Source organism: Corynebacterium heidelbergense, from assembly GCF_028609845.1.
GTDB classification, from domain to species: domain Bacteria; phylum Actinomycetota; class Actinomycetes; order Mycobacteriales; family Mycobacteriaceae; genus Corynebacterium; species Corynebacterium heidelbergense.
In genome coordinates, this window is sequence record NZ_CP063191.1 from 288,358 (window position 1) to 344,621 (window position 56,264).

Sequence of the window (56,264 nt, forward strand, 5' to 3'; positions counted from 1 at the left end):
ACTGGTGGGGCCTGCGTGGGCGCGGGGATCGGACCTACCCGCATTACTACCTCGTTGGGCATCATTAAGGCCTACACCACCCGCGTGGGTGCCGGGCCTTTCCCCACCGAGCTCTTCGATAAGTGGGGTGAGTTCTTACAAACTACAGGTGGAGAAGTGGGTGTGAATACCGGTCGCAAGCGCCGCACCGGGTGGTACGACAGTGTTATTGCCCGCTATGCATCGCGGGTCAATGGGTTCACGGATCTGTTCCTCACCAAATTGGATGTGCTCACCGGCATCGGGGAGATTCCCATTTGCGTGGCCTACGATGTGGACGGTCAGCGCCATGATGAAATGCCGATGACTCAAACCGGCTTCCACCACGCCACCCCCATCTACGAGACGATGCCCGCGTGGGAAGAGGACATCACCGGGTGCACCACCTTCGAGGAGCTGCCGGAAAAGGCGCAGGACTACGTGCACCGGCTCGAAGAGCTGTCCGGCTGCCGGATCTCCTACATCGGTGTGGGGCCGGGGCGGGACCAGACCGTTGTGGTGCACGACGTGCTAAAGGGGTAGGGGGGCTGGCTTTGCTGGGCTAACCTCACTAGGTTGGCTGGGCTGGTCAAGCCCTTGCGCCGTTGATGAAGGTCGGTCGATAGCGAATAGAACCGGGCGCAGTCATCGGGCGCAAACATTCCCACACTGACGCACGGCTTTCCGGTTGAATCGAATGCGCCAAACCGCTGCATGGTGCCTTCGCGCTCGGCTTGGCGGTGCCCTCGCTCCAATTGGCGAAAAAGGCCCGCCATGTCACAGGTAGTGGCACCGGGATCGCCGGTCAGCGGTCGGATGATACAGCCGCCGGGTAGAGCTTGACCGGAGACGGGTAGTTAATTGACCAGCTCCCCTTTTTCAGAATGAGAGAGTCCAAGCTCCCTGCATGCCGGGGTTGAAGCCGGCCGTGGCAAAGGAATGAAGACCCAATCGGCACCTGGAAGATGTATCGTGAGCGTGTCCCTTCACCGGAAAATCCCATAGCTGCAGCGATCCTCGACGTCAGCTCCGTGCCGTAGCAGGCTCTCGATATCGATACTGCTCTATGGCATGCGTTTGACTCCAAAGCGGTCTTTGGATTTGAAGGCGCCACCGGGGGTCAATGCAAAAGGACTTGGAGTCGAGTTTCCCTTCTGGTCTGTCCTGCCAGGCGCCATGTGTGGCTCCACATCGGGAATATATTCCTGTTGGAGAGGTCAGTCAGAAACAGCTACGGCGTTCATGAGATTCCTATCCCTTCCGGTTCCCGAATCGCTAAATAGTATAGGCGACCGGGACTCCGGTCCCGAGCCCCGAAGCGGAAAATCGCTTGGCATCTACTGAGTACTGTGGGATTGAGGACCGCTTAGCTCGGAAAAGGGTTCGTTTCTCGGTCGTTCATTCTCCCCGGTACCGCTTGCCCGATACCCGGTCGAGCAGACGATGTGTCAGGAGGGCGACGGCTCCTGCCGCTCCCAGCGCTATCGGGGTGGCAATGACGAAACGGCCCCAAGAGAGTGCAGTTTCTGGCCATGCCTGGAAAGCCCCAAGCCAGAGGACGGTTTCCGCTAATACATCACCACCGATTGTTATCGTGAACACGCAGTGTATGACCGTGATGATGATTGAGGTATTGCGCCCGAATAACAACTGAATCAGTAGCGCTGTGAGGGACCAGCAAATTCCCACAAAAACGAACAGGATGAATCGACGGACTTCCTCTGATACGGACATCCCGGAGTGAAAGCTGCCGACAAGCGCCACGCAACTCATTAAAGTAACTATCGCTATCATCCAGGCAATGTACGCGGCACTTGCCAGCTTGTGTTCGAAACGGACAACACTCCATGCTTCACTTAGAACCGGCCACGTTAGCGCTCCTAACAGGCCGCTGCCCAAAGGTAGGATCAAGAAGGTGAATGCACCGGTCAGATAGCTAGATGGATAAAGAATCGCTAGCAGTCCGATACCAAACACGGACCCGACAAGGCAGAGTATGAGGGTGGGGGTTAGAATCACCGGCACGAGGGCTAGCAGGGCTGACCGAAAAGAGGTCAACTGCCGACTACTCTCGGCCGGTGACCAGGTTTGTCCGCTCTCTCGATGTAGAGGAATCTCTGCCTCAGGAGAACGACGGAGCTTCCGTCGCCGCGGTCTTTGCTGATTCGGCTTTGTCAGCAGAGCCAGGAGTAGTCCAAAGAGAGCCAGGCCGACGGTGAGGCCAAATGCCAGCCACGGACTTTCAGAGAGTAGGGGGTCATCAGCTGTCATTGGAACCGCATTTTTGTGTACCCCCATGGTTGGCAAAACGAGGCGGATCGGCCAACCGAATGGCCACAGCCACCATGTGTCGCTCTCAGTCAACGTGTGGAGGGCACACACCTGCCAGACAAGCGCTAGAACCAGTGTGACAACCAGGTTGGTTCGCCGGGCGCAAGCCGTGGCTAGGCCGGACATCGCCGTCGATCCCAGAAGACAGAGAACGCCAAGGCGCAGAAGTGAAGAGGTTCCTGAACGTCCCGTCGCCATTGCAAGCAGGTACGTGCCACCAAAATTGCATAGATGGAAGGTAGCGAGAGAAAGGAATACGGTGATCCATCTGGCAACTGCTACCTTCCACCAGGGGACTGGGATCCAGGCAGTGGCCCCTGTTCGAGCCCGTCTTTCGCGGGATTCGGCGCTTGCCGCGAATATAGCCACTAAGGGGGCCCAGAACCCCGTTGTGTAAAGAGCTTGCCATGCTAGGGGCCCAGCTACGTCGCCTCCCGGCGTGACTACTAGCGACATACTGTAAGACATCAGGGCCAGGGGGACTCCCAGCAGGGGCAGCCACTGTAAGGCCGTTCCCCGAGTTCGGATAAACTCCGCTATGAGAACGTTGATAAAGGTCATGGGAGTCCCCCCTTGGTTGCACTGAAGAAGGCCTCTTCCAAATCACCTGCGGGAGCAAGACTGCTAAGTCCTCCTGTGTAGGCGACTTTGCCTTCCGAGAGGATAGTTATGTCGTCTGCGAGGTTCTGCACCTCGCCGAGTTGATGCGAGCTCACGAGAACGGTTCCGCCGTTCGTTGCCCAGCGTCGGAGGAGTTGCCGCAGTTGAACTATGCCGTCGGGATCTAACCCGTTTTGAGGCTCATCGAGGACCAGAATTTCAGGATCTCCAAGTATGGCTTGAGCAAGGGCTAGTCGTGCCTGCATCCCCGTGGAAAAAGTCTTTGCTTTCTTTCTTCCCGCATGGGAAAGGCCTGTGACCGCTAAGGCACGATCTGCTTCATTGGTCGGAAGCCCCAGCAGTCGGCAGTGGACAAGAAGATTCTGGCGGGCTGACAGGTGACCGTAGAACGCCGGACCGTCAATCGATGCTCCGATGGCCTGCGCCAGGTGTGGCTGCCCGTTTTCGCGGGAGACCGTTACCGATCCGGCGTCAGGAGGGGTTAGGCCCAGCAAGATGGAACAGAGGGTGGACTTGCCGGCACCGTTTCTCCCAAGCAGAGCATGGACGGTGCCTGCGCGCACACCACAACTAACGTCGTCGAGTACTCGCTGCCCGCCGTAGCTTTTGGAGATGTGTTGAAGGCTGATCGAAAACTGTCGCATGACCCCCAATGTTTGCCCAGCGGGAAATTCGATACATCCGTCGTCCGGGGGATTTTTGGGTCGCGTTACGTCCTACGGTGGGAGGAGGTGAACCCGGTGCGGTGGGGTATGAGGGCCAGTGCTACTCGGTCACGGGCCTTCAGTTTACGCAGCAACGAGGAGACGTGAGACTTAACAGTCGTTTCAGCGACGTGCAGGTTTTCCGCAATCTCCATATTGGTTAAGCCTTCAGAGACCAGGACAAGTACTTCCCTCTCCCGCGCGGTGATATCTCGGAGGTTGTGCTCCTGCTCGGCAGTGAGTGGCTTGTCATCGAGTGCAGCTCGGAAGGTTTCTAAGACGGGACCGGTAACTGAGCTATCAAGTACCGATTCTCCGGCGAAGACCTTTCGGACCGCTGCCGCGAGTTCTTCGGGCTCGGTGTCTTTCAATATGAAACCCTGTGCTCCAGTAACTAGTGCCGCCTGGACGAGATCTTCATCATCGAAGGTAGTCAGCATGATGCCGCGCAGTCCGGGCTGGCGTCGTAAGAGCTGGCGTAGAGCTTCGATCCCGTCCACCCTAGGCATACGGATATCGAGAACCGCAACGTCGAAGGAGGTATCCATGCCGATGTCTATGGCCTCGCGGCCATCGCGTGCGGTCGCGACCACCTCTATGCCCTCGGATGCGTTAAGTACAGTGGACAAAGCCGACAGTAGGAGTGGTTGGTCGTCTGCAAGCAGAACTCGTATCGGCATCAATGTTCCTTCAGGGGAAGTATTGCGGTCAGCTGGAAATGCTGTGGATCGCCTCCGGCGGTAACTGCGCCTCCGAGGGCATCGGCCCTCTCTCGCAAACCGATTAGGCCCGTACTTGAACCTGAGGAGTTGTGCTGTCTTCGTCCCCACGATTCCACCAGCAAGCGCACCTCAGACCCGTACTTAAGAGAAATACTCACTGTTGCGTCGTCCCCCTGATGCCGGACGACGTTGGTCAGAGCTTCCGCGGTAATTCGGGTGAGGGCGAGGTCCGTAAGCGGATCCAGCTCTGCTGGTTCAGCCGGGAGATTGGCGTTGATCCTGAGACCAGCATGGCGAAATGAATCTAAAACCGTGCCTATCGAAGCCTCCGGTGCAGTTGGCGTAGGGGTGCCGGAATCCTGAGACCGCAACGCTCTGACAACCTTCCTCACTTCGAGTAGAGCGCGGTCCGCTTCTTGCTTGATGGAGGACAAAGTGTCTACGGCGCTGGAGGGGTTGGTGTTTGCGGTGATGAGGCCAGCACTGGATTGCACTTTGATCAATGTGAGTGAGTGTGCCAGAAGATCGTGTATCTCGCGCGAGATCAGAAGGCGTTCTTCCCGTTGCGCCTGGCGCATAGTTCTGAGACGTTCGACTTCCTTAGCATGAATCCTTCTGGCGATAAAGTAAGTGCAGACGAGCAGCAACCAATGGAGAGATAGTCGAATCAAAAATTCGCTACCGTGGCTATATTGCATTCGTAGCTCGTTGTTGAGCTTCCACATGACAGGCGACGCGAGTGAACCCACCATCGTCACGGCTAGGACTGCCCGGGGATAGCGGGACTGGTTGCAGAGAAGAGCTGGACTGAACACGGCCATAGGAGCCGCGATCAACCATGGGGAGAATCCTGGGTTCTCAGGTAGAGCGACGAACCAGGTCGCCGCCCACCCGGTTAGGCACACAACAAGGCCCACGGATGAACCTCGTGGACAACTTCGCCAGTACAGAAGACACGGGACGAAGCACCAGGAGATAACAGTCTGGGAAACGCCCACCGTGCTTGAGACAGGTGTGGGGGACGCAGTGTAGAGAAGAGCCATCAGAACGGCGGCAGACGCCAAGATGGCATCGCCGAAGCGGGGCATTCGGAAACTGATTTTGCTACGCGGGGACGTGCGTAGGTGCACAGAGTGGCCTCCAGTCCGCACGGAATCCGAGTCCACGTTGTCTGCCTCCGTCTGCGCTGTCGAGTGGTGTCTCCATATTGCCCCGTTGTGGGGCCAGGGATGCGTGGTGCCTACACCTCCACCGCGGGTCCATCTGCCTGCACCGGTGGCTCCGCTGACCAGGGGAAAACAATCCACTCATCCGTGTGCTTCCACACATAGTCGGGGGACACCACCGATCGGCTCTTGCCGTAGATCACCGCAGACTTCACTTCGGCCCCGTGCTTTTCCAGCAGCTGGAGCACAAGGTCCAGCGTGCGCCCAGAGTCGGCGACATCGTCGACCACCAGCAACTTCTTGTCACTGAGCGCGCTCGTATCCAGCAGGGGTTCCAGCAACACGGGGTCCGGCAAAGTCTCGTGGACGTCCGTGTAAAACTCCACGTTGATGGCGTCCGACAGTTTCACACCCATCGAGTAAGACAGCGCCCCGGCCGGCACCAGCCCTCCGCGAGCCACGGCAATAATGATGTCCGGTTCGAACCCGGAGTTTACGATCTTCTGCGCTAGTTCCCGATTGGCACGCCCGAAGCCCTCCCAGGTGAGGACCTCTTTCTGCTGGAGTCCGCTGGAATCTGCGTGATAAGCCATGCCAGTGACTATATCCCGGCGTTATATCCTTGGGCGATGAACTCTGAGGCATCATCGGGCGCGGGCGCGGCGGCGTGGCCGGTCTTACCGGATCGGTTCCCGGCGGGGGATTACGAGCTGCAGTTCATTGACGGCTCGGATCCCCAATTCGTGGCCGCGGTGGAGGCAACCGTTGCGCCGGAGGAGCGAGCGGAGACCTTCCATTACTTCACGCGACTACCGTTGCCCCTGGGCCCTTTCATCGCCGCCGATGCAACCCGGCGCGTGTATGCCCTGGTGGGGAAGAATAGCAGTCCTGTCGGCTGCACCAGCCTGTACGACTGCTCGGAGGCCCGTCGCCGGGTGACGCTAGGGTTCACCTGGATTTCCCCGAACCGGCGGGGGAGCGGTGCGAATGCGGCCCTGAAGCGGGGAATGTTCGATGAGCTGTCGGACGCCGGGGTGCGCGAGGTGTGGTTCCGCGCGGATGTGCTCAACGCCGCTTCCCGCCGCTCGCTGGAGAAGGCCGGGGCGCAGTTCAGCCACATTGAGGCAGCCCCGCGGGTGTACCCCGATCGAGTGTCGGCCTCTGTGTACTACTTCAAGAGATTGTGATGGGTTCCAACTTTGAGCGTGGGTCCGCGACGCGCCCGAACCCCCTGCGTGTCGCCGCGGATGTGGATACCGGCATCGACGATGCTCTGGCCCTCGTCTACCTCGCCGCCGTGTGCCCGGACCTGCGCGTCACCACCTCCGCAGGCAACTGTTCGGCGGTGGCTGCGGCCCGCAATTCCCGCGCGGTGTTGGATCTGTGCCATTCATTCCGGACGCCCATAACCCCCGGCGCTCCGCGCCCCCTCCTTCATCACCTCACGACCACCCCGGAAACCCACGGGCCCGACGGCCTGGGTTACTACCGCACCACCGTGGCCACACCGTCTGTGGGTTGCGCGGCAGAAGCCGTCGCGGCCTGGGAGAGCCCCGAAGGGCTGTTAGTTTCCGGCCCCGCCACGAACCTGGCCTGGGCTGTCCAGCAAGCTGGGGGAGTGCCCGCGCCGCCGGGCTTCCCCGCCCGTACCGTCATCATGGGTGGGGCCTTCGACTACCCCGGAAATACCACCGCCACGGCCGAATGGAACGTGTGGGTGGATCCGCACAGCCTCGACGTGACACTGCGGCAGTGGCCAGCCGGTGCGGCCCTGCCGCTGATCTGCCCCCTGAACGTCACGGAGCAGGTCATCCTGGACCCACGCAGGTTGGCCGAGTGGATAGAGGTGTTGCAGGCTCGGGGGCTCGCAGAGCTGGGAACGCTGTTAGAAGAGGCTCTTCGGTTCTACTTCGAGTTCCACGAGCACGTGGGGGTGGGTTATTGCGCCCAGATCCATGATCTTGCTGCAGCGATGGTGCTGCTGGATGCTGTGGAGTACGAGGCTAAGCCGGGCTACGTACAGGTCGCCGTGGACGGCGAGCGCCGCGGCACGACCGGCGTGGACTGGCACGCCACCCCCAACGCCCATATCGTCACGGCGCTTAACCCCGACGGTGTTTTTCAACAATTTCAGCAGGCACTGGATTGCCTTGGCGGGAACGCACCGTCACCGCCGCGATAGCCGTGGTCAGCGGAACAGCGGCCACGAGTCCCAGGGCCCCCGTGGCGGAGCGCAGAATCTCCGTGGCCATGACATCGGAGGTGAGGATCTGCTCGATGGGGCGGCCGGACAGGCTGAGCAGCAACAGGGTGGGCAGGGCCACGCCGGTGTAGCTGAGGACGAGGGTGTACATCATGGAGGCGATGTGGTCGCGTCCGACCCGCATCGCCCCGGCGAACAGGCGCCAGGGGCCGGCGGCGGGCTCCAACTCGTGCAGCTCGGAGACCGTGGAGGCCTGGGCGATCGTCACATCGTTGAGCACACCCAGGGACCCCACGATCATGCCTGCCAGTAGTAACCCTGTGATATTTAGCTGCGGCAGGTAGACGAGCACCTGCAGATTGGCCTCGTTACCCAATCCCCGCAGGTGGGTTGTGGTGATGGCGAAGTGGGATAGAACTGCCGCGAGCCCCAGCGCCAACAGCGTGCCGCCTAGGGCCGCGGCCGTTTTCCACCCCACCCCGTGCACGAGGAACAACACGAGGTACAGAACCGCCGCACCGCAGGTCACGGCCAGCATCACGGGCGAACCCCCGCGGGCGAGGGCTGGCAGCAGGAACAGCAGGATCACGGCCATCGTGACGGCCAAACCCACGATGGACCGAGCCCCACGCCAGGCCCCGACCACGATCAGCAGCACAACCGTGGCCCCCAGCCACAGCCATAAAGACATATTGCGCTGATAGTCCTGGAAGGCGTAGGTATGTCCGGTTACCGAGAGGCGGATCTTATCCCCAACCTGCAGATTCGGCTCGCCCGGAACATTGTGCATCTCCAGCAGCGTGCGCTTGCCGCTATCCGGCCCGGAGGTGAGGTCCACGATGATGTGCTGGCAGTCCTTCGGGGCGAAGGCGTTCTCCACCGGTGCGGTGGTGAAGATCTGACCGATGGAGGGGGAGTTGCACACGCCCTTGTTCTCCAGGGCAACAGTGCCGTCCGCTAGCTCGCCGGTGAGGCTAGAGGTGGAGCGGAAGGCGTCCGAAATAGCGGGTTGCTGGGATTTATCCGGCCATTGGGCAACAAGACCGACCGCCGTGGCGATGGCCCCGATCAGCAGACCGAGGGCGAGGAGCCTCTGGGCCAGGGACCAGCCACTGCGCGGCTCTTTCGGTTCCTTCGCGGGTACGGCGGCGTGACGGCCCATAGTGGCGATGGCCTTTCGTGACGGAGGGGTACTGCGGGAAAGCGTTTGCTCGACGGCAAACGTGCCGCAGGGGCAGGGGACCGCGCGCAGTAGCGCAGTAGGTGTAGGTGCCGTCGCAGACGCAGCTCAGTTCACTGTAGCGGGCCAGCGCCCCGGTCTTGGGAAGCTGCGATCCGGTGGAGGTCTGCCCTCGAAACCTCCTGCGCATAAGCATTCATCACAATCTGGGAGTCTGCGGGGTTGCGATGAATGTGAGCGGGAAAGCCGGACACGCAGAGCCGTTCCAGGATGGCGCCGTATTCCAGGCGCTCGGTGCTTGGCGTCACCGAAGAAGAATCGAACAGGGCCGAGAGGGAAACCGCACCTGAACTGAGTCCGCGCTCGAACCACGTCATCGTACGTTGCCGGACTCGGACGAAGCGGCCAGCGCCGGTGCGGCGGGCAATGTCGTCGGACGGGACGCTGGAGCCCGTGAAAATGAATTGGCCGTCGCGGCCGCGGCAATCCACCTCGCGGCGGACTGAATTCCACACGGAGGGTTGAATCTGCCACTCGTCGATGAGGCGGGGGTTATAGCTTCCGTGCTGGTCAGAGGGGAGATCCGCGACAGCATGCTATCACTAGGCCGGTAAATGTGGGCCCGCTAGGCCGAGAAATGTGGGCCCGCTAGGACAGGTTCGCGCGCGCGTTCTGCGCCGCGGAGACCAGCACCTCCAGGGACGCCGTCGTCTCCTCCCAGCCGCGCGTCTTCAGGCCGCAGTCTGGATTGACCCACAGCAGGGCCGGATCCACGGAGTCCAGCGCGCTGGCCAGCAGCTCATCCACCTCCGACTGCTTCGGAACGCGCGGGGAGTGGATGTCCCACACGCCCGGCCCCACGCCCAGCTCGAAACCGGAATCCCGCAGCGCTCCGAGCACCTGCATGCCGTTGCGGGCGGCCTCGATGCTCGTGACGTCCGCATTGAGGTCCCCAACGGTGCCGATGAGCTCGTTGAACTCGGAGTAGCACATGTGGGTATGGATTTGAGTGTGGGAGGCGGCGCCGGAGGTGGCCAGGCGGAAAGCCCCCACCGCCCACTGCAGGTAGGCGGGCTGGTCCGCCTTACGCAGCGGCAGCAGCTCGCGGATCGCGGGCTCATCGACCTGCACGATCTTGGCCCCGGCCTCCACCAGGTCCGCGATCTCGTCGCGCAGCGCCAGCGCGACCTGGTCTGCGGTCACGCCCAGCGGCTGGTCATCGCGGACGAAACTCCACGCCAGCATCGTCACCGGGCCGGTCAGCATGCCCTTCACCGGCTTGTCCGTGAGCCCCTGGGCAGTGCGGAACCACTCCACCGTCATGGGGTGCGGGCGGGACACATCGCCGTAGAGGATCGGTGGGCGGACGCACCGGGAACCGTAGGACTGCACCCACGCGTGCTCGGTGGAGTGGTAGCCCTCCAGTTGCTCGCTGAAGTACTGCACCATGTCGTTGCGCTCCGGCTCGCCGTGCACGAGCACGTCCAGCCCCAGCGCCTCCTGTCGGCGGATCACGTCCGCGACCTCGTCCTTCATGGCCTGGCGGTACTGCTCATCGCTGAGCTCGCCCTTGCGCCACTTCGCGCGAGCCTGCCGGATCTCGGTGGTCTGCGGGAAGCTGCCGATGGTGGTGGTTGGAAGCGGCGGCAGGCCCAGGGTCTCCTGTTGGGCCGCTCGGCGATCGCTGACAGAAGCGCGCTGGCGATCGGCGTCCTCAATCTTGCTCTGCCGATCCCGGACCGCGGCGTTGTGGGTCAGCGTGGACGTCTTTCTGGACGCCACCGACCGGCGCGCCGCATCCCACTGCTCGCTGTTGCGTTGGCTTTCGTCGGCCAGGGCCTTGGCCAGGAGGGCGACCTCCGCGATCTTCTCCGCGCCGAAGGCCAGCCAGCTACGCAGATCGTCGCCCAGGGTGGTCTCGGGATCCAGGGAGTAGGGCACGTGCAGCAGGGAGCAGCTGGTGGAGACGGCGATCGGACCGCGCTCGGCTAGCTGCTGGAGGGTGGCTAGGGCCTGGTCCAAGTCCGTGCGCCACACGTTGCGCCCATCCACCACACCGGCCACTAACTGGACGTCGCCGGACCAAGAGGGCAGCTCGGGGTTGCCGTAGACAAGATCAACGCCGATGGCATCCACGCCGGTGCTCTGCAGCGTCTCTACGGTCACATCGCCGTCGCCGAAGTAGCTCTGGACCAGCAGCTTCAGGCCGTGATCGTGGGCGGTGGAGGCCAGGGAGCGGTAGCCCTCCGCCACGCGGCCCAGCAGGTCCCGATCCACGTCCGTGACGAGCGTGGGCTCGTCGAACTGCAGCCACTGCACCCCGCGGTCGGCGATGCGGGGGAGTAGGCGGTTGTAGGCGGAGAAGACGGCCTCCAGGTGGTCGAGGGCATCGGAGCCGTCGGTGGTGCGGGCCAGGCTGAGGTAGGTCAGCGGGCCGATGAGGACGGGGCGGATCTGCTCCCCACCAACGCGGTTGACCTGGTCGCGCAGGTCCTCCAGCCACGCGCCGTCCTCTAGGCGGAACTGCGTGGCCGCGGAGAGCTCCGGGACGATGTAGTGGTAGTTCGTGTCGAACCACTTGGTCATCGCGCTCGCCGGGAGTTCTTTAGTGCCGCGGGCGGCGGCGAACAGGCGGTCGACGTAGGGCGGCAGGCCGTCGTTGCTGTGATCCGGGATGTCCGCAACGCGTTCCGGGAGGGCGCCGAGGAGGGCGGAGGTGTCCAGGACGGCGTCGTAGAAGGAGCGGCCGGAGAAGGCGACCTGATCCAGGCCGGTGGCGAGGGCTGCGTCCGTGTAGTCGTTGACCAGGCGGGTGGCGGTGGTGGCCAGCTGGCGGCCCGTGGCCGGGTCGCGCCAGTAGGTTTCTAGGGCTTTTTTGAGTTCGCGGTTGGGTCCGATGCGGGGGACACCGGCTATTGTTGCAGTGAAAGTCATGGTTGTTGACCCAACACTAGACCGCTCTGTCTGTCAAGCGGATGTGCGCTATTATGACTCCGCATTCCGCAGCCCCGAGGTGACATAGGGGTCCGGCGGATTCCGTTGCAGCGCCGACCGTCGTTCTTGTCGGCGGGAGGAACCCCAGCTCACCAAAGGTATCGTTATGCCCGCACCACGCCCTGTCACCTTCCGCGTCCTCATTGGTCTCGCCGCCCTGATCACGGCCGTGACCTGGATATACCTCGTTCTCGCCCAACCGACGGACTCGAAGTGGGAGTCCCTTGCGGACTCGCGCAGCTCCACGCTGGCCCTCATCGGATTCTCCATCCCCGCGGTGCTCGCCCTCATCGCCGTCATCCCGCGCCTGCCCGTGCGGACCCTGACCCTCATGCCGGTGGCGCTCGCTCTCAACATCGTTACCGGCCAGGTGGTCGGGACCATGGGGCTGCCCTTGCCGCTGTACCTGGATTCGGTTGGCACCGTCCTCGTTGGAGCCCTGGCCGGGCCCGTGGCGGGCCTGGCCACCGGGGTGCTGTCCGCGCTGGTGTGGGGCACCTTCAACCCCACCGTTGTGCCCTTCGCAGCGGCCTATGCCTTCGTCGGAGCGGCCGCAGGGCTGCTGGGTAAGCGCTGGTCGGGGCCGTGGTGGAGGATCTGCCTGTGGGCTATCGGTGTCGGCTTCATCATGGCGCTGCTGTCCGCGCCCATCGCTTCGTTCATCTTCGGCGGCACTGCGGGCACGGGCACCGGTCTTCTGGTTACCCTATACCGCTCCCTCGGGGCCGGGCCGCTGCAAGCCGTGTTCCTGCAATCCTGGACCTCCGACCCGCTCGATAAGGTCATCGTGTTCACCCTGGTGTGGTTCGTGCTGCGGGCCCTGCCGGAGCGTTCGCGCCGAGCCTTTGCGAGCACGCGCTGAGAATGGGCGCGTCAGCGGTGGATGCGTCACCGGTCGGTTCGGCACCGGTCGGTTCGACGAGGAGAATGCACCCCCTGACTCCGGTGACCGCCGGGGCCTGCGGGATGGTCATAGTGCTCGTCGCCAACAATCCCTGGGTCTCCGCAGCGGGCCTGGTGATCGCCGCAATCGTGGCCTTTCGCAGGTTTCTCGTCGCTACCGCGTTGACCGTGCCCGCGGCGGTGGGTTTCGCCCTCATGTACGCCCCTTTCGGTCACAGCGCCTGGTGGGGAGGCCTCACCTCGGACGGGTTGCATACCGCCCTCAACCTCTCGCTGCGGTTGTGGGCCGTCATCGCCGTGGGCTTGGCCGCCGGGGCGCACACCGACGTGGATCGACTCATCCGAGCATTGCAGGTCCGAGCCCCCGCCCCGTTTGTGTACGTCTTAGGCTCCACCGTGCGGCTGTACCCCATGGCTCGGCACCGTCTGGAGATGTTGCGTCGCGTCGCCAGCTCCCGGGGCATTCCGGTGCGTACGGTGCGCGGTCGTCTGCGGCTGTTCTTCCCGCTCATTGTGGGGTTGATCGACGACGCCGCCCTCCGATCGCGGCCACTCCAGCGCCTGCGCATCGGGGAACCGGGCCCGCGTACAGTGCTGCGCCCGGTGGCGGACCCTCCGCTCGAGCGCGCCCTGCGCTGGGCGATGATCCTGCTCACCCTGGGGATAGTGGTGGGGGTGTACGCCGGTGCCAGCTAAGAGACGCCTCATCTGGGCCCCCAGCGGGGCGGGCCTATCCGAACACGCCTGGGCCGCGGCGCAACAAACCGGGGCCGCGTGGGTGGGTAACGACGCCGCCGCCCACGTGTCCCTCTTACGCAGCACCGTCGCAGAAGAACTCGCCGTTGGCATGGAACAGCAGGGCATCCCGGCCGAGGACATGCGCGGCCGTGTGGAGGAGGCTCTGCACCAATGGGGTCTGGTGGACCAGGCCGACCACGATCCCGCGCACCTATCCACCGGTCAGACGCGTCGTCTGGCCATCGCCGGGGCCCTGCTGACCAGGCCCGCCGAGCTGATTCTCGACTGCCCCACGGACGGCTTGGACGCCTCCGCAGTCCGGATGCTGCGGGAAACGCTGGCGCATTTTCCCGGCCCGGTCACCGTGTACGACCGGATGCATTCGGCGCTGCTGCCCGGGGCCGAGCAGCTCCAGTTGCGCCCCGATGGTTCGCTCGTGCCCAGCGCGGCGCCGCGGTGGGATGTGCCGGGCGTTTCTGGTGGTGGCGTTGGTAGCGGGGAAGTGCCCGATGCCCCTCGTGATGGCGCGTTGGGGCCGGTTCTCCTCGAACTAGAGGATGTGGTGGTGATCCGGGGGCGGGGTAGGTGGCGTCGTACCGAAATGACCATCGGCTCCGCCGCCATCCACGGTGGGCAGATCACCCACCTCGCGGGGCCCAACGGCGTGGGAAAAACTAGTGTTTTTTTGGCGATTCTGGGGCTGCTCGGGCGGGGAGAGGGCATTAGCCGCGGTAACATTCGCGCGCCCCGCACGGTGGGTTGGGCGCCGACGGAGATGGATCACGCCATTCTGCAGCGCACCGTGGAGGGTGAAGTGGGGGTGCCGGAAGCGCTCGAGTTTGCCGGGGTGGAGCGGTGGGCGGAGACGCATCCGTTGGACGTGCCGGCGTCGGAGCGGCGGATGGTGCTGGTGGCGGCGGCGTTGGCGAGGGGGCCGGAGCTGTTGTTGCTCGATGAGCCAACCGTGGGGTTGGACGCCAGGGGCCACGTGCGGCTAGCAGATCTGATGCGGCGGTACGTGCGCGGGGAGTACGCGTTGACGCCGCCCGGGACGCGGCCCGCTGTGCTGTGGACCTGCCATGATGCGGAGTTTGCGGCGGCGGTGAGCGACGCGCGGGTGGGGTTGGGATGAGGAGCCGGTGTCGGGATTAGCATGTGCGTTCGGGCGGGTATAGGCCAGACAAGGGTTTTTAACTGCGCGAAAAAGACTTTTGGGAAAGCGATTGCTATGGAACGCTTGTTCGTATAGGGTTGGGCTATCGGTAGGTCGGGGAGGGAAAATTAGGGGGAAGAACCATGGACCGTAAACCGAAGTTGCATTCACCGTCGGCGGGATGGCGCATGCTCGATCCGTCGGATCCGGTCAGCCGACAGGCGGCGACGATCAACCGGCAGCACGTGGAGCTTGCGCGGATGTGCGCGGGGGCTATTGATGTGGAGAAGGACACGGTGATGGACGTGTCCTCGCGGTTATCAGCCCGGACCGGGTTGTCGGAATCGCGGGTGCTCGCCTACTGCGACATCGGCCTCATGCTGCGGGATTATCCACTGTTGGCCGACTGCGTTGGCCAAGGGGTATTCAGTCTGCAACATCTGACGACCATCGCCAACGACCTTGCCGCTGTCTCGGATGAGTGCAGGGAGCGCGTTGAAAAAGGCGTCGTCCAGGAACTCACACCGCGCCGGGCAAACCAGCCGGTGCCGGGAGTGCGCACGGTGCACCGGACCATGCAGCGAGTCGTGGAACAGCACGATCGCAAGGGGCGGCCCACGGACGAAGACGAGGTGAAAAAGCGCAGGCCGAAGCCGCCGAAACCGGAGTTGAAGATTGACGATCGGCCCAGCGACCGGACCGAATACCACTTGGAGTTGCCCAAGCTGGAGGCACTGGAATTCACCAGGGCGTTAGAGAACGTTGCGGTGAAGGAGGAATGCTCCCAAGTTGAGGCGCTACTAAAAATCGTTCGCGGAGAGGCGCGGCCGGATATCACGCTGAACCTCTACGCCCCGGAGGACAATCCCACTCGGCTCCACGGGGCTGGCGTGGACCTCGAACCAGAGGCGGCGCGGGAATGGCTGGAGCGGGTTACTCACATCCGACACGTCGGTTACGCAGAGACCGAGGGTTACGTGCCCACCGCCGCCATTCGCGCGGCTGTTGTGGGACGCGACGGGACTTGCCGATTCCCCGGCTGCACCATCGAGGCAGAAGACTGTCAACCGGACCACATCGCGCGCTACAACCACGACGATCCCTCTAAGGGCGGGCCCACCAACACGGCAAACCTGCACTGTCTGTGCTCCAAGCACCACCGCTTGAAGACCAGCGGTCAGTGGAATGTCGCCATGTACCCAGACGGCAGCCAGTTGTGGAGCAGCTACGGGGATGGTCACACCCTCGTGACCGAACCCAACGGCGTGCTGCGGCGGGAGACTTTCGAGAAGCGCGCCGAGCGGCGGGTTCGGCGAGTCCGCGACCTCAACGGCGAGCTCTTCGGGGACGGGCTGTTCGGGGGCGGGATGTTTGGGGACGAAGTGTCCGGGGACGAGCTGTTTGCGGATGGGCCGATTGGAGACGCGCTGTCCGAGGACGCTCCTCACGCGGGTGAGCCGTCTGGGGCTGGGGTTGATAACGGGAAGCGGCCCGGGGTTGGGTTTAGTGATGAGCAGCTGGCGGCTGGGTGAGTTGGGGGCGAACTGGGGACGAGCTGGGGGACAAGCTCGGCGGGGTGAGTTAGGGAGCGACTAGTTCGACACCTCCACGGAGTCGCCGTTCCTAGTCACGCCTTTCGCTGCCGTCAGCGGATCGCGGGAGGGGCCCTTGAGGACGGAACCGTCGCTCAGGCTGAACTCGGAGCCGTGCTTCGGGCACACGGCCACCTGCACGCCGTTGACTTCCTCGGTGTGGTCGATCTTCCCCCGAGCGTGCGGGCACACGTTGGAGAAAGCCGTGAAGGTGCCCTCCTTGGGCTGGGCGACGATCCAATCATCGACGAAAACGGCACCGCCAACGGGCACCTGTGCGGCCTTGGCCTTTGCCACCGTCTTTTCCGAGGCGCACGCAGCCAACAGTGCCCCCGACGCCGTCGCGGCAGTGGTCACAGCCACCCCCTTGAGGAAAGCCCGGCGGGAACACGGCACTGCAAAACCTGACTCTGAACTCATAAAGCCGAGGGTACTACCGGCCCAAACCCATTACACTCAACCACCGTGACGAAAAAGTACACCTTCCGCTATGCCTACGCCGCCCGGGGGGAAAGCCCCACGGACGTCACCGACACGCAGCGGTCGAACCCGCCCGCGCCAGCCTGCCCGCAGACCGGCAACCTCAGCAATCCACAAGCGTGGCCGGGAATGGTGAAGGGGCTTGAACAAACAGAGGACTGCCACTTCCTCACCGTCACGGTGCCGGAGGGTGCTGCAGGCACGGCAACGGAGGGTGCTGCAGGCGCACCAACGGAGGGTGGGGCAGACACAACAACAAAACACACCGCCGCGAGACCCGTGCTCGTCTGGGTCCACGGTGGCGCCTTCGTTTCTGGGGCTGGGGATTCCCTCCTATTCGACACCTCCATCATCGCGGAGGAGCAGGACCTCGTTGTTGTCACTGTGACCTATCGTCTGGGGCTCTTCGGCTGGCTGGGCACGCACGCCAACCTGGGGCTGATGGACGTGATCTCGGCGCTGCGCTGGGTCAACCGACACATCGCCGAGTTCGGCGGGGACCCCTCCAACGTCACGGTGCATGGGGAATCTGCGGGGGCGGATATTGCTCGCGCGCTCATCGTTGCAGATGGGGCGGAGGGGCTTTTCCAGCGCGTGGCGTTGGCGTCCTGGCCCGGAGGCCTGGTGGAGGACGAAGACGGCGCCCGCCGCGCCATGTACGCCGCGATCGACCGGGAGCTTGAAACGCTCATCACGCCGGAATCGAGCACGCAGGACCTCCTGGACTATGAGGCCACGGTGGTAAACATCGCCAAGAAAGGGCCGTTCAAGCGCCCATCGCCCATGCCCTTTGGCATCACCTGGGGCACCGACCCGCTGCCGACGTTCGAGGAGCACCTAGAGGCCCTCGCCGCCGCAGCGCCCCGCGTGGACTTGCTGGTCAGCTACAACTGCCGCGAGCTGGCCTTTGCCGCCCAGCAACTGGGCTTCCTCCGCCGCTTCGGCGCGAACCCCGGGACGCCGGGTGCCACCTTCACGCGCATGTTCATCGACCACGTCGTGCGCAAGCAGGAGATGCCGCTGTCCACCCGACCCGTTCGGGAGCTCGCCGCGGCCCAGCGCCGTGCTGGGGGCAGAGCCCTTTGCTTCGAGATCACCTGGGGCCAACCGGGTAACCCCTGGCGCGGGGCCCACACCAGCGAGCTGCCGCTGCTGTACCCCACGAAGGCCATGGCGGAGTCCTCGGTGTTGCTGCGTCGGCGCGGGGCTTCCGGGGATGAGGTGTTTGGCGATCTCATGTCTTATGGACGCCACCTCCGGCGCGTGTGGGGCGCCTTCGCCCGCGAAGGCGCTGGGGCGGACCTTGGCGAGCTACCGCCAGCTGTCCTGAAGCTGGAGCCCAGCAACTAAACTGGCAGTCCATGTACACACCGGACGCCATCGGAACACCCGGGACCTCCTCCGCCTGCCGAGTGCTGTTGCTCGGTTCCGGGGAGCTCGGGCGAGAGGTCACCATCGCGCTGCAGCGACTGGGGGTGGAGGTGCACGCGGCCGACCGCTACGCGGGGGCGCCGGCCCACCACGTGGCAAACTTCGCCCACACCTTGGACATGACGGATCCGAGCGCCGTGAGGGCACTGATCGAGCAGGTCCGGCCGCACTTTTGCGTCCCCGAGATTGAGGCGTTGGCCACCGACGCCCTCCAGGACGCCGAGGACGAGGGCCGCGCCGCGGTGATCCCGACGGCTCGGGCCACACGGCTGACCATGAACCGGGAGGGCATCCGTACCCTTGCCGCCGAGAAGCTGGGGCTGCCCACCTCCGCCTACCGCTACGCCTCCTCCCTCGATGAGCTCGCCGCCGGGGCCCAGGACGTGGGTTTCCCGTGTGTGGTGAAGCCCGTGATGAGCAGCTCCGGCAAGGGGCAGAGCTACGTCGCAGGGCCGGAGGATGTGGCCGCAGCGTGGGATGCCGCCCTGGCGGGGGCTCGGGTGTCCCAACAACGGGTGATCGTGGAGCAATATATTCCCTTCGACTACGAGATCACCCTGCTTACCGTTCGGGGCGTGGACCCGGCGACGGGGGAGACCGCTACGTGGTTCTGCGAGCCCATCGGCCACCGCCAGGATCGGGGGGACTATGTGGAATCCTGGCAGCCCGCGCAGATGAGTCAGGCGGCGCTGGACAATGCCCGGTCCGTGGCGGCGCGCATCGTCGGGGAGCTCGGGGGGCGCGGCGTGTTCGGCGTGGAGCTGTTCATTGCGGGGGACGACGTGTACTTCTCCGAGGTCAGCCCCCGGCCCCACGACACGGGGATGGTGACGATGACGAGCCAGCGGTTCAGCGAGTTCGATCTGCACGCCCGGGCCATTTTGGGGTTGCCCATCGATACCACGCTGATCAGCCCCGGGGCCTCCGCTGTGGTGTACGGGACGGACTGCGGGGAGTCCGCGCCCTCCTACACCGGGTTGGCGCAGGCCATGGCCGTGCCGGAGACGGACGTGCGCATCTTCGGTAAGCCAACCAGCCACGACCGTCGGCGGATGGGGGTTGCCGTGTCCACGGCGGAGACGGTGGAAGAGGCCCGCGCCCGCGCTTCCGAGGCCGCCGGTCGAGTGCATTGTGGAGCTGCGGAATGAGCGGCCACTCCACCGGTGTCCGAGGTGAGGCAAACACACCTCCCCCAATCCTCCGAAAATACAGCCCCACCGATCGCGCAGAATCCCGCATTTTGCTGTACTACCGTTTCACGCCGCTAGCGGACCCCACGGCGGTGATGCACTGGCAGCGGACGCTGTGCGAGATGTTGGGGCTTACCGGGCGCATTCTCATCTCCAAGCACGGCATCAACGGAACGGTCGGCGGCAGCCTCGCCGCCTGCAAGGAGTACACCCGCCGGACCAAGGCCTACCAGCCGTTCCACGATATGGAGTTCAAATGGTCTGAGGGCGGGGCGGAGGACTTTCCCAAGCTGTCGGTGAAGGTGCGCGAGGAGATCGTGTCTTTCGGCGCACCCGAGGAACTGCAGGTTGACGAGCAGGGAGTGGTCGGGGGCGGTACGCATCTGAGCCCGGCGGCCGTGCACAAGCTGGTGGAGCAGCGCGGGGAGGAGGTGGTGTTCTTCGACGGGCGCAATGCCATGGAAGCGCAGATCGGCAGGTTCAAGGGCGCGGTGGTGCCGGATGTGGAGACCACGCACGACTTCATCCGCGAGCTGGACTCCGGAAAATACGATGAGCTTAAGTCTAAGCCCGTCGTCACCTACTGCACCGGCGGGATCAGATGCGAGGTCCTAAGCTCCCTCATGCGCAACCGCGGCTTCGAGGAGGTTTACCAGCTGGACGGCGGGATTGTGCGCTACGGGGAGAAGTTCGGCGACGCCGGTCTGTGGGAGGGCTCCCTCTATGTCTTCGATCGGCGGATGCACATGGAATTTTCGGACGCCAGCACCGTCATCGGCCGCTGCTCCCGCTGCGATGCCCCAACCAACGACTTCCACAACGCCGGTGGCCCCGAACGCAAACAAGTGCTGCTGTGCGAGAGCTGCGCGGGGGAAGTAACGGGCTGAGCCATGGGAGACGTGGTCAAACGGCACCGCTCAAACCGCGCTGATGAAACGGCAAGAAACCCCACTAATCAAGCGCCAAGTGCATCTCCACGTGCTCCACGCCCTCCAAGTCGAAGGGCTCACCGACAGCGGCGAAGCCGTAGCCTTCATAGAACTTTTGCACGTGCGTCTGGGCCTCAATCTTCACGATGGCCGACTGGGAGACGGGATCCAGCGCCGCAGTCCGACCCCGTGCGACCTCCAAGGCCTGCTCGATGATCTGCTTCGCGATGCCGTACCCCCGCAAGTCCGGCACCACGCACAGGCGCCCGATGTGCTGAGCTTCCGGCGGCCCGAAGATCCGGGCGGTCCCCACCAGCCGCAGCGGCGAACCCGGGTCGGCCACGCCGTAGGGGTAGTCCGGGCCGGAGCCGGGGTGGACGTAGGCCAGGAGGTGGTGGGTCTTGGGGTGGGCGTCCGTGTCGTCGATTTCGGCGAATGTGGACTGCTGTTCGTTGACGAACACATCCACCCGCAGCTTGTACATGGCGTGGACCTGTTGCGGGGTCATGTCCAGTAGGGTGCGGCCGGTGATGTGGGTCTGCATAAAAAAGACTCTACATTCAACCCGTGGTGGAATGGCGCAGCATTTCATCCCATTCGCGGACCTTTTTGCGTTCGCGTCCCTCGGCCTCGCCTAGCTCGCGTTCGTGCTTGTCGAGGGCATACCACCCATCCCACGTGGTCCAGGTCAGGCCGCGTTCCCGCAGGAGCCGCTCGGTCGCTTCCTCCTCCGGATGCTCGGGATTGAACCCACGCCCAGCCTCGGCGTCGGCAAGGAGGTTGGCCACCGTCTCGTTGGCATCGCCCTTGGTATTACCGATGAGCCCGACCGGCCCTCTACGGACCCAGCCAGTGGTGTACACGCTGGGCAGCACTTCCCGCTTCTCGGCCTCCGGATCTGCGGACCCGGGCACGCCCGCGATCCCATCGGCGGTCGGCCCGGTGGTCAGCACGCGACCGCCCACGTTGGGCAGCACGTTCTTATCCGCATCCCAGGGCAGATCGGCCTGCTCATCGGACTTGTAGCCCACAGCTCGGTAAACCGATCCCACCGGCCATTCGGTGAGCTTCCCGGTGCCGGTGACCCGTCCGGTCCCGGTCAGTTCCGTGCGCTCGGTGACCAGGGCGGTTACCGTCCCGTCCGGGGCAGTCTTGACTTCCACGGGGGATTCGAAGAAGTGGATGAACAGCTTGTGGGGCGCGCCCTTGGGATCCGCGATGGCGTACTGCTCCAGCAGGGTGCACACCATGTCCTGGATCTTGGAGGAGCGGCGGGCGTCCTCACTGGCCTCGTCGTACTGGAGGTCCTCCGGGTCCACCACGATCTCGATGGTGTCGGAGATATTGAGTTCCTTCAGTTCCAGCGGAGTGAACTTGGCCTGCGCGGGCCCGCGGCGGCCGAACACGTGGACTTCGGTGGCCTGATTATCTTTCAAAGAGTCGTACACATTGTCCGGGATCTCGGTGACTCGCAGCTCCTCGCCGGTCTTCGCGAGGACGCGGGCGACATCGAGGGCCACGTTTCCTACGCCGATCACGGCCACGGCGGGGGCGGAGAGGTCCCACTTGGGCTCGAAGTTCGGGTTGGCGTCGTAGAACCCGACGAACTCCCCGGCCCCAATGGTGTGCTCCCCGCCGGGGATAGCGAGATCCTGGTCATCGGTCGCGCCGGTGGCGTAGATCACGGCGTCGTAAAGCTGCTTGAGGTCGGCGAGCGTGACATCGGCGCCTACATTGACGTTTCCGAACAACCGGATCTGTGGCTTATCCAAGACTTTGTGGAGTGACTTGATGATGCCCTTGATGCGGGGGTGATCCGGGGCCACGCCGTAGCGGATGAGTCCGAAGGGTGCGGGCATCCGCTCGAAGATGTCGATGCTGACATCCGCGTTGGCTTTGGTCAGAGCGTCCGAGGCGTAGATCCCGGCTGGTCCGGAGCCGATGACGGCTACGCGCAAGGGGCGGTTTTCTGGCATGGCTACACATCCTAGTCGTTTGCGTTTGTCCAGCGCCACACTAGACAGGGTGGTCTATTACGGGCAAATATCCCCCTGAATCAACGGGGCAGACAGCCTGCGCCAATGCCTAAACTTGCGTAAATGTACCGATCTGTCTAGCGTCATCACAGACTGAACGGTCTATTCGGATGGAGGAGAGCCGTGCGCTCCAGAAAACCCCAGGGCCAATGGCTCGTCGACGGCACTGAACCCCTCAACGACGACGAGCGCATCAAGCAAGAGGACCCGGGCATCTCCGTCATGCACCGGGTGCGGGACATCTACGCCAAACAGGGCTTCGATTCCATCCCGGCGGAGGACCTCGCGCCCCGCTTCAAATGGGTGGGGATGTACACCCAACGCAAGCAAAACATGAGCGGGGAGCAGACCGGCAAGCTCACCAACGCCGAGCTGCAGGACCGGTACTTCATGATGCGCATCCGCCTCGACGGCGGCCAGGTCAGCGCCCGCGCCCTGCGCACCATCGGCGAACTCAGCAGTCAGTTCGCCCGCGGCACCGCGGACTTCACCGACCGCCAAAACGTCCAACTGCACTGGATCCGCATCGAGGACGTTCCCGAAATCTGGGACCGCCTCGCCGCCGTGGGACTCGACACCTTCTTCGGATGCGGCGATGTTCCCCGCGTCGTCCTCGGCTCCCCCGTAGCCGGCATTGCGGCCGATGAGATTGTGGACGCCACGCCCGCGATCGAAAAGATCAAACACGATCTGCTCCCGCGAGAGGAGTTCGGCAACCTCCCCCGCAAGTTCAAGTCCGCCGTCTCCGGATCGCGCCGTCAGGACGTCACCCATGAGATCCAAGACCTCGCCTTCATCGGCAGTGAGCACCCCGAGCACGGCCCAGGCTTCGACGTGTGGGTCGGCGGTGGGCTATCCACCAACCCCATGCTGGCCAAGCGCCTCGGGGCGTGGGTCCCGCTGGAAGAGGTCCCGGAGGTCTGGGCGGGCGTTGTGCGCATCTTCCGGGATTACGGCTACCGCAAGGTGCGCAATCGGGCCCGCCTGAAGTTCCTCGTCGCAGACTGGGGCATTGAGGAGTTCCGGCGCGTGCTGGAGGAGGATTACCTGGGGCGCAAACTCATCGACGGGCCCGAGCCGGAGAAGGCCCCGGCCTATCGGGATCACGTCGGGGTCCATCCCCAGCGCGACGGGAAGTTTTACCTGGGGGTCAAGCCCACGGTCGGGCACACCGATGGCGATCAACTGCAGCAGCTCGCAGACCTGGCCGACAAGTACGGTGTCACCCAGTTGCGGACCACCTCCGATAAGGAGCTGTTGTTCCTCGGCCTGACGGAGGAGGATGCCCCCAAGCTCGCCGCCGAGCTGGAGCAGATTGGCTTGTCCGCGCACCCGTCCGCCTTCCGCCGGGACATCATTAGCTGCACCGGCCTCGAGTTCTGCAAACTCGCCCATGTCGTGACCAAGCAGCGTGCCATCGAACTCGCCGACGAGTTGGAGGAACGCCTGGGGGACCTCGATGTTCCCCTGAAGATCAGCCTCAACGGTTGCCCCAACTCCTGCGCCCGCAGCCAAGTGGCGGACATTGGCCTGTCCGGCAAGATCCTCACCACCGACGAGGGCGAGCGTGTCGAGGGCTTCCAGGTTCACCTCGGCGGCAGCGTGGGGATGGACCCCAAGTTCGGCAAGAAGGTCCGTGGCAACAACGTCTTTAGCAAGGACCTCGGCGATTACGTCGTGAAGATCGTGGAGGACTTTAAGGAGCAGCGCGAGGACGGCGAGCAGTTCCGTGACTGGGTTGCGAGGGCGATATGAGCGTCCCCGATCAGGACTCCCTCCCCCCGGTGAACCAGGCCATCGGGGGGCGCACCGGGCACCCCAACGGCAGGCGGGCAACCGTGAACTACTGCCCCTACTGCATGGGGGAATACCTCTTTCCCGACAACGAGACGGACAACGCCTGGCAGTGCCGCGAATGCATGCGGGTTTTCTCTGTGAAGTTCCATGGTCACTTGAACTTCTGAATCGTTTTAAGCTCAGGCTATGAGAACTCAAGGGACCCCTCACATCAACCCCAAGGGTGCGGCGATCGCGCCCACCGTCCTCATGCCCGGAGATCCCCTCCGCGCGAAGTTTATCGCCGAGACCTACCTGGACAACGTCACCCAATTCAACGACGTCCGCAACATGCTGGGATTCACCGGCACCTACCGGGGCACGGACGTCTCGGTCATGGGCTCCGGGATGGGAATCCCCTCCATCGGGATCTACTCCTACGAGCTCATGCACTTCTTCGACGTGCAGCGAATCATCCGGATCGGTTCTATCGGCTCCCTCCAGAAGGACATCCCGCTCTACGACGTCATCGTCGGTGCCTCCGCCTCCACCGACTCCAACTACCTGAGCCAGTACAACCTGCCCGGGGCCTATGCCCCCACCGCTAGCTGGAAGCTGCTGCAGGGTGTCGCGCGCGAGGCTGAGCGGCAGAACGTCCACGTGCATGTGGGCAACATCCTCAGCTCCGATGTCTTCTACAACGCCGACGAGACCGTGAACGACCGTTGGGCCCGGATGGGGGTTCTGGGCGTCGAAATGGAATCGGCCGCCCTCTATGCCAACGCCGCCTACGCGGGCGTGGAAGCGCTGGGCCTGTTCACCGTGTCCGACAACATCGCGACCGGGGACCGTGCGACTGCGGAGGAGCGCCAGAACGCCTTCACCCAGATGATGGAGCTGGCCCTACCCCTGGCGGCCTTGTAGGCCTCACTAATCCCCCTCACCGCAGCGCCCACTATTCCCCCCCCAGTTTTCCTGTGATCCACCCGCGGTGCGATCACCTCGGAAGGATGATCCCCGCCATGGCCGACCCGTCCCCATCGCCCCAGCCCGCGCAACCGACCTCAGCGCAACCCACCCCGCCGCGATCCACCACTTCGCCGCCCTCCGCCAAACCCCGTCCAGTCACCGCCGCGGTGCCGATCCTGCTGTTTACCTTCGTCTTCAGCCTCATCATCGACAACGGGTTCAAAACCATGATCGGCCCCATGGCCGAGGGACTGCACATCGAGGTCGGCAAGGCCTCGCTCCAAGCCTCCCTGGCCGGTGTCATCATCGGTATCGGCGCCGTGGTCTACGCCGCTCTGGCCGACGCGTTCTCCATCCGCAAGCTTGCCCTCGTCGGCATCGGACTCGTGGCGATTGGCTCAGTCATGGGGTTCGCCTTCTCCAGCTCCTGGCCCCTGGTGCTCACTGGTCGGCTGATTCAGACCGCCGGACTCGCGGCCGCCGAAACGCTGTATGTCATCTACGTGACCAAGTATCTGCCGGCAAAGGATCGGAAAACCTACCTTGGCTTCTCCACCGCAGCCTTCCAGGCCGGGCTGCTCGTGGGTGCGCTGACCTCCGGCTTCCTGTCCACCTACGTCAGTTGGACCGCGATGTTCCTGCTGCCCCTCGTCTTGGTTGCTGCGGTGCCATTCATTCTTAAGTACGTCCCGGAGGGGGAGTCCTTCTCCACCCACCTGGACGTCATCGGCCTCCTGCTGGTCGCAGTCTTCTCCACCGCCCTCATCGTGTACCTGCAATTCAAGTACTGGTGGTGCATCCCTGTTGCGGTGTTGGCCGTGGCGCTATTCGCCTGGCGCGTGGTCGCCGCCGCCCACCCCTTGGTGCGCCCCGAGTTCTTCACGAATGGGCGCTACGTCTGGGCGCTCGTGCTGGTGCTGGTTGTTTATTCCACCCAGCTCGGGTATATCGTGCTGATCCCCTTCGCAGCCAAGGAGTTTCACGGACTCAACCAGTCCGACGCCGCCCTGCTCATGGTGCCCGGGTACATCTGCGCCGTCATCGTCGGCATCACCTCCGGCAAGATTGGCCGCATCCTCACTTCCCGCCAGACGATTATGGCGGCCCTCGGGTTGATCATCGGCGCGCTCGTCTTCGGCGCACTGAGCATTCATCTGTGGGTTGGCTTGCTCATCGTGTCCATCGTCTTGTTCGCTTCCGGCTTCGCACTGCTGTACGCCCCGTTGGTGAACACCGCCCTGTCCGACATCTTGCCGGAGAAATCGGGCATCGCCATCGGCTTCTACAACCTGACCATCAACATCGGCATCCCCGTGGGCATCGCCTACACCTTCTGGCTGATGAAGCATCTGCCCAACTACAACACCGTGTTGTGGGCGCTAGCCGCGATAGCCTCGGCCGGGGCTGTGGTCTACCTCGTCGCCGATAGGTCCATGCTGGCCGGGGAGAAGCGGCGCGACCGCGTGGCTTAATTCCCTCCCATCCCGCACTACCCCCAACCACCCCCAACCACCCCCGCAGAAAGGACCCCCAAAAAATGCCAGAGATCACCCGGCGCGACGTCGCCGCCATCATCGACCACACCCTGCTCAAGCCGGAGGCAACCGCCGCCCAGGTAGCGGACCTGATCCGTCAGGCCAAGCAACTGGGCACCTATGCCGTGTGCGTGTCCCCCTCTCAGTTGCCCCTGGCCGACACAGCTGAAGTACACGTGGCCACCGTCGTGGGCTTCCCCTCCGGAGCGGTAAAGCCGCAGATCAAGGCCGCCGAGGCTGAGCAAGCCGTGCGGGACGGGGCGGAGGAGGTGGACATGGTCATCAACATCGCCCTGGCCAAGCAGGGCGACTTCGCCGCGCTGGAGGAGGAGATCGCCACCGTCCGGCGGGCCATCCCGGAAACGCTGCTGAAGGTCATCATCGAATCCGCCGCGCTCACCGACGATGAGATCGTGGAGGCCTGCCGCGCCGCAGAGCGGGCGGGGGCGGACTTCATAAAAACCTCCACCGGTTTCCACCCGAGCGGTGGGGCCAGCATTCACGCCGTCTCCCTCATGCGCTCCACGGTGGGGGACCGCCTGGGGGTCAAGGCATCCGGCGGCATCCGCACCCCGGAGGCCGCAATCGCCATGATGAAGGCCGGCGCCTCCCGCTTGGGCCTATCCGCCTCCGCCGACATTTTGGAGGGCGTGAACCAAGAGGGCACGGACCGATGAGCATCGCCGAGGATCTCCGCGACCGCGCCCAGCACTGGGCCGACCACGACCCGGACCCCACCACCAGGCAACAGGTCCTGGACCTCCTCTCCGCCGAGGATGCGGTGGGCCTCGCCGAGGCCTTTCACGGACCCTTGAGCTTCGGCACCGCCGGCCTGCGAGCCCCCCTGGGCCCCGGCGAATCCCGCATGAACCGGGCAGTGGTCATCCGGGCCACGTCCGGCCTAATGGCCTGGCTGCGGGAGCAGGTGGATTCCCCCGTGGTCGTCGTGGGATGCGATGCCCGCCACGGCTCGGCCCAGTTCCAGCTCGATGCCGCGCGCGTCATCGCCGGTGCCGGGGGCCGGGCCCTGCTCCTCCCGCCTCAGAACCCCACGCCGCTGACCGCCTACGCCGTTAAGAGCGAGGGTGCGGATGCCGGCATCATGGTCACCGCCTCCCACAATCCGCCGCAGGATAATGGCTACAAGGTGTACCTCGGTGGACGGATAGCTACGGGCTCCGCTGAGGGGGTGCAGCTCATCTCGCCCGCCGACCGGGAGATCGCTGCCGCCATTGCCGCGGCCCCGCCGGCCGACGAGGTGGCCCTGGCGTCCGAAAATATCGAGCACATCGACCCCCGGCAGCAGTACGCTCGCCGCGCCGCCGGTCTGGCAGGGAACAACACCGATGTTCACATCGCGCTGACCGCCATGCACGGGGTGGGGGCGCAGCTCGGCCGGCAGATCCTGCAGACTGCGGGTTTCCAGGTGTTCCTCGTACCCGAGCAGGCCGATCCCGACCCGGATTTCCCCACCGTTTCCTTCCCCAATCCGGAGGAGCCCGGGGCGCTGGATCTGGCCAAAAATCATGCCGATGCGGTGGGCGCGGATGTTCTCATTGCGTACGATCCGGATGCTGATCGGTGTGCTGTTGCCATTCCGGACGCCAGGGAGCCGGGCGCGTGGCGGCAGCTCACCGGAGACGAGATGGGGGCCCTGCTCGGGGACTATCTGGCCGCGCGGGGTGCGACGGGGACCATGGCCAACTCGGTGGTGTCCAGCCGACTGCTCGGGCGCATCGCGGAAGCTCATGGACTGGAGCACCGGACGACGCTCACCGGCTTTAAGTGGATCGCCCGCGCGCCGGGGTTGTGCTTTGGTTACGAGGAGGCCATCGGCTACTGCTGTGATCCGGAGGCGGTGGCCGACAAGGATGGGGTGGGGACCTCCGTGGTGCTGGCCAGCTTGGTGGGGGACTTAAAGGCACAGGGCAAGACGTTGGAGGACGGGCTGGCGGACTTGGCCCGGCAGCACGGGCTGTATCAAACGGCGCCGCTGACTTTTCGGGTGGCGGACCTCACGCTCATCGCCCGAGGGATGGATAAGCTCCGCGCCGACCCGCCGACGTCGCTCGGGGGTTCTGCGGTGACGACCGTGGCTGATCTGGCGCAGGATCCGCTGGGGATTGGCGCGACGGACGGGATGATGTTCCTTACGGAGGACAACGACCGGGTCATTTGCCGCCCGTCTGGCACGGAGCCAAAGCTGAAGTGCTACCTGGAGGTGGTCTTGCCGGTGCGGGGGGAGACGGTGCCTCGGGACGAGGCGATCGCGCGCCTGGCGGGTATCTCGAGGGACTTGCGGGAGTTTCTGCAGATGTAGCGGTTTTTCCTGGGGGTGATGGGGGGGGGGGGAATGGCGGGTAACGGGGGGTGGGGGTTGTTCAAGGCGGGCCTGGAATGATCCGCCTGCGGTAAACGCTGCAACTATAGACCGAACGGTCTAGGAAAAGCGGGTCGAAACACGGCCCGAGGGGCCTTCCTTGCGCTGTAGACGCGTTACCCCTAGGCTCTAAGCAGACCGAACGGTCTGTTCGGAATACGCAGCCAACGCAGGAAGAACTGCGGCACGTGCAACCGCCACGGGCGCCGATCTCCACCCGGGTCTAGGCCTCAACTGAGGCCCCGACCTCAACTGGGGCACCGACCTGGACCGCGGTACCGATTCTCACCGGTCCGGCAACGTCGGTGCATCGGTAGGGCAGGGGACGCGACCTGCGCCCGTAGTGGTTCACAGCAGCGGTTCACAAAAAGAGGACAAACACCATGCACAGCCTGATTCGCAGCGACTCGGGCGCGGAGGACTACCGGGACCCCGAAGTCAGCCCGGAGGGCGCCGCGACCACCACGCAGCCCTTGCCCGCCGAGCGGAGGCAAGCCCACGAAGATCTCGTGGACGAATGGAACCACCGGCTGGAAGGGGCCAGCGCGGAGGAGATCATCGCCTGGGCCCACGCCCACGTCCCGGGGCCCATCGCCGTGACTATGTCCATGCAGGACACGGTCCTCGCCGAGTTGACGGAAGGCGCCCTGGACAACGCCGAGCTCGTCTTTCTGGACACTGGCTTCCACTTCCCAGAAACCCTGGAAACCCGAGACAAGGTCGCGGAACGCTACCAGCTCCCCGTGCGCAACATCACGCCCGTCTACAGCCGTTCGCAGCAGGACCGGATCTACGGCCCCCGCCTGTACGCCCGAAATCCCACTGCCTGCTGTCGCATGCGGAAGGTGGAGCCCCTCGCCCGAATGCTGGACCCCTTCGAAGCCTGGATCACGGGTGTGCGCCGAGCCGACAGCGCCCTGCGCGCGAATACCCCCGTGCTGGAAGTGGACCGCACGGGTCGGCTGAAAATCAATCCCCTCGTCGACTGGTCCGACGGGGACGTGGAGAACTACATCGCCGACCACGACCTCATCACCAACCCCCTGACCCGCCAGGGCTACCCCTCCATCGGATGCTCCACCTGCACCCTTCCCGTGGCCGAAGGTGAAGACCCCCGCGCTGGCCGTTGGGCTGGCACCTCCAAGACAGAATGCGGACTGCACACATGACTTCTTCTCAAACAACTTCTACGCCTCGAAGCGCTTCAGAGATCCAAGACACTCCCGCGCCCCACACCGCGCCCACCCCCCAGAGCGCCCTCGCCTCCCAGAGCGCCCTCATCCCCCACCTCGCCGAGTTGGAGGCTGAATCCATCGAGATTCTGCGCGAGGTGGCTGGCCAATTTGACCGCCCAGCCCTGCTGTTCTCCGGCGGGAAGGATTCCGTCGTAGTGCTGGAGCTAGCCAAGCGGGCCTTCCAGCCGGCCGGGGTGCCCTTCGAGCTGCTGCACGTGGACACCGGCCACAACTTCCCGGAGGTCATCGCTTTCCGGGATGAGATCGCCGCCGATCCGCGGATCAGCCTCCACGTCGCCCACGTCCAGGACTGGATCAACCGCGGCGAGCTCACCGAACGCCCCGATGGCACCCGCAATCCCCTGCAAACCGTGCCACTGGTGGAAACCATCGAGGAGCGCGGGTACGACGCGGTACTCGGCGGGGCCCGCCGCGACGAGGAGAAGGCCCGCGCAAAGGAGCGCGTCTTCTCCGTCCGGGACACCTTCGGCGGTTGGAACCCCCGCCGCCAACGCCCGGAACTGTGGGGCCTGTACAACGGCCGCCACCAACCCGGCGAGAACATCCGCGTGTTCCCCATCTCCAACTGGACCGAGGCGGATGTGTGGGACTACATCGCGGCTCGGGGCGTCAAAGTGCCTGATATCTATTACGCCCATATCCGGGAGGTGTTTGACCGCGGCGGCATGTGGCTGACCCCGGGGGAGTGGGGTGGCCCCCGCAGGGGCGAACAGTTGCATGTCAAGACCGTTCGCTACCGCACGGTGGGGGACATGAGCTGCACGGGGGCGGTGCTGTCCACGGCGCGCACGACAGCCGATGTGATCGAGGAAATCCGCCTGTCCACCACGACCGAGCGCGGGGCAACCCGGGCCGACGACAAGCTGTCCGAATCCTCCATGGAGGACCGTAAGAAGGAGGGCTACTTCTGATGAGCCACCCCACCCCACTTTCCACCCCGGACTCTGTTTCCCACCCCACCCCAGCGTCCGCCCCGCTGCCCACCCTGCGCCTCTGCACTGCCGGGTCCGTGGACGACGGTAAATCCACTTTCGTCGGCCGCTTGCTGCACGATACGAAATCCATTCTGGCGGACCAGTACGAATCCGTCGTCCGCGCATCCACCGCCAAGGGCCTGGAGAACCCCGATCTGTCCCTCCTGGTGGACGGTCTGCGCGCGGAGCGGGAGCAGGGTATCACCATCGATGTCGCCTACCGCTACTTCGCCACGGACAAGCGCAGCTTCATCCTCGCGGATACCCCGGGCCACGTGCAGTACACCCGCAACACCATCACCGGGTTGTCCACCTCCGAGCTGGTCGTCATCCTCATCGACGCCCGTAATGGCGTGACGGAGCAGACGAAGCGGCACCTCGCCGCCGCGGAGCTCATAGACATTGGGCACGCCGTCATCGCCGTGAACAAGATCGATGCGGTCGGCTACGACCAGGCTGTGTTTGATCGGGTTCGCGCGGAGGTGGAGCAGCTCAGCCAGCACATCGAGCGCGTGGATGTGGTGCCGATCTCCGCCCTGCTGGGGGACAATGTCGTGACCCCCAGCGGCAATACGCCGTGGTACGAGGGCCCCAGTGTCCTGGAGATTCTGGAAACCGCCGAGGTTCCCGCCGAAACCCACTCGGACCTGCGCTTGCCGGTGCAGCTAGTCATTCGGGATCACGCGAGCGACTACCGGGGTTACGCCGGACGGATCGCCGCAGGTGCCGTGGAGCTCGGCCAGCAGGTGGAGGTCGCCGGGCGGCACTCCGAGGTGGTGGGCATTGACACCCCCGACGGCCCGGCCGTGCGGGCGGAGGCGGGGGAGTCCATCACGCTGCGCCTTGCCGACGAGATCGACATTTCCCGCGGGGACCTCATCACCACCGGGGAGCGACCGGAGGCGGTTGACCAGTTCACCGCGCGCGTATTCCACCTGTCCGAGCAGCCGGTGCGTTCCCGGGCGAAGTTGCTACTGCGCTATGGCACGGCCGTGGTGCGTGCCCGCATCGACGCGGAGCTGGATGTCAACGACATGGCCACCGTGACCGTCACGACAGCGGAGCCGTTGCCGGTGGAACCCTACCGTCGTGGCGGCAAGGTCGGTTCCCTCCTGCTCATCGATCCGGCCAGCGGCGATACCCTCACGGCCGGTCTCGTCGGGGAGGGCGCCAAGCCCCGCACCGGCGAACCCGCCAAGCCCCCCACCGATCGGTTCGGTGCACCATGAGCCGGGCCATCATTGTGCTGGGCCACGGTTCCCGGCATCCGCTCGCCGAGCACACCGTCGCCCGCATCGCTGCCGCCGTCGACGGCGAGTACGCCATGCTCGATTTCTCCGCGCACACCCTCACCAATGCGGCGATGTTGCTGGCGGCGCGGGGGATCCGTCAGGCCGCCGTGGTGCCGTTGTTGTTTACGGACGCCTACCACCTCAACCACGATGTCCCGGAAGCCGCCGCAGAGGCCCAGGAGGCCAGCGGCGTTCAGCTCCAGGTCACGGCGGGGCTGGGCACCGGGGCGGACATGGAGCGGTTGTTGGGGCAGGTCATTGGGGATCTTCAGGACGCCAGGCCCCAGCGCTTCACGAACATCGCGCTCTATGCCGTAGGTTCCTCCACCCCGGGTGCGAACGACTCTGTGTGGGACCTAGCCGCCAGGGTGGGGGCGCGGGCCGTCTTCGCCACGGGGGCTCCGCCAAAGGGCGTTGCCGCCCTGGAGGGGTTCGATGCGGTCATTCCGCTGTTCGTGGCCGAGGGCGTGCTGTGGGACTCCGTGGTCCGGGAGGGGTTGCCGGCCGTCCTCGGTGAGCCTCTCGGCGAGCGAGTCGCGGAAATTGTACGCCAGCGCGCCGAGCAGCCCGGCCCAGTCGCTGTCGGACGGGAGCACGTGGCATGAGCAAGCTGCTGTTGTTCGCCATCGCGGGCCTGGCCGCCCAGCTCGTGGACGGGGCACTGGGGATGGCCTTCGGCGTCACGGCCACGACGCTGCTGCTGTTCACCGGCCTAGCCCCCGCCCACGCCTCTGCGGCGGTGCACTTCGCGGAGCTGGGCACCACCTTCTTCTCCGGGATCTCCCACTGGAAGCTGCGCAACGTGCACTGGCCAACCGTGCTCTTCCTGGGCGGGCCCGGCGCCGTGGGGGCCTTCGCCGGCGCCACGGTGCTCGCCCACCTGTCCACCAAGGCCGCCCAGCCGGTGGTGTACATGCTGCTCACCGGCCTGGGCCTGTACGTGTTCGTGCGCTTCGCCCTGTTTCCCGTGGCCACCCGCCCGCCCGCAGATGGCGGTGCACGCGGGAGTGACGAGGGCCCGGGGGTGCGCACATCTCAGATGGGTTTGGCAGCCCTCGGATTGTTCGGCGGTTTCCTGGACGCGACGGGCGGTGGCGGTTGGGGCCCCACCACTACCTCCACGCTCATGAGTGTGGGCCGCAGGCATCCCCGCACCATCATCGGCACGGTAAATACCGCTGAGTTCTTCGTCACTCTCGCCGCGTCTGCCGGGTTTGTCCTCGGTTTGGAGGATCTGGCCGTGGGTTCCTGGATGCCCGTGGTGGGCCTGCTCATCGGCGGCATCATCGCCGCGCCCATTGCGGCGTGGGCGGTCAGCCACTTCCGGCCGCGGGTGCTCGGGGTGGCCGTCGGTTGCCTGCTGGTGGGAATGAACTCCTGGCGGTTGGCCGCGCTCTACGGCTGGCCGACGGTGGGGGCGGTTATCGCGCTGGGTTTCCTGGCCCTGTTCGCGCTCGTGCGGCACCGGGCAGCGGGGGTACGCGCGGGAGAGTTTGCGGCCGAAAACAATGTGCCCGTGGACGTTATGTAGGCACAATGGGAGGGCAGTAACCGCCGTACCACGGAAAGGCCCTCACGCACTGTGTCCGAGTCAACCCCTCGTTCCATCCTCAGCCCCATAGCCAGCGCCGCCGCCCGGCGCGCAGAACTCCTGCAGACCTTCCCGGGTGCGGTGGACATCTTCAACCACATCCGGCCCGCGGCTCCCGAATTCGCCGCTGCCCTCGACATCACCGGGGACATCATCGTCGGCACCGGGTCCATCACCTTCGACGCCCGCCTGGCCGGGGCCCTGGGCGCCGCCCACTTCCTCGTCTCCGCCGACAAGGAGGACGGGATCGCCGTCCAGCAGGCGCTGGGTCAGCTCGTCCGTATCGACCGCGTCCCCGCCGGCCTGTACGTCATCGACGAGCCCGAGCGTACGGGCAGTGCAGTGGAATGCGAAGGCCAGGCGGTGCGCCGGGTCGATGTGGCGTCCATAAGAGATGCACAGACCCGGGAGCCGATCATCGGCCCGGAGCTGTTCGAGCGCAACCTGCTCAAACAGGCCCGAGAGAAAAAGGCCCACATCGTCCTGCCGGAAGGCGACGACGACCGCATTTTGCAGGCCGCCGATCAGCTGCTGGCCAAGAAGGTGTGCGAGCTGACGATTCTGGGGGATCCGGACGCCATTGCGGCGCGTTCTAAGGAGCTGGATTTGGATCTGTCCGGTGCCACCCTGGTCGACCCCACCGGCGGGGACCAGTTAGAACAGTTCGCCAAAGACTTTGCTGAGCTGCGCAAAGCCAAGGGGGTCACCCTGGAGCAGGCCCGCGAGACGATGCAGGACATCAGCTACTACGCCACCATGATGGTGCACCAGGGGCTCGCCGACGGGATGGTCTCCGGGGCCGCCCACACCACGGCGCACACCATCAAGCCCTCCTTCCAGATCATCAAGACCGCGCCGGGCTCCTCTGTGGTCAGCTCCATCTTCCTCATGGTCATGGACGGGGTGTTGTGGGCTTTCGGGGACTGCGCCGTCAACCCCAACCCGACCTCCGACCAGCTCGCCGAGATCGCCGCCGTGAGCGCGAAAACCGCCGCCCAGTTCGGGATCGAACCGCGCGTGGCCCTGCTGAGCTACTCCACCGGCACCTCCGGGTCGGGCGAGGACGTGGAGGCCGTGGCCGCCGCAGTGGAGAAGGCCAAGCAGGATAACCCCGACCTAGAGCTCGACGGACCCCTGCAGTTCGACGCGGCCGTGGTGGAATCCGTGGGCCAGAAGAAGATGCCCGGCTCCGACGTCGCGGGCCGGGCCACCGTGTTCGTCTTCCCGGACCTCAACAGCGGAAACATCGCCTACAAGGCCGTGCAGCGCACCGCGGATGCCCTGGCCGTGGGACCCATCCTCCAGGGGCTCAACAAGCCCGTCAACGACCTCTCCCGCGGTGCCACGGTGCCGGACATCGTCAATACCGTGGCCATCACCGCCATCCAAAGCTAGAAGGTTTCGTCTTCCACCATGTCTGATACCAAGTATGCGCTGGTCCTTAACAGCGGCTCCTCCTCCATCAAATTCCAAGTTCTGGACCCTGCGGCGGACTCCACCGAACCCCCTTTCGTCTCCGGCATCGTCGAGAAGATCGGGGAGCCCAAGGGCCACATCAAAATCCAGACGGAAACCTCCAAGATGGAGGACACCCGCCCGCTGCTCTCCCACTCCGTCGGCCTGGAACGCGCCTTCGGCATGATGAGCCTGCTTGGCGTGGGCCCCCAGGACCTCGACCTCGTCGCAGTGGGGCACCGCGTGGTGCACGGCGGCCCGACCTTCAGCGGCCCCGTCGTCATAGACGACAAGGTTGTGAAGGACATTCGCGACCTCATCCCCCTGGCCCCGCTGCACAACCCCGCCCACATCGACGGCATCGAAAACGCCCGGGCTCTGCTGCCGGGCGTGCCCCACGTGGCCGTGTTCGACACGAGTTTCTTCTCCACCCTGCCGGACAAGGCGGCCTTCTACGCCCTGGACAAGGACGTGGCCACCGAGCACAACATCCGCCGCTACGGTTTCCACGGCACCAGCCACGAGTACATCTCCGCACAGGTCCCCGGCCTGCTCGGCAAAGAGCCGGAGGACGTCAACCAGATCACCCTTCACCTGGGCAACGGGGCCTCTGCCGCCGCAGTGCGCGGTGGGGTGGCCGTGGACACCTCCATGGGCCTAACCCCACTGGCCGGGCTGGTCATGGGCACCCGCTGTGGGGACATCGACCCCTCCATCATCTTCCACCTCAAGCGCTCTGCCGGGATGGGCGTCGACGAAATCGACAACCTGCTGAACCGCAGATCCGGGCTCAAGGGCCTATCCGGGGTGAACGACTTCCGCGAGCTCAAGGAGATGATCGACAACGGTGACGAGAACGCCAAGCTCGCCTACGACGTGTACATCTACCAACTGCGCCGCTTCGTGGGTTCCTACATGCTCAACCTCGGCCGGCTCGACGCTATTTCCTTCACCGCGGGCGTGGGGGAGAACGCCGCCCAGGTGCGCGCCGACGCTATGGCGGGGCTGGAGAACTTCGGCATCGTCATGGACGCCGAGCGCAACGCGAACCGGGACGTGGACGGCCCCTTCGAAATTTCCGCCTCGGATTCTGCGGTGAAGGTGTTCGTGGTGCCCACTAACGAGGAGCTGGCCATCGCCCGATACGCGGTAAAGCTGGCCGAGCAGGAGTAGGCAGCCGGCCGCGTAGAGGGCGCAAAAGCTGGACGCACAGGGGGCTGGAGCCGCTCCCTCCTCCTCCCCCGGGGAAATCAGAACCAGGTGCGCGGCCGGATCCGGTTGGCCATGTCCACCAGCCGATACCGGTGCCGGGCGAACTGGGCCTGCCGGGCCAACTGCCGCAGGCCCGCCTCCAGACCCGTGCGCAGGCCGCGTTCCGTGAACTCCACGTCGAACAGCGGATTGGTGCTGTGGGAGGCCCCCGAGCGCAGCCACTGCAACCCCGCCGAGAGCACGGCAAGGCGGACCTGCGGCATCCGCGGCTCGTTCGTCGGCAACATCTCCAGGCGCCGGGCGGCCCGCCGGATGCGGGATTCCGTGAGGTTCGCTGAATCGGAGATGAGCAGCAAGATGGTGGTCAACCGGGCCAACCGCTGATGGCGGGAGGACTGGGGCACCCGGTCTAGGGCAGAGACCGCCGTATCCACCATCGCCTCCGCCTGGAGCTGGCGGGCGAGGCCGAAGGCGCTGGACACCGTGTTCGGATTAGTGATCCACACCAGCCCGTACAGGCGCATGGCGTGAAACCGCAGCGCGACCGGATCGTTGGTTATGTGCCCCCAGCCCGGCAAGGTGGAGTAGTCATCCACCGGCACCCGCTGCGCATAGGCCAGGGAGCCCGCCGCGCGGGCCGCCCGCTGATTGAGCAGACGGGTATTGTTCACGCCCTGCTGCTGCAACATCAACTCGTCAGTGGCGGCCAGGGCCAGCTTGGGGGCGGGCTCCCCCGGCAGGATGTACAACACCCGATTGAACCGTTGCTGGGCCTTCGCGTAGTCCCCGGTGAGCAGGGAGGCGATCCCCGAGTGCCAGTGATAGCGCCAATCGTCACCCAACTGCTCGCCCAACTCCTCCAACTGCTGCGTGGCCTGGGCGATCTGGCCCATGTCCAGACGGGCTCGCACCATGGTCAGGGGAATCTCTACAGACTGGGCCAGATCCTGCTGGCCCAAGGCCCGGCGCAGCGTGTCCACCACCTCTCCGGGCTCTGTGAAGCTCGCTGCGGACAGTAGCGCCGCGCCGGGATCCTCCGGGTCCGTCAGAGGAGTGGGCAGCGCCGCGACCACCTCCGGGGCGGAGATCTCCACGGACCGCTTAATGCCATCGATGAGCTGATCCGTGCGAAAGACGATGTGCTTCGTTCCGAACGTTGAACGCTGGGCCGTGAACCGCGTGTTGAGGTGCGGGAAGTTTCGGCCGTCCCGCACAGCGAGGATCTCCCGCAGTACGCCCACCATCTGGTTGGCCATCGCCGTGGCCGAGGAGAATCTCGCCTCCGGGTCCGGATCCGTCGCCCGCAGCAGAAGGCGATACAGCGACATGTATTCCCGGAACAGAGGCTCCTCATCCGGGGTCGGGAGGGTGGCGTCGTAAACCCCATCAGTGACCGGCAACCGCACAATCAAACTGGCCAGCGTCCGCCCTACGGTGTAAATATCGCTGGCCACGGTCGGACCGGTTTTAGTGATCTCCGGGGCCTGGAACCCGCGCGTACCGAAGATGTGGCCGTAGGCCCCCACCCCCGTCACCGCGCCCAGGTCGATGAGCTTGACCTGATCCTCGGTGATGATGATGTTGTCCGGCTTCAGGTCGTTGTACACCACCCCCCGCGAGTGCAGGTAGTCCAAGGCCGGCAGGACCTCCAGGATGTACCCCATCGCCCGATCCACGTCCAGCACCTGCCCCGGGGCCAGCCGCCGCCGATTGCGCAGGGAAGGGCCGCCGACGAACTCCATGACGATGAACCCGCCGGGGGCGCGGGGATCGTCGATGAAGTTGAAGATCTTGACAATCCCCGGGTGCGTGATGTCCGCCAGGAAGGAACGTTCAGATTCCGCGACGGCCCGCTCGTGCTCGTTCTCCGTCTCCATGAGGCCCTTGAGCACCACGTAGCGGTCCGCGACGAAATGGTCGATGGCGATGTAGATCCAGCCGAGCCCGCCGTGGGCCACCGGGCCTAGAATCTCGTACTGGTTCGCGATGATGTCCCCCTTGCGCAGGGTCGGCGGCTCCACCCCCTTGGCGATCTCCTCCGCAGGGTCGATGATCGCCTCCGCCGGCTCCGTGGGGTGCACAAAGGGCAGGGTCACCATGCCTCCGGCGACCACGGCACCGCCCCGGGACGTGCCGCGGCGCTGCCGGAACGTGGACAGCGCGCGCTGGCGGCTCAGCTCGGAAGAATCCACCTGCGGGGCCAGGGGAGCGGCGATCTCCGAGCTGTCGCTGTCCTCGTCGGCGAATGGGTCGAAGGGCACTGCGGCGGTGGCCTCCTCCGGGTGGTCCACAAACCCCGTGTCCATATCTTCTTCGGGGTCCCAGTCCTTGGGGTGCTGTGAAGCCGTCACTGTTCACCTGCCTTGCGCTCTTCCAACAACTCCGCAGATTGCTGATCGGTGCGATAGCGCATCGGCAGGGCCCCGGGGGACCCGAGGTACTGCTGCATCCATTGCCGGTACAGGCGGTCCCACGTCCCATCGGCGCGGATGCGTTCGATCGTGGCATTGACCTGCATGGCCAACCCCGCGGTATCGCGCGGGGCCCCCGGCGGGGCAGTAGCCACCGCGTAGTACCCGGAATCCGCGCTATCGCCCACTAACTCCGTGTTCGGATCTTGGGCCTGCAGCCCGGAGAGAATGGCATCGTCGGAGTAGATCGCGTCCACCTGGTGGCGCTGCATTGCCATGAGGCATTCGGACCACGTCAAGGTCTGCAGCAACCAGGCGACTTTGAGGTTCTGCACCGTCTGCGCGGAGGTGGAATCCTGTGTGACGCACACTGTGGAGTTCTCCAAGTCCGCAATGGAGCTGATACCGGAACCCCGCAGGACCAGCAGGCGGGGGTGTACCTGCAGGTAAGGGAGGGAGAATTCCACCGTCTTCTGCCGATCGCGGGTGATGGACATCGTGCGCACGACGATGTCCACATCCCCGTTGCGCAGGGCCTCCTCCCGCTGGCGGGACTCTACGTAGCGAAATTCGATTTTTGTTGGATCGTTGAAGATATCCCGGGCTACCTCCCGGGCTAGGTCCACCTCGAAGCCCGCCAGCTCGCCGGTAATCGGATCCCGGAAGCCCAGCCGGTTCAGGGATTGCGCCACCCCCACGATGAGCCGGCCCCGTTCGATGATCTGCGGTACCCGGGAACCCACGGGCCGATCGTCTGGGCGCAGGGCCCCCAGCGGCTCTCTCGCGGAGATCGGTGGTAGGCCCGCAGGATAGGGCTTGGCCAACTTGGAGCCTGCCGGAAGGTCCGAGCCGGGGTTCTTCAAGGGCGTGGGCCACGAGGGCAGCGTCGGTTCGGCGGCGACGCACCCGGAGCAGGCCAGGCACACGGCGGCCACCGCAGCCAGAGTGCTGCGTCGGGACAGCGGGTGGCGGTGGCGGCTCATCACAGGAACTCCTGCAGGCGGGGGCGGGTTCCGGCGATGGTACACGCCGCGGCGATGAGAGTGAGGATGAATACCGCAGTTGCCGTCCGCTCTGCCCCAATGCGCCCGGCCAGCAGCACATCCCGCAGTTCCGTGCGCGTCTGGGTGATGAGCTTCTGCAACTGCTGATCGAAGTTTTCGAAATTGGTGCCCGTCGCATTTTCCTTCTGGGTACCGACGGCGATGTTGTAGGCCGAGTCGTAGTTGCCGGCCTGGATCTGGGAGACCATTTGGGCATGGGCGGTATCCCACCCGCGCAGAGCTTCCCGGGCGGCGTCGATCCGCTGGGGGCTGGAGACTTGGTCCCGCAGACTGTCCAACGTCTGGTCAATCTTGGCGACGCGGGAGGAAAAGGCGGATTGGGTAGAGGAATCGTAGTTGCGCTGTACCAGCCCCAGCGCCTCATCCGTCCTGGCCTGCTGGGCGGAAATCCGCGCATCCGTCAGGCTCTCCAGGGGATCCACCGTCCCCTGTACCCCTTGCGCACCCGAGTGCCACGTCAGCGCGGCGTTGATTCCGGCGAAGAGGAGGGCCACAACCATGAGCACGGTGGCCGCGCAGTATCCCACGTTGATCCGGCGGTTCGTCCAGGCGGCGAGCCACAACTGCGCCAGGATGAGCATGATCACCGCCGCCACCAGCCCGGATAGGGGGAACCACATGGGCTTGACCATGTTCGCCTGCTGCTGGCTGACCAGCGAGCTGGTGCGGGAGTAGAGCTCGCGGGCCGCGGGCAGGATCTCGTCCTGCATGAGGGTGCTGGCCTGGGTGAGGTAGGCCGCGCCCACCGGGTTCTGCACGCGGTTGTTGGTCTGTGCCTGGGCCACGAGGCGGACGTACTCCGGCAGGCGGTTTTGCACGTGGAGGACGAGTTCCATCTCTCGGGACTCGATGTTGTCGATGCCGGAGGTTGCGCGGACGATGGCGGAGCTGGCGTCCTGAATTGCGTCCTGGTAGGCCTTGTCCGGCTTGCTATCCGAAAACCCCGTCTGCAGGAACCCGGTGGTGGCCACCGAGTCCGCCACCGACAGTGAGTTGAACATGTCCTGGGCCGCATTCGACAGGGGCTCGGTTCGGGTCACCAGGGTGTTCAGGTCGTCCTGCCGCGCGGTGGAGCTCAGGGCCATTGCGCCACCGGCAGCGAGAATGGCGAGGACGAGGATGGTGGACACGAGGGTGAGGATGCCCGGTGTGGTGCCCGCGAAGTCCGCCAGCCGCCGTGGTGCCTGCAGCGCCGGGTTGATAAACCCGCGGAAGGAGTGCGTCCCGTGGGCAGAGGCCTCTTCGTTGTCCATCCACCGGTCGGCCTCAAACGCGGGGAGTGCTGGCATGCCCAAGAGTATATACAGCCCCGCCAGGCTTTCTCTGGCACACTGGTCCGCATGATCGAAGTCCGCGAGCTCACAAAGATGTACCGGGGAACCGCTGCGGTCAACGACCTGACCTTCTCGGTCAAACCTGGGGTAGTGACGGGGTTCCTCGGCCCGAACGGTGCGGGGAAGTCCACGACGATGCGGATGATTACTGGCCTGGACCGGCCAACATCCGGCAGCGCGACCGTCGACGGCAAACCGTACGCCGCGTACAAGCGGCCCCTGGAGAAGGTCGGTACGCTGCTGGACGCGAAGTGGGTTCACCCCAATCGCAGCGCCGCAGCCCACCTGAAGTGGTTGGCCGCCGCGAACGGTTTTCCGAAAAAGCGGGTGGATGAGGTGCTGGGGCTCGTGGGCCTGTCGGACGTCGCGGGGCGCAAGGCCGGCAAGTTCTCCCTCGGCATGGGCCAGCGGCTAGGGCTGGCGGCAGCGCTGCTGGGCGATCCGGAGGTGCTCATCCTGGACGAGCCGGTCAACGGCCTGGACCCGGAGGGCATCCGGTGGGTGCGGGGGTTCGTGCGACACTTGGCCAGCGAGGGCCGTACCGTCCTCATCAGCTCCCACTTGCTGTCAGAGATGGCCCAGACTGCCGATCACCTCGTCGTGATCGGCAAGGGGAAGTTGATCGCCGATACGTCGACGAAGGAATTCATCAAGTCGGCCTCCACCACCAAGACGGTGGTGCGCTGCGATCACATGGACGAGCTGCAGGCCGGTTTGTTAGAGGAGGATGTCCCCTTCGAGCGTGCCAAGGACGACGAGGACCGGGAGATTCTGGTTATCGACTCTCAAGACACGGACTGGGTCGGCGGCTTGGCCTTCAGCTGCGGTGTGCGGCTGCGTGAGCTGACCCAGCAGCGCGCCAGCCTGGAGGATGCCTTCATGTCCATGACGGGCGATTCGGTGGAGTACCACGCCACAGCGAGCCCGTCTTTGCCCGCCCAGCCCAACCCGGAGGAAGTTAGCCAGTGATCAACCTCATCCGTTCCGAGTGGATTAAGCTCACGTCCACCAAAGCCCTGTGGTGGACCACATTCCTGGCTCTCGTCATCCCGATTGCGCTGACGGTGATGAGCGGCGTGTTCACCGGCCAGTACGTCGCCAATCCGCCGTCGGACCAGGAACCGTCTACAACGGCCCAGATCCTCGAGGGCCTGTCCGTGGACGGTGCTCTGTCCCAGTTCCTCTTCTTCGGCCTCATGATCATCATGATCCAGGCGGTGATGACGGTCACCACCGAGTATGGTTCCGGCACGGCAAAGACCACCCTGCTGGCCACACCGTCGCGCTGGCCGGTGGCGGTGGCCAAGCTGCTCACCTATGGCACGATCGCCGCGGTGATCTCCTTTGTCACCGCTGTGTTGAGTGTCGTGGGGATGCACTGGGCTGCGGGCCTGAAAATCGAGGATGCGGCTCTGCTGGATCGCGTGTCGCTCGGCGCCGATAGCGCTTGGACGATGATTGGTCGTCTGGTGCTTTACACGGTGCTCAGCGTGGTTATTTCTCTGGGCGTGGGGTATCTGACCCGCAATACGGCCGGCGGCATCGCGTTGCTGCTGCTGTGGAAGCTGGTTTTGGAGGGAATCCTGCTTGGCACGCTGCCCTGGGTGCGGGACCACATCGCCCCGTTCGGTCCGTTCAGCAATATGGACAACGCCGCGCAGATGAAGGATGTGACCGATGCTCCTTGGGGTCAAACGGGATCCATTCTGTACTTTGCGGCGTGGTGTGCGGTGATCTTCGTCCTCGGCGTCATTGCGCTGAAGCGTCGGGACGCCTAGCCCAGCGCGCGCCCGCTAGTCTAGCGAGTAGTCCTGCCTGCGCTGCATGTCATCCACCAGGCTTTCCGCCGCCATGGACAGGTTGCGCAGCGCGGGCACGCCGCGGCGGAGCTTCGCGATGTCCCGGGCATCCATTCGGCGTGTGGCCCCGGCGATAAGCATGGCCCATTCGTCGGTGACCTGGTTCATGACCTCGATGCCGTCATCGGAGAGGAAGAGGTCCTGGGCCCGCCGGTCCAGATCGTTGGCCTGCCGGGTGACCAGGCCTGCGTTGATCAATCGGCGCACCGTGGCGGACACGTTGGAGGCGCGCAGAAACCGTAGGCGCGCGATGTCGGATACCCCGCATCCCGGGTGGTGTGCGATGAACTGCAGCACTTCGATTTCGGACTGGGAGACGGAGAGCTTCTGGTTGGGTCGCTCCATGAGGCGCCGGGTGGCGGAGAGGAAGTCGTACACGGAGGCTGCGATCTCCGCCACGTCGACTTCGGGGAGAACTTCTGCGGCTCGCCGTCCGCGGATGGGCGGGGTGGTTATACCGGTCCGATGGGGCGTCATGGACGGGAGTTTAGCGGCCAGACGTGCAGCGATAGGTACTTTTGTGCAAAACTCATCGGTGCCTACTGTAAGGCGCTGGTGAGCCGGGCCACGTTGTCCAAATAGCGTTCATACCAGGGGCGCCCTCGCCATTCGTCCTCGGTGAGTTCGTGGCTCGCTCGGCGGTATGTGGTGACGACACCATTTAGCGCGTCGAGGGTTCTTCCTGCGCAGGTCATTAAAGTGAGCTCGTAGTTGAGGCTGAAGGAGCGCATGTCCATGTTCGCGCTGCCCATCACGGCCACCTGGTCGTCGGCGATCGCCAGCTTGGTGTGGAGCACAGCGGGGTAGGGGTACTGGAAGATGCGTACGCCCGCTTTGAGCAGTTCCCAGTAGTAGGAGCACTGCGCCCGGTTCACGAGTGATTGGTCCGACTTCTCGGAAACGTAAAGCTCCACGTCCACACCGCGATACGCGGCAGTGGTCACCGCGGCCATGAGGGATTCGTCCGGGATGAAGTAAGGGCTGACGATGCGCAGGCGCTGCTGGGCGTGGTGGGCCATGGAGGTGAACAATCGCAGGTTGGGCTCGGTGCGGAAACCCGGGCCGGAGGGCACGATCTGCATGAGGTCCTCCCCGGTGTCCCGGTTATCGTCATCCAGTTGGGCCGTGCGGACGGAGGGTTCTACGAGGTCGAGGGATTGCCCGGATTCGGTATACCAATCCACGGCGAAGACGGAGTTGATCTCCGTGACAACCGGGCCGGAGAGCTCGGCCATGATGTCCACCCAGTGCCGCTTGTTCTTGCGGTTTTTGCGTACAAGGTAGCTCGAATCGATCATGTTCTGTGAACCGACAAAGGCGGTTTCGCCGTCGATGACCACCAGTTTGCGGTGGTTTCGTAGGTCCGGGCGGCGGAAGCGCCAGCGCCAGGGCTTGAGTGGCAGCATGACCATCCACTCGATGCCGAGGGCATCTAACCGATTGCCGAGCTTGGCGGAGCCGGGGTACTTCAGCGAGCCGATGTGGTCGTAGAGCAGGCGCACCTTGACCCCGCGATCTACGGCCCGGCCCAGCGCCTGGAAGAAGACGTCCGTCGTCTGATCCCAGGCGACGATGTAGATTTCCACGTTCACGTAGCTGCGGGCCCGGTCCACGGCCGCGGCCATCGCTACGATACTGGCTTCGTACTCGCTGTGTAGCGCCTGCAGGGTTCCCCCGGTGGAGGGCAGCGCGGTGAGGTGGCGGTTAAGTCGGACGAGGGCCCGTAGCTCCGGGGTGATTCGCGCCCCTATGGGCACGTCCGGTTCGTGCTCCCCCAGTTGGCGGAGCATGTCGTTGGCCCGCTGCTGGATCATGTGGCGGCGCCGGTTGATGAAGGGGGATCCCATGAGGAAGAACAGCAGAATTCCCACGAAGGGGATGAGGAAGATGGCCAACAGCCACGCCATCGCCGAGGACGGTTTTCGGTCCTGCGGCACCCACCCCAGAGCCACGATCTTCAGGGCATAGTCCGCAACCAATAGTGCGATCTGCCACCACTGGATCTCCGGGGAGAGGTCCAGGACAAAATGTGTCCAGCTATCCCAAACCATAGGTCACTACTACAGGTGCGTGGTCTGAGGCGCCTTTGCCTTTGCGTTCATCCCGGTCCACCCGGGCCGACTCGGGGGCGATGCCCCGGGCGAACTGCAAATCGATGCGCATCCCCTCATTCTTGCTGAAGCGCATGGCTTGGTAATCCCAATAGGTGTACTCATTCTCCACGAGCGCGGTGGCCTGCGTCATGCCAGCCGCCTCCAGGTCCGCCAAGGCCTGGCGCTCCCGAGGGGTCACGTGGGTGCGCCCGTTGAACACCTCCCGGTCCCAAACGTCCTCGTCCCGCGGAGCGATGTTGAAATCCCCGGTTAGGCACAGCTTGGATGGGGCCTCATCCGCGGCATAGGTGGCCAGAGCCTCCAACCAGGCCAGTTTGTAGGTGTAGTGGGGGTCGCAGATCTCCCGGCCATTGGGGACGTAGAGGCTCCACACCTCCACGCCGCCGCAGATGGCGCCGATGGCCCGCGCTTCCTGCTCCTGGGTGGCGGTGAGGTCCTTGGCAAAGCCCGGCTGCCCGAAGTCCGTCCGCACGTCCTTCAGTCCCACCCGGGAGAGCAGGGCCACCCCGTTGAAGGCATGAAGGCCGTGATGGGCTTGTTCGTAGCCGGTGCTGGAGAAGTCCGGGAACTGCTCGTCCGTGCACTTCGTCTCCTGGAGGCACAACACGTCCACATCCGAACGTTCCAGAAAGTCCCGCACGCGCTCGGTTCGGGTGCGCACGGAGTTGATGTTCCAGGTGGCGATCCGCATGGGCACCACACTACCCACCGGTCGGCGGTGCGAATCCCCCCGCTGTTACTCCCGGTGGTTGTCCGTGCTGGCCACGGTGATGCAGCGGTGGCGGTGGTGCTCGGAGAAACCCAGTCGCTGGTACAGCGCGCGGCCGGGCGTATTGCTCTGCACCACTTGTAGATACGCGCCCGAAGCACCTTCTCGGCGGCCCCAGTGCAACATGGCGATGCCCAGGAGGGTGCCCAGGCCCTGGCGTCGATAAGAGGGAGCGACCTCCACCGCCGAATACCCCAACCATTGCCGCCCACCGCCATGGGTGACGGTCCCTCGAGTGATGGCAGCCAACTGGCCATCGAGGAGCACGCGCCCGAAGCCCAGGTGGCCCTCGATGCGCTGGGACAGCAGCCGGAGCGCATGCCGGGGCAGGGGCTGGCCCCGGAAGTGGTACATGGACAGCCACTGCTCCTCCGGGGCGGGGTCGATCTGGACCTGCAGGCCATGCGAGGAAGGGGTGCCCCCCGGTCCCAGGCGGGCATCCATCCCCTCCGGCAGCGGCGGGAGGTCGGTGAGGTCGCGCGTCATGACGACGATCTCCGGACCCACGTCGGCTGAGGCGACGCCCTGGGCCGGGCGGCCAATCCGATCGGGGATCAGCAGGCGGGTCGGCAGGTGGTGCTCGGCGTAGAAGCGCTGGATCGCCGCCAGAGGAACGGGCTGGGTGCTGGCTTCCGGGGCCAGGGGGACGGCAGAGTTGCTCCGCTCCGTAATGCCATCGCCGGCGCGGGCGAGCCAGCCGCCGAACCACTGGTTGTGCAGGCCCGGGAAGGCCGCTGCTGTGGCTTCCTCCACCGCGCGGATATCGCGATTGCGGACCGGGCGGGCGCTGAGCGTCTTGAGCACGACGACGTCCTCATGGGGGATGGTGATGCCCGCGTCATCTTCCCCGTTGTACGTTGACGGGTGTGCTGGCGTTATAACCCCGGTGTTCCCAACAGCCTTGGCCCGCGCCTGCGGGCGCACCCGAAGCGGGTCGATGCTCAGCAACTCGCCGATCACATCCGTGACCGTGGGCCCGGAGGACCCCTCGCGCTCCTCAGCCGGTAGCAGCCGCCGCACAATGACCCGCGCGCCGGGCACGATACTCACGGGATCCGTGCGCCGGGAGACGGGAAAGCCCAGCCCCACCTCCCGCGCACCCGCCCGAGAAGCGGAGATGTCCGTGTCGCGCCGTTCAGTCGTCATGGCCGAAGGGGTCCTTATCCACTCCCGGGGTCCAGGTGTGCCCCGGGGTCACCCACCCCTCGGCCCTGATCGCCTTCTTTGCCGCCCGCCGCCAACGGCCGATCGTCTTGTCCGTGTAGAGGAATCCATCCAGGTGGCCCACCTCGTGCTGCAGGCACCGGGCGAAAAAGCCCGTCCCCTCGACGTCGACTGGCTGGCCCTGCTCGTCGAAGCCCGTGACCCGTGCCCACTGCGCCCGCCCGGTGGGGAAGGAGTAGCCCGGCACGGACAGGCATCCCTCCTCGTCGTCCTCCTCGTCCGGCATGGTCTCTGGAATTTCGGAGGTCTCCAGCTCTGGATTGATCACGCACCCCCGGCGCATGGTGCCCTTGTGGGGGCCGTCGATATCCGGGCAGTTGTAGACGAACAGCCGCTCCGTCCGGCCCACCTGGTTGGCGGCAAGGCCCACCCCGTGGGCCGCGTCCATCGTCGCGTACATGTCCGCGATGAGCGCCTGGATTTCCGCGCTGGGAGCGAGCCCGCCCAGCTCTACCGGGCGGGTGGGGTTGTGCAGGACGGGATCACCGGCGATCACGATGGGGAGGATGCTGGGGGAGGACATGGCCCCTTAGTTTAGGCACTAAGGTCTATGGCCATGCTCAGTGCTGAGGACAAGCGGATGCTGGCCTTCGAACGCCAGTGGTGGCTGCAACGCGGGGCCAAGAACGAACGCATCCGCGAGGAGTTTCACATGGAGCCGGTGCGCTACTTCCAGATCCTCAACGCGCTCATCGAGCGCCCGGAAGCCTTGGAACACGACCCGGTGCTGGTGCGCACGTTGCTGCGTCGCCGCGAAGGGGAACGGTAGGCTAGTTCCGTGACTGAACCGCACCGCCCGCGCCACGCGCTCGACGAAGATCCCGCTTTCGCCGTCCCGGCCGAAGCCCCAGAAACCACCGAACCCTCCCCGGGGCTGCCCCTGCGCGGTCTGGCCATGGTCCTGCTGGCCGTTGGGGCCCTGCTCGCCGCATGGGGGGCATTCAGCTTCTTCGGGGGATCTGACGGGGACCAGTCCACCAACGCCGCGCAGAGCGCCGCCACGTCCAGCGCGCGCATCTCCACCGTCCCCTCCGCGCCCCCGGCGTCTAGCAGCGCCGCCGCCCAGCCCAGGGGTTCCCAGCAGCCCCCCGCACCCAGCAGTGAGCCCCCGCGCGATGGCGGGGCCGCCGCCGGAAGCGGCACCGGCAACCAAGGGGCTCAGGTGGACCGCGCCCGCACCTACGTCACCGTGCTGAACAACAGCCCGGTGCAGGGCCTGGCCGGGGATACGGCGGGTAAGCTGCGCGGCCGCCAATGGGCCAACACCGGGGTGGGGAACCTCCCGGATACGCAGTATCGATTCCCGCGCTCCGTTGTTCTCTATCCCGCTGGGGACGCCAATGCCCGCGCCGCGGCCGAAAGCGTCGCATCCGATTTGGGCCTGCCCGCCGAGCAGCGCACCCCAGAGATCGATCGTTCCCTGGGCGGCGCCCGCATGCAGCAGGGCCCCAACCCCGGGGCGGTGGTCGTGGTGACCACCAACGATCTGGGTCGATAGCACGTCGCTATACTGAGCCGCATGGATTTTCCGCCCTCCCGACCCACTGTGGGCATTGAATGGGAGGTCTGCCTCGTGGACCGCAAGTCCCGTGAGCTCGTCCCGCGCGCCGGGGATCTGCTGGACCTCATGGACGAGCGCCACCCCGGGCACCGCGTGACCCGCGAGTTCATGGCGAACACGGTGGAGCTGGTCACCGGCATCCACGATGACGTTCCCGCCGCCGTGGCGGACCTGCGCGAGCAGCTAGGCCAGCTCTACGAGTGCGCAGACATCATGGGCGTGGACCTGTTTAGCGCCGGAACCCACCCCTTCGCGGATTGGGGGGACCAGCAGATGAGCGACAAGGCCTCCTACCGGGAGATCATCGAGCGCACCCAGTATTGGGGGCGCCAGATGATCATCTTCGGGATCCACATGCACGTGGGGGTGGGTAGCAAGGAGAAGGTGTGGCCCATCATCAACGCGGTTATGACCCACTACCCCCACGTGCTGGCCGCCTCCGCCTCCTCCCCCGCCTGGGAGGGGTTGGATACCGGCTATGCCTCCAACCGGACCCTGCTGTACCAGCAGCTCCCCACGGCCGGCCTGCCCTACCAGTTCACCACCTGGCAGCAGTGGGAGGAGTTCAACCGGGACCAAGACCGCTCCGGGGTGATCAGCCACACCGGGTCCATGCATTTCGACGTGCGGCCCTCCAAGTACGGCACGATCGAGATCCGCTTCGCGGACGCCACGATGGCGGTGTGGGAGGTCGCCGCCCTGAGTGCCTATGTGCACTGCCTGGTTTTGTATTTTGAGCGCGCCTACGATGCCGGCCAGCCGCTGCCGATCCTGCAGCCCTGGCACGTCGCGGAGAACAAGTGGCGGGCCGCCCGCTATGGGTTGCAGGCCCTCATCATCACGGACCGGGAAACCACCGAAAAGCAGGTGGCCGGGGAGCTGCGGCAGTGGGTTGACCGGCTCATGCCCCTGGCCCGGGAGCTGCACTGCGCCGAGGAGCTCTCCGGCATTCTGCGGATCCTGGAAACCGGCGGGGACTATGCCCAGTTGCGCCGGGCGGCGCGGGCGGCCGGCGCAGCCCTAGAGCCGGGGGTACGCACCCGCGGCGATGCCGGGGCGGAGGAGGGCTTCACCCAACCGCACGCCTGGCGCGCGGCCGTGGACCTCAATGTGGAGACGCTGCGGGCCTCCCTCGCCGAAGGGGCATAGACCCTTCGGCTCGAAAAGTGGGGACCGCGTTGGGTGGGGGTGGCGTCCTAAAGGAAGAGGACGCCGACCCTAGCGCCGATGCAGACCCCTAGCGCAGGTGCAGACGAGTGGCCGCGCTGCACAGGGCGCTGGCGATCGACAAATCCCGATTGGACCCGAACCCGACCGCCCAGACGCGCTTGCGCTTGTGGACGGTGTAGATGAAGGTAACGGTGGCCTCGAAGATGTCGTACTGGTGAAACTCCGCGATCTCCACGGCATACCCGTGATCGGCGAGGACCTCGCTCATGGCGCTCGCAACCCCCATGGCGGTGATGGAGACCTGGGTGCCGATGCCGTCGGAGCGCAGCCCGGTCATGCCGATCTCGTAGCCGAAGCGCCCGGAGGACTGCCGGGAGGAGTACCAGGACTCCACGCGAATATCGGCCGGGGCGTAGGTGTTGATGAAGCTCTTCCAGTCCAGGCCGCGGGCTTCCTCGCGCATGGCCTTCGGCAAGCGGCGCCCGAAGCGGGAGCGGAAGGGATCCTCCGCGAAAGTGCGGGTGCGTTGGCGGCGCTTCTCAATCCGGGAGGGGTTGGCCTCCGTGAAGGTCACGGCCGTGGAGCGGCGCAAATTCGGTTGAGCGGAATAGATCGGCTGCTCGCTATAGAACTCCGGGCGGGCGAAGCGGATGATGGTGGTGGGTTCGGCGGCGGTGTCGGTGAACATGTTTTTCGATCGGTCCTTGGAGGGTCGTGGCTGGTGCAGATGGTTGTCCGTCGGACCGACGCTTAAGCGGTGTACGCGGTTAACCCCGGTTGTGGAGGGGTCAGTCCGCGCCTCCACCCGGGTTGGGTACTCGCTTAAGAAGGGTGCTCATGGGCTAACAATGTAACGCGGTTCACTGGGTCTGGCAAACGTCTGCGGCGGTGCGGGCGAGGAAGAGCAGCTCGGCGGCGGCGATGGCGGCAATCTCCTCCGGGTGGACCGATTCATCCGCGGAGTGGATGCGGCAACTGGGTTCCTCGATGCCGTAGAGGGCCAGCTCCGCCTCGGGGTAGGCAGTCAGCAGCTTGTTGGTCAGGGGGATGGAGCCGCCGGAGGCGACCTCGGCGGTGGGCTTGTCGTACACGTCCGCTAGCGCCGTCATGAGGCGTTGCAGCGCGGGGCCGGAAGTGTCGGCGCTGAAGGGTTCTGCGGTGGAGAGCCGCTCGATCTCCATGAGGGCGTTGGGCCGGTTGCGTTCGAGGTGGGCGACGAGGAGGTCCTGGCACTCCTTGGGGTCCCGCCCCGGGGGGACGCGCAAGCTGATCACCGCTGCGGCGGCGCCGGGGACGGCGTTGATGGCATCCGCGACGGATAGGGAGTCTAGGCCGGTGACGGTGATGGAGGCGTTGGCGACCGTGAGGTCGTTGGGGGCATAGTTACGGTCCGTCCCGAGGACGTCTACTCCATTGAGGACGCCCGCGTTATCGCGGAACGTGGCCTCCGTGGGGCCCGCGCCCTCCCAGTGGGTGGTAGGGGTGAGGCCCTCAACGGCCACGAGGCCGTCCTCGTCGTGGAGGGTGCCGAGGAGGCGGATGAGCTCCAGGAGGGCATCCGGGGCGGCGCCGCCGAACTGGCCGGAGTGCATGGGTTGGGCGATGGTCTTCAGGGTGACCTGAACGGGGCAGGAGCCGCGCAGTGCCGTGCAGACGGCGGGCTCGCCGAGAGCGTCGTTGCCGGAATCGGCGATGAGGAAGGTTTCCGCGGCGAAGAGCTCCGGGCGTTCGGCCAGCAGGTCCTCTAGGCCGTAGCCCCCGCGCTCCTCCGAGCCCTCCACGACGATGCGCAGTCCCAGGTTTCGCAGTTCTGGGTGGCCGCCGTCGGCCAGCGCCTGGAGGGCGCGCAGGACGGCCAGGTGGACAGCGACATGGCCCTTGCAATCGGCCGTGCCCCGGCCGTACCAGCGCCCCTCGCGCTCGGTGAGGGTCCAGGGGTCCGAGGTCCACTCGGCGGTGTCCCCGGCGGGCTGGACGTCGTAGTGGGAGTACAGCAGGATCGTGGGGTATCCCTCGGCGGCGGGGCGGTGGCCGATGACGGTAATGGAACCGTCGCTGGTGGTCACGGGCTCCACGTTAACGCCGGCGGCGCGGAAGGCCTCTACCACCCAGGCGGCGGCGGAGGCGTTGGCTTCTTCCAGGCCGGGGGTGGAGTGGACGCTGGGGAAGGCGACGAGTTCACCGAGGTCCTGGCGTACCGTGGGCATCTGCTCGGCGATGAGGGCGCGCACGTCAGTAGGGGTGATGGGGGCTCCGGGGGCGGGTGAATTGGAGGTCGTCATGAGCCCCACCGTAGTACTCCATTAATCTTGCAGTCGGCCGAGGTGAGTGCTAGAACGGGGGCTAGCACTTTAGCCTTTGGAGTGCCAGCACAAATCTGTACATCCGTCAGATGCAGTGAGGGTGGGCGCCGCGACATTCGCCCATCCGCGCCGTCGCGGGCGCTGGGTCTGATCTACGCGTGTCGCGCCAACTCTAAACGGAGGATCAAAGCCAGATGGCGAAGATGATCGCATTCGACGAAGAAGCACGCCGTGGTCTGGAAAAGGGTCTGAACACCCTGGCAGACGCGGTCAAGGTCACTCTCGGCCCCAAGGGCCGCAACGTGGTCCTGGAGCGCAAGTGGGGCGCCCCGACCATCACCAACGACGGTGTCACCATCGCTCGTGAGATCGAGCTGGAGGACCCCTACGAAAAGATCGGCGCCGAGCTGGTCAAGGAAGTAGCCAAGAAGACCGACGACGTCGCTGGCGACGGCACCACGACCGCCACCGTCCTGGCCCAGGCACTGGTTCGCGAAGGCCTGCGCAACGTTGCTGCGGGCTCTAACCCCATGGGCATCAAGCGCGGCATCCAGGCCGGCGTGGAAAAGGTCACCCAGGAGCTGCTGACCACCGCCAAGGAGATCGAAACCAAGGAGCAGATCGCTGCGACCGCCGGTATCTCCGCCGCCGACGAGGAGATCGGCAAGCTCATCGCCGAGGCCATGTACAAGGTCGGCGATGGCCAACTGAACAAAGACGGTGTGATCACCGTGGAGGAGTCCAACGCCTTCGGCGTGACCCTGGAAGTCACCGAGGGTATGCGTTTCGACAAGGGCTACATCTCCGGATACTTCGCCACCGACATCGAGCGCGGCGAGGCTGTGCTGGAGGATCCCTACATCCTGCTGGTGTCCAGCAAGATCAGCAACGTCAAGGACCTGCTGCCGCTGCTGGAGAAGGTCATGCAGTCCGGCAAGCCGCTGCTCATCGTGGCCGAGGACATCGAGGGCGAGGCTCTGTCCACCCTCGTCGTCAACAAGATCCGCGGCACCTTCAAGTCCGTGGCCGTCAAGGCCCCCGGCTTCGGTGATCGCCGCAAGGCCCAGCTTCAGGACATCGCTATCCTCACCGGTGGCCAGGTCATCGCCGAGGAGGTGGGCCTGTCCCTGGAGACCGCAGACCTGCCCCTGCTCGGCACCGCCCGCAAGGTCGTTGTGACCAAGGACGACACGACCATCGTGGATGGCGCCGGTTCCACCGAGCAGCTGGCCGGCCGGATCAAGCAGATCCGCCAGGAGATCGAGAACGCGGACTCCGACTACGACCGGGAGAAGCTGCAGGAGCGGCTGGCCAAGCTCTCCGGCGGTGTGGCTGTGCTGCAGGTGGGCGCTGCTACCGAGGTGGAGCTCAAGGAGCGCAAGCATCGCATCGAGGACGCTGTGCGCAACGCCAAGGCTGCCGCAGAAGAGGGCATCGTCGCCGGCGGCGGCGCCTCCCTGCTGCAGGTTGCCCACGTTCTGGAGGACAACCTGGGCCTGGAGGGCGACGAAGCTACCGGCGTGCAGATCGTGCGCGCTGCCCTGTCCTCCCCGCTGAAGCAGATCGCCCACAACGCCGGTATGGAACCGGGCGTGGTCGTTGACCGCGTGGCCAACCTCCCCGCAGGCCAGGGACTCAACGCCGCTACCGGCGAGTACGTGGACCTACTGGAGGTGGGCATCTCCGATCCGGTGAAGGTGACCCGCTCTGCCCTGCAGAACGCCGCCTCAATCGCGGGCTTGTTCCTCACCACCGAGGCCGTCGTGGCCGACAAGCCGGAGCCCGAGGCACCGGCTATGCCCGGTGGCGACGAGATGGGCGGCATGGGCGGTTTCTAACTGCCCCTGTCCTCAGCGGTCCGGTCGGTACCTCTTGACCGAGGGGCTTGAAGGCCCGCTGGGAAAACGTAGGACCCGAAGAACCCCACCCGCTTTTGCGGTGGGGTTCGTTTCTTGCCCGACCTGGCCTTGCCCTCCGGGCCGACCGGCGCAACGCCGCCTCCTCGGGCCGACCGGCAACCCGCCCCGAGACGCCGCCACGGTTAGTCCGGGGGACGAGGAGGTCACGGAAAGATCACGGAATTGAGTGGCGCCTCCGAGGACTTTTCGGGCCTTTTGAAAAAGTTGTCTGCACCCTGTAACGCTAGCCAAAAGTGCAGTTCAGCGCGTCAAAAACATGGGGTAAACACAAGGTGAACAGAGGGGATTGAATCCCAGGAGTACCCCCGAATTGGGGCAAAATGTAACACTTTCCGTGGTTTTCCCCTCCCCGGGGTTGTGACCAAACTGAAACCCGCTATTCTCCTTGCTTAGACGGGCTCGTGAAGAGACGTCGGACACCTCCAAAATCGCCAGAACTCGCGCTGGCAACAACCTCATCAAGGGAGTATTTTCTCATGGGCATCTCTGACATCGTTGACCTCTTCGGCCAGATCAAGACCTTCATCAGCGGCTTCTCCTCCATCTTCGGCGGCCTGAAGGACATCCTGGGCACCATCGCTACCTGGGCTGGCGCTGAGGAGTAAGCTCTAGCTCTTCCAAGAGCTAACTCGACCCCGGCTTCGGCCGGGGTTTCTTTTACGCCCACGCGATCTGCTTCCTCCCACCCGCCAGCGGTTCACCTCACTAGACTGGTAATCATTGCCAGGGCGAGAAAGTCCCACCCCAGGCCGAGAGAACGATCGCACTCGAGAACAGGAGCACGCCCGCCATGTCTGAGGCCCACACCGAGGCTCAATCCGAGGGGAACCAAGACGCTACAGAGGAGTTCCACATGGTGGATCTCGCGGCCACGGAGGGGTACCTCGTGGACGATTCGGACGAGGATGACCCCACCCTCATCACCCCGGACGGCCACCGGGTGGACACCTGGCGGGACGATTACCCTTACCCCGAGCGCATGAGTCGTGAGGAGTACGAGTCCACCAAGCGCTCCCTGCAAATCGAGCTGCTGAAGTGGCAGAACTGGACGAAGGATACGGGTCAGAAACACATCATCCTCTTCGAGGGCCGGGACGCCGCCGGCAAGGGGGGCACGATCAAGCGCTTCAACGAGCACCTCAACCCCCGCGGTGCCCGCACCGTCGCCCTGGAAAAGCCCACCGAGCGCGAATCCACCAGTTGGTACTTTCAGCGCTACATCGAGCACCTGCCCTCCGGCGGGGAGATCGTCTTCTTCGACCGCTCCTGGTACAACCGCTCCGGGGTGGAGCGCGTCATGGGCTTCTGCACGGCTGGCCAGCATGCCGAGTTTTTGCGGGAGGTCCCGATGCTGGAGAACATGCTTATGGGTTCCGGGATTTCCGTGACCAAGCTGTGGTTCTCCGTGACCCAGAAGGAGCAGCGCACCCGCTTCGCCATCCGCCAGGTAGACCCGGTGCGCCAGTGGAAGCTCTCCCCGATGGACCTGGCCTCCCTGGACCGCTGGGACGACTACACCCGGGCGAAGGAGGAGACCTTCCGCTACACGGACACGAACGAATCCCCGTGGATCACGATCAAGTCCAACGACAAAAAGCGCGCCCGCATCAACGCTATGCGCTACGTCCTCAGTAAGTTCGAGTACACGGGCAAGGATCATGAAGTGGTGGGGGAGCCGGATCCGAAGATCGTCAAACGTGGCCGC

At 65.1% G+C, this 56,264-nt stretch carries 52 protein-coding genes (2 of these 52 only partly in view); 31 read left to right on the forward strand and 21 right to left on the reverse strand.

Annotated features, from left to right (window positions below):
- On the forward strand, positions 1 to 561 hold the 3' portion of the coding sequence (locus CHEID_RS01170; RefSeq protein WP_112769319.1) for an adenylosuccinate synthase. It extends 729 nt beyond the left edge of the window; the window shows 561 of its 1,290 coding nt (coding positions 730-1,290); the start codon falls outside the window, past its left edge; the stop codon is at positions 559 to 561.
- Between the two features lie 855 nt (positions 562 to 1,416).
- Here CHEID_RS01170 and CHEID_RS01175 read toward each other — a convergent pair.
- From CHEID_RS01175 to CHEID_RS01195, 5 genes are all read right to left on the reverse strand, one after another.
- The gene (locus CHEID_RS01175) at positions 1,417 to 2,037 is read right to left on the reverse strand and encodes a hypothetical protein (RefSeq protein WP_146743848.1); all 621 of its coding nucleotides are present in this window, start codon (positions 2,035 to 2,037) and stop codon (positions 1,417 to 1,419) included.
- Between the two features lie 869 nt (positions 2,038 to 2,906).
- Complete coding sequence (locus CHEID_RS01180; RefSeq protein WP_112769317.1) at positions 2,907 to 3,614, reverse strand: ATP-binding cassette domain-containing protein; 708 nt, start codon at positions 3,612 to 3,614, stop codon at positions 2,907 to 2,909.
- 65 nt (positions 3,615 to 3,679) lie between these two features.
- Positions 3,680 to 4,354 carry a response regulator transcription factor gene (locus CHEID_RS01185; protein WP_112769316.1) on the reverse strand — a complete coding sequence of 225 codons (675 nt, stop codon included), beginning with the start codon at positions 4,352 to 4,354 and terminating at the stop codon, positions 3,680 to 3,682.
- A complete protein-coding gene (locus CHEID_RS01190; RefSeq protein ID WP_181645902.1) occupies positions 4,354 to 5,121 on the reverse strand; it encodes a sensor histidine kinase in 768 nt (255 codons plus the stop codon). The genes CHEID_RS01185 and CHEID_RS01190 overlap by 1 nt, the downstream gene beginning before the upstream one ends.
- 515 nt (positions 5,122 to 5,636) lie before the next feature.
- Complete coding sequence (locus tag CHEID_RS01195) at positions 5,637 to 6,155, reverse strand: phosphoribosyltransferase (RefSeq protein WP_112769314.1); 519 nt, start codon at positions 6,153 to 6,155, stop codon at positions 5,637 to 5,639.
- Between the two features lie 36 nt (positions 6,156 to 6,191).
- Here CHEID_RS01195 and CHEID_RS01200 point away from each other — a divergent pair, with 36 nt between their 5' ends.
- Positions 6,192 to 6,749: a GNAT family N-acetyltransferase gene (locus CHEID_RS01200; protein ID WP_112769313.1), complete on the forward strand. Its 558-nt coding sequence runs from the start codon at positions 6,192 to 6,194 to the stop codon at positions 6,747 to 6,749.
- The gene (locus CHEID_RS01205; RefSeq protein WP_112769312.1) at positions 6,749 to 7,744 is read left to right on the forward strand and encodes a nucleoside hydrolase; all 996 of its coding nucleotides are present in this window, start codon (positions 6,749 to 6,751) and stop codon (positions 7,742 to 7,744) included. Before CHEID_RS01200 ends, CHEID_RS01205 begins: the two co-directional genes overlap by 1 nt.
- On the opposite strand, the gene CHEID_RS01210 is transcribed toward CHEID_RS01205, so the two are convergent.
- The 3 genes from CHEID_RS01210 to metE form a co-directional block, all read right to left on the reverse strand.
- The gene (locus CHEID_RS01210) at positions 7,665 to 8,927 is read right to left on the reverse strand and encodes a YibE/F family protein (protein WP_112769311.1); all 1,263 of its coding nucleotides are present in this window, start codon (positions 8,925 to 8,927) and stop codon (positions 7,665 to 7,667) included. The two genes, CHEID_RS01205 and CHEID_RS01210, sit on opposite strands and share 80 nt — an antisense overlap.
- Before the next feature lie 131 nt (positions 8,928 to 9,058).
- Positions 9,059 to 9,460: an ATP-binding protein gene (locus CHEID_RS01215; RefSeq protein ID WP_146743847.1), complete on the reverse strand. Its 402-nt coding sequence runs from the start codon at positions 9,458 to 9,460 to the stop codon at positions 9,059 to 9,061.
- Between the two features lie 133 nt (positions 9,461 to 9,593).
- Positions 9,594 to 11,879 carry a 5-methyltetrahydropteroyltriglutamate--homocysteine S-methyltransferase gene (metE, locus tag CHEID_RS01220; RefSeq protein ID WP_112769309.1) on the reverse strand — a complete coding sequence of 762 codons (2,286 nt, stop codon included), beginning with the start codon at positions 11,877 to 11,879 and terminating at the stop codon, positions 9,594 to 9,596.
- 166 nt (positions 11,880 to 12,045) lie between these two features.
- Here metE and CHEID_RS01225 point away from each other — a divergent pair, with 166 nt between their 5' ends.
- The 4 genes from CHEID_RS01225 (at position 12,046) to CHEID_RS01240 (ending at position 16,265) form a co-directional block, all read left to right on the forward strand.
- Positions 12,046 to 12,801: an ECF transporter S component gene (locus CHEID_RS01225; RefSeq protein ID WP_112769308.1), complete on the forward strand. Its 756-nt coding sequence runs from the start codon at positions 12,046 to 12,048 to the stop codon at positions 12,799 to 12,801.
- A 65-nt stretch (positions 12,802 to 12,866) separates the two neighbouring features.
- Positions 12,867 to 13,538 carry an energy-coupling factor transporter transmembrane component T family protein gene (locus tag CHEID_RS01230; RefSeq protein WP_112769307.1) on the forward strand — a complete coding sequence of 224 codons (672 nt, stop codon included), beginning with the start codon at positions 12,867 to 12,869 and terminating at the stop codon, positions 13,536 to 13,538.
- The gene (locus CHEID_RS01235) at positions 13,528 to 14,712 is read left to right on the forward strand and encodes an ATP-binding cassette domain-containing protein (protein WP_238599296.1); all 1,185 of its coding nucleotides are present in this window, start codon (positions 13,528 to 13,530) and stop codon (positions 14,710 to 14,712) included. Before CHEID_RS01230 ends, CHEID_RS01235 begins: the two co-directional genes overlap by 11 nt.
- Before the next feature lie 164 nt (positions 14,713 to 14,876).
- Positions 14,877 to 16,265 (forward strand): HNH endonuclease signature motif containing protein, encoded by a 1,389-nt coding sequence (locus CHEID_RS01240; RefSeq protein WP_273661193.1) that lies wholly within the window; start codon positions 14,877 to 14,879, stop codon positions 16,263 to 16,265.
- A 60-nt stretch (positions 16,266 to 16,325) separates the two neighbouring features.
- On the opposite strand, the gene CHEID_RS01245 is transcribed toward CHEID_RS01240, so the two are convergent.
- Positions 16,326 to 16,745 (reverse strand): Rieske (2Fe-2S) protein, encoded by a 420-nt coding sequence (locus CHEID_RS01245; protein WP_112769305.1) that lies wholly within the window; start codon positions 16,743 to 16,745, stop codon positions 16,326 to 16,328.
- Between the two features lie 45 nt (positions 16,746 to 16,790).
- Between CHEID_RS01245 and CHEID_RS01250 the strand changes: the two genes are divergently transcribed.
- The 3 genes from CHEID_RS01250 to trhO all read left to right on the forward strand — a co-directional run bounded on the left by CHEID_RS01250 (position 16,791) and on the right by trhO (position 20,313).
- Positions 16,791 to 18,155: a carboxylesterase family protein gene (locus CHEID_RS01250; protein WP_112769304.1), complete on the forward strand. Its 1,365-nt coding sequence runs from the start codon at positions 16,791 to 16,793 to the stop codon at positions 18,153 to 18,155.
- Between the two features lie 11 nt (positions 18,156 to 18,166).
- Positions 18,167 to 19,384: a formate-dependent phosphoribosylglycinamide formyltransferase gene (purT, locus tag CHEID_RS01255; protein WP_112769303.1), complete on the forward strand. Its 1,218-nt coding sequence runs from the start codon at positions 18,167 to 18,169 to the stop codon at positions 19,382 to 19,384.
- 137 nt (positions 19,385 to 19,521) lie between these two features.
- Positions 19,522 to 20,313: an oxygen-dependent tRNA uridine(34) hydroxylase TrhO gene (trhO, locus tag CHEID_RS01260; RefSeq protein ID WP_238599297.1), complete on the forward strand. Its 792-nt coding sequence runs from the start codon at positions 19,522 to 19,524 to the stop codon at positions 20,311 to 20,313.
- 64 nt (positions 20,314 to 20,377) lie between these two features.
- Here trhO and CHEID_RS01265 read toward each other — a convergent pair whose 3' ends face one another.
- Positions 20,378 to 20,899 (reverse strand): GNAT family N-acetyltransferase, encoded by a 522-nt coding sequence (locus CHEID_RS01265; RefSeq protein WP_337956033.1) that lies wholly within the window; start codon positions 20,897 to 20,899, stop codon positions 20,378 to 20,380.
- A 16-nt stretch (positions 20,900 to 20,915) separates the two neighbouring features.
- A complete protein-coding gene (locus tag CHEID_RS01270; protein ID WP_112769300.1) occupies positions 20,916 to 22,331 on the reverse strand; it encodes an FAD-dependent oxidoreductase in 1,416 nt (471 codons plus the stop codon).
- A gap of 183 nt (positions 22,332 to 22,514) precedes the next feature.
- Here CHEID_RS01270 and CHEID_RS01275 point away from each other — a divergent pair, with 183 nt between their 5' ends.
- The 13 genes from CHEID_RS01275 (at position 22,515) to CHEID_RS01335 (ending at position 36,792) form a co-directional block, all read left to right on the forward strand.
- Complete coding sequence (locus CHEID_RS01275; RefSeq protein WP_238599295.1) at positions 22,515 to 24,146, forward strand: nitrite/sulfite reductase; 1,632 nt, start codon at positions 22,515 to 22,517, stop codon at positions 24,144 to 24,146.
- On the forward strand, positions 24,143 to 24,355 hold the full coding sequence (locus CHEID_RS01280) for a hypothetical protein (RefSeq protein WP_112769298.1): 213 nt from the start codon (positions 24,143 to 24,145) through the stop codon (positions 24,353 to 24,355). Before CHEID_RS01275 ends, CHEID_RS01280 begins: the two co-directional genes overlap by 4 nt.
- A 19-nt stretch (positions 24,356 to 24,374) precedes the next feature.
- Positions 24,375 to 25,091: a purine-nucleoside phosphorylase gene (gene deoD, locus CHEID_RS01285; RefSeq protein ID WP_112769297.1), complete on the forward strand. Its 717-nt coding sequence runs from the start codon at positions 24,375 to 24,377 to the stop codon at positions 25,089 to 25,091.
- Positions 25,092 to 25,189: 98 nt separating this feature from the next.
- Complete coding sequence (locus CHEID_RS01290) at positions 25,190 to 26,608, forward strand: MFS transporter (RefSeq protein ID WP_112770377.1); 1,419 nt, start codon at positions 25,190 to 25,192, stop codon at positions 26,606 to 26,608.
- A gap of 65 nt (positions 26,609 to 26,673) precedes the next feature.
- A complete protein-coding gene (deoC, locus tag CHEID_RS01295; protein ID WP_112770367.1) occupies positions 26,674 to 27,348 on the forward strand; it encodes a deoxyribose-phosphate aldolase in 675 nt (224 codons plus the stop codon).
- Complete coding sequence (locus CHEID_RS01300) at positions 27,345 to 28,991, forward strand: phospho-sugar mutase (protein ID WP_112770366.1); 1,647 nt, start codon at positions 27,345 to 27,347, stop codon at positions 28,989 to 28,991. Before deoC ends, CHEID_RS01300 begins: the two co-directional genes overlap by 4 nt.
- 443 nt (positions 28,992 to 29,434) lie before the next feature.
- A complete protein-coding gene (locus tag CHEID_RS01305; protein WP_112770369.1) occupies positions 29,435 to 30,220 on the forward strand; it encodes a phosphoadenylyl-sulfate reductase in 786 nt (261 codons plus the stop codon).
- A complete protein-coding gene (gene cysD, locus CHEID_RS01310) occupies positions 30,217 to 31,218 on the forward strand; it encodes a sulfate adenylyltransferase subunit CysD (protein ID WP_238599447.1) in 1,002 nt (333 codons plus the stop codon). Before CHEID_RS01305 ends, cysD begins: the two co-directional genes overlap by 4 nt.
- The gene (locus CHEID_RS01315) at positions 31,218 to 32,510 is read left to right on the forward strand and encodes a sulfate adenylyltransferase subunit 1 (protein ID WP_273661195.1); all 1,293 of its coding nucleotides are present in this window, start codon (positions 31,218 to 31,220) and stop codon (positions 32,508 to 32,510) included. Before cysD ends, CHEID_RS01315 begins: the two co-directional genes overlap by 1 nt.
- Positions 32,507 to 33,178, forward strand: coding sequence for a sirohydrochlorin chelatase (locus CHEID_RS01320; protein WP_112769342.1), 672 nt, complete (start codon positions 32,507 to 32,509; stop codon positions 33,176 to 33,178). Before CHEID_RS01315 ends, CHEID_RS01320 begins: the two co-directional genes overlap by 4 nt.
- Entirely contained in the window at positions 33,175 to 34,104 is a 930-nt protein-coding gene (locus CHEID_RS01325; RefSeq protein ID WP_112769341.1) for a sulfite exporter TauE/SafE family protein, read from the forward strand. The genes CHEID_RS01320 and CHEID_RS01325 overlap by 4 nt, the downstream gene beginning before the upstream one ends.
- 120 nt (positions 34,105 to 34,224) lie before the next feature.
- Positions 34,225 to 35,559: a phosphate acetyltransferase gene (gene pta, locus CHEID_RS01330; RefSeq protein ID WP_420536388.1), complete on the forward strand. Its 1,335-nt coding sequence runs from the start codon at positions 34,225 to 34,227 to the stop codon at positions 35,557 to 35,559.
- Between the two features lie 18 nt (positions 35,560 to 35,577).
- The gene (locus CHEID_RS01335; RefSeq protein ID WP_112769339.1) at positions 35,578 to 36,792 is read left to right on the forward strand and encodes an acetate kinase; all 1,215 of its coding nucleotides are present in this window, start codon (positions 35,578 to 35,580) and stop codon (positions 36,790 to 36,792) included.
- A gap of 77 nt (positions 36,793 to 36,869) precedes the next feature.
- On the opposite strand, the gene CHEID_RS01340 is transcribed toward CHEID_RS01335, so the two are convergent.
- The 3 genes from CHEID_RS01340 to CHEID_RS01350 are packed head-to-tail and all read right to left on the reverse strand — an operon-like array spanning position 36,870 to position 41,595.
- A complete protein-coding gene (locus CHEID_RS01340) occupies positions 36,870 to 39,137 on the reverse strand; it encodes a serine/threonine protein kinase (protein ID WP_112769345.1) in 2,268 nt (755 codons plus the stop codon).
- A gap of 41 nt (positions 39,138 to 39,178) precedes the next feature.
- On the reverse strand, positions 39,179 to 40,225 hold the full coding sequence (locus tag CHEID_RS01345) for a glutamate ABC transporter substrate-binding protein (RefSeq protein ID WP_112769338.1): 1,047 nt from the start codon (positions 40,223 to 40,225) through the stop codon (positions 39,179 to 39,181).
- Positions 40,225 to 41,595 carry an MCP four helix bundle domain-containing protein gene (locus CHEID_RS01350; protein ID WP_112769337.1) on the reverse strand — a complete coding sequence of 457 codons (1,371 nt, stop codon included), beginning with the start codon at positions 41,593 to 41,595 and terminating at the stop codon, positions 40,225 to 40,227. The genes CHEID_RS01345 and CHEID_RS01350 overlap by 1 nt, the downstream gene beginning before the upstream one ends.
- A gap of 51 nt (positions 41,596 to 41,646) precedes the next feature.
- On the opposite strand from CHEID_RS01350, the gene CHEID_RS01355 reads away from it, so the two are divergent.
- Positions 41,647 to 42,609 carry an ABC transporter ATP-binding protein gene (locus CHEID_RS01355; protein WP_112769336.1) on the forward strand — a complete coding sequence of 321 codons (963 nt, stop codon included), beginning with the start codon at positions 41,647 to 41,649 and terminating at the stop codon, positions 42,607 to 42,609.
- The gene (locus tag CHEID_RS01360) at positions 42,606 to 43,418 is read left to right on the forward strand and encodes an ABC transporter permease (RefSeq protein ID WP_181645904.1); all 813 of its coding nucleotides are present in this window, start codon (positions 42,606 to 42,608) and stop codon (positions 43,416 to 43,418) included. The genes CHEID_RS01355 and CHEID_RS01360 overlap by 4 nt, the downstream gene beginning before the upstream one ends.
- A 15-nt stretch (positions 43,419 to 43,433) precedes the next feature.
- Here the strand turns inward: CHEID_RS01360 and CHEID_RS01365 are convergent, their stop codons facing one another.
- The 5 genes from CHEID_RS01365 to CHEID_RS01385 form a co-directional block, all read right to left on the reverse strand.
- Positions 43,434 to 43,976 (reverse strand): MarR family winged helix-turn-helix transcriptional regulator, encoded by a 543-nt coding sequence (locus tag CHEID_RS01365; RefSeq protein WP_112769335.1) that lies wholly within the window; start codon positions 43,974 to 43,976, stop codon positions 43,434 to 43,436.
- Positions 43,977 to 44,038: 62 nt separating this feature from the next.
- On the reverse strand, positions 44,039 to 45,550 hold the full coding sequence (gene cls, locus CHEID_RS01370) for a cardiolipin synthase (protein WP_112769334.1): 1,512 nt from the start codon (positions 45,548 to 45,550) through the stop codon (positions 44,039 to 44,041).
- A complete protein-coding gene (locus tag CHEID_RS01375; RefSeq protein ID WP_112769333.1) occupies positions 45,537 to 46,304 on the reverse strand; it encodes an exodeoxyribonuclease III in 768 nt (255 codons plus the stop codon). The genes cls and CHEID_RS01375 overlap by 14 nt, the downstream gene beginning before the upstream one ends.
- Before the next feature lie 45 nt (positions 46,305 to 46,349).
- A complete protein-coding gene (locus CHEID_RS01380) occupies positions 46,350 to 47,528 on the reverse strand; it encodes an N-acetylglutamate synthase, CG3035 family (RefSeq protein ID WP_112769332.1) in 1,179 nt (392 codons plus the stop codon).
- Positions 47,518 to 48,129 carry a peptide deformylase gene (locus tag CHEID_RS01385; RefSeq protein WP_112769331.1) on the reverse strand — a complete coding sequence of 204 codons (612 nt, stop codon included), beginning with the start codon at positions 48,127 to 48,129 and terminating at the stop codon, positions 47,518 to 47,520. Before CHEID_RS01385 ends, CHEID_RS01380 begins: the two co-directional genes overlap by 11 nt.
- 27 nt (positions 48,130 to 48,156) lie before the next feature.
- Here CHEID_RS01385 and CHEID_RS01390 point away from each other — a divergent pair, with 27 nt between their 5' ends.
- The 3 genes from CHEID_RS01390 to CHEID_RS01400 are packed head-to-tail and all read left to right on the forward strand — an operon-like array spanning position 48,157 to position 50,316.
- Positions 48,157 to 48,375, forward strand: coding sequence for a DUF3263 domain-containing protein (locus CHEID_RS01390; RefSeq protein ID WP_238596894.1), 219 nt, complete (start codon positions 48,157 to 48,159; stop codon positions 48,373 to 48,375).
- A gap of 9 nt (positions 48,376 to 48,384) precedes the next feature.
- Complete coding sequence (locus tag CHEID_RS01395) at positions 48,385 to 49,104, forward strand: LytR C-terminal domain-containing protein (protein WP_112769330.1); 720 nt, start codon at positions 48,385 to 48,387, stop codon at positions 49,102 to 49,104.
- A 21-nt stretch (positions 49,105 to 49,125) separates the two neighbouring features.
- Positions 49,126 to 50,316, forward strand: a complete 1,191-nt coding sequence (locus tag CHEID_RS01400) for a glutamate--cysteine ligase (protein WP_112769329.1) — start codon at positions 49,126 to 49,128, stop codon at positions 50,314 to 50,316.
- 88 nt (positions 50,317 to 50,404) lie between these two features.
- Here CHEID_RS01400 and CHEID_RS01405 read toward each other — a convergent pair whose 3' ends face one another.
- Positions 50,405 to 51,025 carry a hypothetical protein gene (locus CHEID_RS01405; RefSeq protein WP_112769328.1) on the reverse strand — a complete coding sequence of 207 codons (621 nt, stop codon included), beginning with the start codon at positions 51,023 to 51,025 and terminating at the stop codon, positions 50,405 to 50,407.
- Positions 51,026 to 51,197: 172 nt separating this feature from the next.
- On the reverse strand, positions 51,198 to 52,619 hold the full coding sequence (locus tag CHEID_RS01410) for a dipeptidase (RefSeq protein WP_112769327.1): 1,422 nt from the start codon (positions 52,617 to 52,619) through the stop codon (positions 51,198 to 51,200).
- Positions 52,620 to 52,834: 215 nt separating this feature from the next.
- On the opposite strand from CHEID_RS01410, the gene groL reads away from it, so the two are divergent.
- From groL to ppk2, 3 genes are all read left to right on the forward strand, one after another.
- Positions 52,835 to 54,478 carry a chaperonin GroEL gene (gene groL / locus CHEID_RS01415; RefSeq protein ID WP_112769326.1) on the forward strand — a complete coding sequence of 548 codons (1,644 nt, stop codon included), beginning with the start codon at positions 52,835 to 52,837 and terminating at the stop codon, positions 54,476 to 54,478.
- A gap of 557 nt (positions 54,479 to 55,035) precedes the next feature.
- Positions 55,036 to 55,164: a PorACj family cell wall channel-forming small protein gene (locus tag CHEID_RS01420; RefSeq protein WP_181645903.1), complete on the forward strand. Its 129-nt coding sequence runs from the start codon at positions 55,036 to 55,038 to the stop codon at positions 55,162 to 55,164.
- A gap of 248 nt (positions 55,165 to 55,412) precedes the next feature.
- Positions 55,413 to 56,264, forward strand: the 5' portion of a protein-coding gene (ppk2, locus tag CHEID_RS01425) for a polyphosphate kinase 2 (RefSeq protein WP_420536389.1). The gene runs 18 nt beyond the window's last position; 852 of the gene's 870 nt are visible here — the first part of the coding sequence; its start codon is at positions 55,413 to 55,415; its stop codon lies off the right edge, out of view.

What these genes read in the sequence shown, in the direction of transcription:
- CHEID_RS01325 (WP_112769341.1), top strand. Translation starts at nt 33,175, where the DNA reads ATGAGCAAGCTGCTGTTGTTCGCCATCGCGGGCCTGGCCGCCCAGCTC.
- trhO (WP_238599297.1), top strand. Translation starts at nt 19,522, where the DNA reads ATGCACTGGCAGCGGACGCTGTGCGAGATGTTGGGGCTTACCGGGCGC.
- CHEID_RS01300 (WP_112770366.1), top strand. Translation starts at nt 27,345, where the DNA reads ATGAGCATCGCCGAGGATCTCCGCGACCGCGCCCAGCACTGGGCCGAC.
- CHEID_RS01380 (WP_112769332.1), bottom strand. Translation starts at nt 47,528, where the DNA reads ATGACGACTGAACGGCGCGACACGGACATCTCCGCTTCTCGGGCGGGT.
- CHEID_RS01230 (WP_112769307.1), top strand. Translation starts at nt 12,867, where the DNA reads ATGCACCCCCTGACTCCGGTGACCGCCGGGGCCTGCGGGATGGTCATA.
- CHEID_RS01200 (WP_112769313.1), top strand. Translation starts at nt 6,192, where the DNA reads ATGAACTCTGAGGCATCATCGGGCGCGGGCGCGGCGGCGTGGCCGGTC.
- CHEID_RS01400 (WP_112769329.1), top strand. Translation starts at nt 49,126, where the DNA reads ATGGATTTTCCGCCCTCCCGACCCACTGTGGGCATTGAATGGGAGGTC.
- CHEID_RS01365 (WP_112769335.1), bottom strand. Translation starts at nt 43,976, where the DNA reads ATGACGCCCCATCGGACCGGTATAACCACCCCGCCCATCCGCGGACGG.
- CHEID_RS01405 (WP_112769328.1), bottom strand. Translation starts at nt 51,025, where the DNA reads ATGTTCACCGACACCGCCGCCGAACCCACCACCATCATCCGCTTCGCC.
- CHEID_RS01375 (WP_112769333.1), bottom strand. Translation starts at nt 46,304, where the DNA reads ATGCGGATCGCCACCTGGAACATCAACTCCGTGCGCACCCGAACCGAG.
- CHEID_RS01390 (WP_238596894.1), top strand. Translation starts at nt 48,157, where the DNA reads ATGGCCATGCTCAGTGCTGAGGACAAGCGGATGCTGGCCTTCGAACGC.
- CHEID_RS01385 (WP_112769331.1), bottom strand. Translation starts at nt 48,129, where the DNA reads ATGTCCTCCCCCAGCATCCTCCCCATCGTGATCGCCGGTGATCCCGTC.
- deoD (WP_112769297.1), top strand. Translation starts at nt 24,375, where the DNA reads ATGAGAACTCAAGGGACCCCTCACATCAACCCCAAGGGTGCGGCGATC.
- CHEID_RS01305 (WP_112770369.1), top strand. Translation starts at nt 29,435, where the DNA reads ATGCACAGCCTGATTCGCAGCGACTCGGGCGCGGAGGACTACCGGGAC.
- CHEID_RS01420 (WP_181645903.1), top strand. Translation starts at nt 55,036, where the DNA reads ATGGGCATCTCTGACATCGTTGACCTCTTCGGCCAGATCAAGACCTTC.
- CHEID_RS01210 (WP_112769311.1), bottom strand. Translation starts at nt 8,927, where the DNA reads ATGGGCCGTCACGCCGCCGTACCCGCGAAGGAACCGAAAGAGCCGCGC.
- CHEID_RS01340 (WP_112769345.1), bottom strand. Translation starts at nt 39,137, where the DNA reads ATGGACACGGGGTTTGTGGACCACCCGGAGGAGGCCACCGCCGCAGTG.
- deoC (WP_112770367.1), top strand. Translation starts at nt 26,674, where the DNA reads ATGCCAGAGATCACCCGGCGCGACGTCGCCGCCATCATCGACCACACC.
- CHEID_RS01355 (WP_112769336.1), top strand. Translation starts at nt 41,647, where the DNA reads ATGATCGAAGTCCGCGAGCTCACAAAGATGTACCGGGGAACCGCTGCG.
- cysD (WP_238599447.1), top strand. Translation starts at nt 30,217, where the DNA reads ATGACTTCTTCTCAAACAACTTCTACGCCTCGAAGCGCTTCAGAGATC.
- CHEID_RS01345 (WP_112769338.1), bottom strand. Translation starts at nt 40,225, where the DNA reads ATGAGCCGCCACCGCCACCCGCTGTCCCGACGCAGCACTCTGGCTGCG.
- purT (WP_112769303.1), top strand. Translation starts at nt 18,167, where the DNA reads ATGTACACACCGGACGCCATCGGAACACCCGGGACCTCCTCCGCCTGC.
- CHEID_RS01320 (WP_112769342.1), top strand. Translation starts at nt 32,507, where the DNA reads ATGAGCCGGGCCATCATTGTGCTGGGCCACGGTTCCCGGCATCCGCTC.
- CHEID_RS01185 (WP_112769316.1), bottom strand. Translation starts at nt 4,354, where the DNA reads ATGCCGATACGAGTTCTGCTTGCAGACGACCAACCACTCCTACTGTCG.
- CHEID_RS01315 (WP_273661195.1), top strand. Translation starts at nt 31,218, where the DNA reads ATGAGCCACCCCACCCCACTTTCCACCCCGGACTCTGTTTCCCACCCC.
- cls (WP_112769334.1), bottom strand. Translation starts at nt 45,550, where the DNA reads ATGGTTTGGGATAGCTGGACACATTTTGTCCTGGACCTCTCCCCGGAG.
- CHEID_RS01270 (WP_112769300.1), bottom strand. Translation starts at nt 22,331, where the DNA reads ATGCCAGAAAACCGCCCCTTGCGCGTAGCCGTCATCGGCTCCGGACCA.
- CHEID_RS01240 (WP_273661193.1), top strand. Translation starts at nt 14,877, where the DNA reads ATGGACCGTAAACCGAAGTTGCATTCACCGTCGGCGGGATGGCGCATG.
- CHEID_RS01245 (WP_112769305.1), bottom strand. Translation starts at nt 16,745, where the DNA reads ATGAGTTCAGAGTCAGGTTTTGCAGTGCCGTGTTCCCGCCGGGCTTTC.
- CHEID_RS01205 (WP_112769312.1), top strand. Translation starts at nt 6,749, where the DNA reads ATGGGTTCCAACTTTGAGCGTGGGTCCGCGACGCGCCCGAACCCCCTG.
- CHEID_RS01335 (WP_112769339.1), top strand. Translation starts at nt 35,578, where the DNA reads ATGTCTGATACCAAGTATGCGCTGGTCCTTAACAGCGGCTCCTCCTCC.
- CHEID_RS01350 (WP_112769337.1), bottom strand. Translation starts at nt 41,595, where the DNA reads ATGCCAGCACTCCCCGCGTTTGAGGCCGACCGGTGGATGGACAACGAA.
- CHEID_RS01190 (WP_181645902.1), bottom strand. Translation starts at nt 5,121, where the DNA reads ATGTGGAAGCTCAACAACGAGCTACGAATGCAATATAGCCACGGTAGC.
- CHEID_RS01180 (WP_112769317.1), bottom strand. Translation starts at nt 3,614, where the DNA reads ATGCGACAGTTTTCGATCAGCCTTCAACACATCTCCAAAAGCTACGGC.
- CHEID_RS01195 (WP_112769314.1), bottom strand. Translation starts at nt 6,155, where the DNA reads ATGGCTTATCACGCAGATTCCAGCGGACTCCAGCAGAAAGAGGTCCTC.
- metE (WP_112769309.1), bottom strand. Translation starts at nt 11,879, where the DNA reads ATGACTTTCACTGCAACAATAGCCGGTGTCCCCCGCATCGGACCCAAC.
- CHEID_RS01280 (WP_112769298.1), top strand. Translation starts at nt 24,143, where the DNA reads ATGAGCGTCCCCGATCAGGACTCCCTCCCCCCGGTGAACCAGGCCATC.
- groL (WP_112769326.1), top strand. Translation starts at nt 52,835, where the DNA reads ATGGCGAAGATGATCGCATTCGACGAAGAAGCACGCCGTGGTCTGGAA.
- CHEID_RS01410 (WP_112769327.1), bottom strand. Translation starts at nt 52,619, where the DNA reads ATGACGACCTCCAATTCACCCGCCCCCGGAGCCCCCATCACCCCTACT.
- CHEID_RS01225 (WP_112769308.1), top strand. Translation starts at nt 12,046, where the DNA reads ATGCCCGCACCACGCCCTGTCACCTTCCGCGTCCTCATTGGTCTCGCC.
- CHEID_RS01265 (WP_337956033.1), bottom strand. Translation starts at nt 20,899, where the DNA reads ATGCAGACCCACATCACCGGCCGCACCCTACTGGACATGACCCCGCAA.
- CHEID_RS01290 (WP_112770377.1), top strand. Translation starts at nt 25,190, where the DNA reads ATGGCCGACCCGTCCCCATCGCCCCAGCCCGCGCAACCGACCTCAGCG.